This is a genomic window from Marinilabilia salmonicolor JCM 21150 (assembly GCF_000259075.1).
Lineage (GTDB): Bacteria > Bacteroidota > Bacteroidia > Bacteroidales > Marinilabiliaceae > Marinilabilia > Marinilabilia salmonicolor.
In genome coordinates this window covers 346,030-403,700 of the sequence record NZ_AJKI01000002.1, presented here as the reverse complement: position 1 = coordinate 403,700, position 57,671 = coordinate 346,030, and the positions used below count along the sequence as shown (strand labels likewise).

Here is a 57,671-nt window from a genome sequence, read left to right as displayed (position 1 = left end):
GGTATGGTCTATCAAAACATGATAAGCAGTGGAAAAAAGATAACTTTTGCCTTTGGCACCATCCACATTTGCATGATGGCGCCACATTTTTTCATAGGCATCCTGTACAATATCCGACGCCCTCTCCTCGTCACGAATATTTTTGAGGACAAAGCGATAAACATTGTCAGCATACTCCCGAACGCAATCGTTGTATTCTTCTACTGTCATCAGGTTCCGGTAAATTATTGATACAAGTGGGACGCTTTAGCTCAGCGAAAAGTTACAGCGAAATTTTACTGAGGACAAATTTTTTACCTTTTCCACAAAGAAAAATATCCCTACCTACCTTATGCATAAGACAGGTAAGATGCAAACAGGCTGAAAGCCTGAGAGCAATAGCCCGGGGCAACGCCCTGGGTTTTGAGGTATCCCTCCACCCCCTCTCATTATTGGTCGCATCGCGACCAATAATGAGAGGGGAGAGTTGTTACAATTTTCCTGAGGCGTTGCCCCAGGCTATCGCTTAAAGACCTTCAGCCTTTTCAAAAACGCAACAACATTATGTATTCCCTTAAAAGGAAAAGCCCGGCTTTTGGGAGGACTGGTTTATTGACTTCGTCGATCTTCGACTCATAAGTGTTCGTCATGAGATGTTTAAATGCCAATAAATTCAGGATAGAGTTTCATGTATCGCACTCTGTAATAAAAATTAATGCGCCTCCAGCCAGTTGTCACCAACCCCCATATCTACTTCAAGTGGCACTTTCAATGATACGGCTGATTCCATCTCTTTTTTAACAACTTCCCTGACTTCAGCAACTTCAGATTTTAGCACCTCAAAATTAAGTTCATCATGCACCTGAAGGACCATCCGACTTTGGAAATTTGCATTTCTGAAGGCCCGTTCCACACCAACCATGGCCATTTTTATGATGTCTGCAGCAGCCCCCTGAATTGGAGCATTGATGGCATTTCGCTCAGCCACTCCTCTTACCACTCCGTTGCGACTGTTGATATCAGGCAGATAACGACGACGCCCAAACATGGTTTCCACATACCCCTTTTCACGAGCCTGGGAAATGACCTTATCCATATACTCCTTTACAGCCGGAAAACTCTCAAAATACCCGTCAATAATGTCTTTTGCCTCCCCTCTGGGGATGTTCAGCCTCTCAGACAAACCAAAGGCAGAAATACCGTAAATAATGCCAAAATTAGCGGTCTTTGCTTTTCGACGCATATCACTCGTCACTTCTTCCGGTGATACCTTAAAAATTTTGGCTGCAGTAGCAGCATGAATATCTTCTCCCCGGTTAAAAGCATCCAACAGGTTTTTATCTTCACTCAGATGGGCCATTAATCTGAGCTCTACCTGAGAATAGTCAGCACTCAGGAATAAATGCTCCGAATCTCCGACAACAAAAGCTTTTCGCATTTCGCGGCCATCCTCTTCCCTGATTGGAATATTCTGCAAATTGGGATTGGAACTGCTCAAACGACCAGTTACCACAACCGCCTGATTGAAAGAGGTATGCAATCGGCTGGTTTCTTTATTTATCAATTTAGGTAATGCTTCCACATAAGTATTTAACAGCTTCTTAAGCCCCCTAAACTCCAATATTTTTTCAATGATCGGATGCTTATCTTTCAGTTTTTGCAGGGTCTCCTCGTTGGTGCTGTACTGACCCGACTTGGTCTTTTTGGCCTTTGCATCAATTTTCAATTTATCAAAAAGCACTTCCCCTACCTGCCGGGGACTGCCCACATTAAATTCTGTTCCGGCATCTTCAATAATCCCTTTTTCCAGAGCTTCAATACGCTGCTGAAGTTTGCCTGCAAAATCGGCCAGCGCCTCGGAATCCAATACCACCCCATGATACTCCATCTCGGCAAGTACCTTAAGTAAAGGCATCTCTACATTGTCAAACAGGGAAACCATCTTCAGTTCTTCCAGTTCCTTGAGCAAGGGTTCCTTCAACTGAAGTGTGATATCAGCATCTTCACCGGCATACTCTTTCACCGTTTCTTTGTCAATATCCCGCATACTGCCCTGCTTTTTACCCTTTTCTCCAATCAGTTCTGTGATAGAAACCGGGGTATAATTCAGATAGGTTTCGGCAAGAAAATCCATATTGTGTTTTAATCCGGGCTGAACCAGGTGATGAGCCACCATGGTATCGAAAAACGGGCCCTGCATCTCCACCCCGTACCTTTTGAGCATCAGGTAATCGTACTTAAGGTTTTGACCAACCTTCAGTACAGCAGGATCGGTCAGCACTTTTTCAAATCTTTTGACCACTTCACTGGCTTTATCTTTATCTTTATCCACAGGCACATAATAAGCCTCACCTTTTTCAAAACTAAAAGATAGCCCCACCAATTCATTGGACCACACATCTATTCCGGTAGTTTCGGTGTCGATACAAAACTCTTTCTGAACGCTAAGATCAGCAGCCAGAGAATCCAGTGCCTGTTGGGTTTCTACCAGAAAATACTCGTGTTGGGTACCCTCAAGAGTTTGATTGCTGGTATTAAACTGTGCAGACGAAGCCTGAGTGTTACTGCTGTCACCGAAAAGAGATCCCTGAGTAGGACCGGATTCTTTTTTACCGGCAATTTTTTCCCAAAGCGTTTTAAACTCCAGTTCTTCAAAAACCGGCTTTAGTTTTTCAAGATCCGGTGCTTTGTGTAGAAACAACTCCTCATTAAAGTCAACCGGGACTTCTGTCTCTATGGTTACGAGCCTTCGTGACAATTCCACCTGTTCCCTGAAATTAATGAGATTCTCTTTCTGTTTGCCTGAAAAGTCATCAATATGCGCATAAACATTTTCAACGGATCCGTACTTTCCGATGATATCTTTGGCTCTTTTTTCACCAATTCCCGGACACCCCGGAATATTATCCGCACTATCACCCCATAAGGCCAGCAAATCAATGACCTGTTCAGGTTTTTCCACCGAAAATTTCTTCTGGATTTCAGGAATTCCCCACCGTTCAATATCATTGCCCGCCGACTTGGGTTTATACATAACAGTATCAGCGGTAACCAACTGCGCATAATCTTTGTCGGGAGTAACCATAAAGGTCTTAAAACCGGCAGTTCCGGCTTTTCTGGATAATGTCCCCACCACATCATCGGCTTCAAAACCATCCACTTGAATAACGCTGATATTAAAAGCTTCAAGGATTTGTTTTATATAGGGAACCGCCTTTTTGATATCTTCGGGAGTGGCATCACGATTGGCTTTATATTCCTTAAAAAGTTCGTTTCGGAATGTTGGGCCTGACGGATCAAAGGCCACGGCGATATGCGTAGGGTTTTCTTTATTCAAAACCTCCAGAAGAGAGTTGGTAAATCCAAAGATGGCTGAGGTATTCAGCCCTTTAGAATTGACACGAGGATTTCGGATAAAAGCATAATACGCCCTGAAAATCAAGGCGTATGCATCAAGCAGAAATAATTTTTTTGTTTGTTCTGACATAACTTTTCAGGTTTATTCCCGAAAAGTAAGAAAAAATGAGATACTATTCATTGTCGGAAGCAAACCATTCGGCAAACGAATTACCTGTTTCGTGCAGTTTCAGGCTGAAAAGAGACACATGCTCAGGCAGTCTTACTCTTATTCTTTGGGCATAATCAATCAACAAATTCTCACAAGTGGGCTGATACGCTACCACATGATAACGGTCGGTCATCTGTGGAACCTGGAGTAACTTCTCCACCGGCGCTTTATCACTGATGACAATACTATGATCCATGAGGTCGACCACTTCTTCTTTGACAATCTTTTTCAAGTCACCAAAATCCATAACCATTCCGTATTTCGGGCTATTTTCATCAGATTCCGGCTCCCCAATCACGGTTACCTGAAAAATATAGGAATGGCCATGAATATTTTTACAGAGTCCGTCATAATTCCACAGCGCATGGGCCATCTCGAAACGAAACTCTTTAGTTAATCTTATTTTCGACATACAAAACTCCAACAAATCCGGCATCAGGCAGCCGGTCTCAACATCCTAAAAAAATCACAAAATTACTCAACAGAACAACGACTGACACAATCCACAATATTACGGAGGCTGTCGTGCTTCAGAAAATAGAAGGTGTTTTTTCCATCTCTCTGAGATGCCAGTACACCTTTATCCTTAAGAATCCCCAGGTGATGAGAGGTCGTAGATTGCTCGATATTCAGCAAATTATGAATCTGGGTTACGGTTAATTTTTTACCATCCTCCAAATGGTTAAGGATGGCTATTCGCATTGGGTGTGCAATGGCTTTCAGCATACTTGCTGCCCGATCGAGCTGATTGGCATCAAGATCTTTAATTTTCATAGTTTTAACTTCCATCATTAATAATCATATTAAAAGAAACCTGTGAGATGACCAAAATGGCTAAATTTCTCATCTGTGGTCGTTCCGGTGGACAAAGATAATGAAGATATTTTGATTCATAGATATTTAAACCTGTAAAATATGCAAATATTTAGATAGGACTGATATTTCACATTTGTTACAACACTAATACGCCGCAATTTGTTATTTTTGAAAATTCATTCCCATCGGATAGGTGTAATATTCGAGAAAAAGACTACCTTATTCTGGTTAGTTCGTTGATTTTTAGCCAATCAATAATTCTGAAAATAACCCCTCTTTGTCGCTGAAAAAAGACAGAGAGGTTTAAGATAAAATAGAAGTAATGAAGATTTCATCAAAAATAACATCTCCCATCGAAGAGGAAATGAAGCATTTTGGTCCGTATTATAAGAAAAATTTCGACACCAAAATTCCGCTTCTCAATATTATCACCAACTATCTCATCCGCCGTAAAGGAAAGCAGATGAGACCTATGCTGGTATTCTTATCGGCCAAACTAAACGGTTCCACAGATGAGGGCACCTATACTGCCGCCGGTTTAATTGAATTGCTTCACAATGCAACGCTGATACATGATGATGTAGTGGATGAGACCTATCAGCGCAGAGGCTTCTTCTCTATTAATGCACTTTGGCGCTCAAAAATTGCGGTGTTGGTTGGCGATTATTATCTGGCGATGGGACTGATTAAATCGCTTGAAGAAAACCAGACAGAGGTGTTACGCATTGTATCCACGGCTGTGAAGGAAATGAGCGAAGGGGAATTGTTACAGATAGAGAAATCACGCAAACTAAACATCACTGAGGATGTGTATTACGAAATCATTCGAAAAAAAACCGCTACCCTCATTGCTGCATGTACGGCTGCAGGAGCTCTCTCCTCCGGAGCATCAGAAGAACAGATATCTAAAATGCGTGATTTTGGAGAATATCTGGGAATCGCATTTCAAATTAGAGATGACTTACTGGACTATGAAAAAACCAACCTTTCCGGCAAACCGACAGGTAATGATTTGAAAGAAAAGAAAATGACGCTTCCCCTGATTCATGTTCTGGAAAAAATGCCGGTAACTAAAAAGAGGCAAATCTTAAGCACCATTCGGAAACACCACAAAAATGAGAAGAAAATTGCCCCCATTGTACAATATGTAAAAGACAATGGAGGCATTCATTATGCCCGTGAAAAAATGATCGAATACCGCGATAAAGCGCTGGAAATTCTGCACTCTTACCCCGAAAGTGATTCCCGGGAAGGCTTAATCGAATTGGTTCACTTTACAACCACACGGAAAGTTTAGAAATATTTTTCAAAACGTATTCCCTGCATTTCTGCGAGATCAGCAAGCAAATTATTGGCCAGACGGCTGGCGCCAATTCTAAATCGTTCAGGTTTCAGCCACTCCTCACCCAACACATCGTGAACAATCTTCAGGTAAATCAAAGCATCATCGGTGGTACTGATGCCACCGGCCGGCTTTAATCCAACCATTTTCCCAGTGGCCTTCTGAAATGCTTTTATGGCCTGAACCATCACCCACACTGCTTCGGGTGTTGCTGCAGGCGTCATTTTTCCGGTAGAAGTTTTGATAAAATCGGCCCCTGCCTCCATGGCAATAATTGAAGCCTCCCAGATATTTTGTGGGGTATCCAATGCCCCTGTCTCAAGTATAACTTTCAAATGGGCCTCTCCCATTACTGACTTAATAGAACTTATCTCCTCCATAACGAACTCATAATTCCCTTCCAGAAATTCGCCCACCGAAATGACAATGTCAATTTCATTGGCTCCCAGTTCCAGGGCTTTTCTGGTTTCCAGCACCTTTAAATCCAGAAAAGTCTGCGCTGAAGGAAAACCGGCAGAAACAACAGCTCTGTTCACATCCAGACTACTCAACCGGGTTTTTAACACACTGGCAAAAACAGGAAACACACACACAGCTCCCACCAATGGCATTTCAGGAAAATCCTTTTTAAAGGAGACCAGCTTATTACAGAATTCCTGCACGGAATTGGCACTGTCTGTCGTATTTAGCGTCGTTAGGTCAATAAACGAAAAGATCTTTTTCAAATTATCTTCCGTTTTTAATCCTTCAATATCAATGCTTCCTGGAAATTCAGGCATCCCCTGAAAATCCTTCTCAAATTTCTCCAGTAATTGTTCCGATTGTTCCATTCTATTTTAATTTTGGATTGTTTTTATGACGATCTTTATCTCTGTTGGTTTTCTTTTCAACCGATTTACGGAAAGCATCCGTCAAATCAACACCTGTTTGGTTGGCCAGGCAAATGAGCACCCATAATACATCAGCCATTTCCTCTTCCAGATTGGGGAACTCTCCCTCCTTGAATGATTGATCACCAAATCTCCGGGCCATAACCCTGGCCAGCTCACCAACCTCTTCGGTCAGTACAGCCATATTCGTTAATTCACTGAAATAACGTACACCGTGGGTCTGAATCCATTCATCTACCAATCGTTGGGCTTCGTCTATATGCATATAACTTACTTTTTATTTTGGGTGTCAATTATGATGGTGACAGGACCGTCATTTACCAATTTTACGGCCATAGAGGCCCCAAATTCTCCTGACACAACAGGTTTCCCCAAGGCCTTCGACAAAACCTCTTTAAATTGCTCATAAAGCGGAATGGAAATATCAGGTTTGGCCGCATCCACATACGACGGACGATTTCCCTTTTTGGTTCGGGCATGAAGCGTAAACTGGCTAACAACCAAAATTTCACCACCGTTTTCCAGAACAGACTGATCCATCACACCATTTTCATTGTCAAAAATACGAAGATTCACAATTTTATTTGCCAACCAGGTAATATCCTCGCTCCCGTCTGCAGTTTCAATTCCTACCAAAATCATTAAACCTTTTCCAATGGAACGGGTTTCTTCTTCATTGATCGTTACGGAAGCTTTCGTTGCTCTTTGGATAACGACTCTCATAAAATTTCTTTTTATATTTTTGTTTTTACATTTAGTGTTAAAAATGGTAATTCTTTCGCCAATTAAAAAGTACATAGGCTTTATTTCCCTGGTTTGCTGTTTCAACACACAAACATTAATTATCATTTTTAATATTTTTTATCTCTCATTTTTAGACTATTAAAGCTATTATTTAAACCTAAACTTCACCAATTAACCCACTGAGATTTTAATAAAAATTCAACCACTGTACAATGGACAGAGATACTTTATTCATAACAAGTAAAACCAATGACCCGGCATACAATTTGGCGACGGAAGAAGTTTTACTCCGAAACTTCAAAAACAACATAATATTTTTTTATATCAACAGCCCTTCTGTAATTGTCGGAAAACATCAAAACACATTGGCTGAAGTAAACCATGAGTTTCTTGAGAAAAATAACATTCCTGTATATCGAAGATTATCCGGTGGAGGAACTGTTTATCATGATTATGGAAATATCAATTATTGTATCATCGAAAATGGAGAACCTGGTCATCTTGTAGATTTTGTCAGAGCCACTACCCCCGTAGTGGAAGCACTAAGAAATTATGGATTGGATGCCCGCCATGGCAAAAGAAACGACCTACTTGCAGGCTATAAGAAAATATCGGGCAATGCCTGCCATGTCTTTAAATCGCGGGCAATGCACCATGGAACCTTATTGTTCAACAGCAACCTGAGCAAACTAACCGAAAGTTTAAAGGCTGATGCCACCAAATTTCGTGACAAATCGGTTAAATCTGTAAGAAGTGAAGTAGTAAACATTTCAGAACTCGTCCCGGAAAATGAAGATGTAGAAATATTCCTCTCACAAATAGGCAGCTTTTTGCAAAATAAATACAATGCATCTACCTATCATTTTTCGGAACCTGAGCTTTCTGAAATAAAAATCCTGGCAGAAACCAAATACAAAACATGGGAATGGAACTATGGTTACAGCCCTACTTATGAATTTTCGAAACGCTATAAATCGGATGAATACGTCTTTTCAACCAAACTTAAAGTTGAAAAAGGAATTATCCGTGATATAACCCTGAAAACTAACCATCCGAACAAAGAAAAAATCGTAAGCACAACAAATAAGTTGATAGGTACGATTCATGAAAAAGCCCATGTAGAAAAAATAATCGAAGAAATAGAAAATGAAACCCGTAATAATCTTCTATCCTCCTTGTTTTAAGATTAAAAGTCTTTCCTCAAGATTTTAATTTTTCCCCTTAATTCTTTTAAAATAAGCGCCTATTTTTTCAGCTCTGCTTTTACCAACAATTTCAGTTAATGCCTGAAAAGATGCCTCCTCTATTCCCTTTGCAGAACCGAATTGATTAAGGAGTTTTCGTACGCTTTCAGGTCCAACACCCGGTATTTCCTCAAGACGCGATTTTAGAAAAGCTCCGCTTCTTTTATTTCTATGAAATGTTATACCGAACCTATGGGCCTCATTCCTCAGATGCTGTATCAACTTCAGCGATTCTGAGTTTTTGTCGAGATACAGGGGCACGGGATCACCGGGATAAAAGATTTCCTCCAGCTTTTTAGCAATTCCAATTATCGCAATCCGGTCATCAAGTTTCAATTCACGTAATGCTTTAACAGCCGAACCTAATTGTCCTTTGCCACCGTCAATTACAACCAACTGGGGCAAAGATTCTCCCTCATTGAGCAATCTACTGTAACGCCGGAAAACAACTTCCTCCATGGATGCAAAGTCATCGGGCCCAACGACCGTTTTAATATTAAAATGCCGATAATCCTTCTTAGAAGGTTTACCATTCTTAAAAACCACGCAGGCAGCTACCGGGAAATGTCCCTGAATATTGGAATTATCAAAACATTCAATATGTACAGGTAGTTGCTTTAAACGTAAGTCTTTCTTTGTCGTTTCAAGTAATCTGGCTTCTCTTGGGACCTTTGTTTGATTGGCTTTCTGCTTTAATTTTTCAAGCCGATAATATTTTACATTACGCTCAGACAATTCAAGCAATTTCTTTTTGTCCCCTATTTTAGGAACTAGAAACCGGACATCCTCAAAATCTATTTCGGGCTCAAAAGGAACAAGGACCTCTTTGGAATTACTGTGAAGACGCTCCCTTATATCTGCGATAGCCATGGGCAAAAGGGTATAAATATCCTCATCAAGTTTTTTCTTATATTCAATCGTATGCGCTTGAATAATTGCACCGTTAACAACTTTAAGAAAGTTTACAAAGGCATATTTTTCATCATCAATAATGGAAAAAACATCCACATTGTTAATTTTAGGATTGACAATGGTTGATTTGCTTTTGTATCCTTCCAGTATTTCCAGTTTCTTCTTAACCTCATCCGCCTCCTCAAACTTATATTCCGCAGCGAGATTCATCATGGTTTCCTTCATATACTTCATCACCGAAGATATATTACCCTTAAGAATATTCTTAATTTCACGAATGTATTCAAGATACTCCGATTCGGCTTGAAGACCTTCACATGGACCTTTGCAATTACCAATGTGATATTCCAGGCAAACCTTAAATTTACCATTAGATATATTATCCGGGGTAAGCGCATGCCTACAGGTTCGCAAAGTATAAAGTTGTCTGAACAGATCAATTAGGGTTTTAACCATCAAACCACTGGTATATGGACCGAAATATTCACTTCCGTCCTTAACTATTTGTCTTGTGGAATAAACCCTTGGGAAGGGTTCGTTCTTCACTACAATCCACGGAAAACTTTTATCATCTTTCAGCAGAACATTATACCGGGGCTGATATTTTTTAATCAGATTGTTTTCAAGAAGAAGAGCATCCTGCTCAGAATTCACAACAATATGCTTGATGTCCCTGATTTTTCGAACCAGAATCCGTGTTTTGGCATTATCAGGTTCTTTGGTAAAATAAGAAGAAACTCTTTTTTTTAGATTTTTTGCCTTGCCCACATAAATAATCTTCCCGGTATCATCAAAATATTGATATACCCCGGGTCCTTCGGGAAGTACGCGAATTAAATCCTTAAGATAAGCTATTCTTTTGTCTTCTTTTAGTGCCATTTATTTTATTGAAAAACGGATGTAAATTCAAACTTTTCTCCGTCAAATAATCCATTATCTCCAAGCTTAAGTTTAGGTATTACCAACAACGACATAAAGGACAAAGTCATGAAAGGAGCTTGTAAAGAACTGCCCATTCCGATAGCCATTTTTTCCAATTGATTGTATTTCTCTGCAACAACAATTCCATCTTCATCACTCATAAGCCCGGCGACAGGTAATGGTAATACTTTTTCTTTCTTTTCATCCACCACAACAAGCCCTCCCCTGTTTTCCATTACCAGATTAACAGCGGTTACAATATCTGCATCATCCACTCCTACAGCCACTACATTATGACTATCGTGAGCAACAGATGAAGCCAATGCCCCGTGTTTTAATCCAAATCCATGAATAAAACCAACAGCAACAGGTTTATTCCTATACCGGTCAACCACGACCATTTTTAGAATATCTTCTTCAACAAGAGAGGACATTTCTGAATCTTTCTTCACTTCTACCCATAAGGTATCAGTTACCAATTCTCCATCAAAACATTTAATAACTCTTGCTTTATCTTTCCCTCTAGGAACCTGGACTTTTAAATCCTCCACAGAAATAAAGTGTGGTACAAAATGGTTTGCCGGTTGAACTTTTTTATCAGAAAACAAGACGCCTTGTTCAGCATCAAAAACACATTGGCCATCAATAAAAGTTTTTAACACATTAAATGAATCAGGATTATCAATTACAATAAAATCTGCCGGATCTCCTTTTCTTAATAATCCAACGGGGAGATTGTAATGTTCAGCAGGAATTAAGGAAGCAGCACGAAGAAGCTTAAATAAATCAATTCCTTTCTGTAAACCCAAACGGATTAATTTATCAATATGTCCATTCTTTACCAATTCATCGGGATGCGAATCATCTGTACACAACATCAACTTATCAGCATGCTCATCGAAAAGATCTGCCAGGGCCTCGAAATTCTTGGCTGCACTCCCCTGGCGGATCTGTATTTTCATTCCTCTTTCAATTTTCTCAAGAGCTTCAGTCAATTCAAAACATTCATGATCTGTGCTTATCCCTGCGCCTGCATATTGATTTAAACCCTCTCCTCTAATTCCGGGAGCATGTCCATCCACTGGAAGATCTCTGTCAATGGCGGCTCTTATTTTAGACAAAACCTCCGGATCCTTATTAACAACTCCAGGATAATTCATCATTTCACTAAGAGCAATAATCTCAGGCTTATCAAGCAATTGCTCAATCTGTAATGCATCAATAACGGCTCCGGAAGACTCCAACGGAGTGGCCGGGACACACGATGGAGCCCCAAAAAAACATTTCAAGGGGGTGTTTTTTGATTCCTGAATCATATACTCAACACCTTCGACCCCCATCACATTACCGATCTCATGAGGATCTGTAACAACTCCAATTGTTCCACGTGGAACAACTAATCTGGAAAACCCTGAAGGAACCAGCATACTACTTTCAATATGGACATGAGCATCAATTAAACCAGGCAAAATATAGCTATCAAAATCACCTTCTTTCCTTTCTATTCGATCAATTCCATCTTCACTATAATAAACAACTCCTCCGAAAATAATTTGCCGGTGTATGTCAATAATATTTCCTTCTATTCTATTCATGATTTCAAAAAATTAAAGAAGACAAAACAATTTTATATTAATCCGTTAAAACAATAATCATGATTAACAAAGATGAACCATCTATATTGAAAACTACAATTAAAGGAACTGTCTATAAGATTGTCCGTCCAGTGTTTATTTATATAAATTATTCATTCTACCATTCACCTATCAATAAATAATTTACGCATGCTGTACTAAATAAAAACCTATAAAGAAAAATACAATTTCAACTGTGGATGAGAAAGTCCAAACAAACGAATGTGTTTTACAATAGTATGCTGTATAAAAATATACAAAACGGACGAAAACACTGAAATAAGTACTTTAGCTTAAATATTCAAAAGCCAAACTAATAAACTATTAACGTGTGAATCAATTTCAAAATCAACCCCATCTGGATCGTAGTTCTAAAATAACCCTTCTGGATTCCAATAATACCCGCCTAAAAATGCCAAACTAAAACACTTTTAAATCAGCATAAGTCATTTATTGTGATCATATTCATCTAACTTTTAATAAATGGAAATTCCTTGTTACAATTGAAGATTTTTGGTTTATTTTTTTTAACCGTTCAGAAAAGAGATTTATTTCAATCAGATAAAGTAAATTATTAGTTCCAGAAACTCAAACATGTATTAATCTTTTTAATGCGATTACAAAAAACATTTATAACAAGCCTTTTAAAAGCTTTAAATCAAAAAAGGACTAAAAAACATAGAACCAAGTAAAAACAAAAACATTCTTTATAAAAAAGCACAAATAGCTTAAGAAATGTTCCACGTGGAACATCACCTTCCCATTAATACCAAAAGAACATTGATGTCACTTGGTGAAACTCCACTAATTCTGGACGCTTGACCAATTGTTTCAGGATTTACCTTCGCTAACTTTTGTCGCCCTTCCGTAGAAATATTTTTTATAGAAGAATAATCAAACTTTCCTTTAATTTTTAAATTCTCAAGCCTTTGGAGTTTTTCGGCAATCACCTTTTCCCGATTAATATATCCCTCATATTTAATAGAGATTTCAATACCGTCGAGAATTTCAAATTTTCTATCATCAGGAAGTCCATCACACAATAATTTAAAATCAGGAACAACATTAACAAGTTCATGCAATCTGACTTGTGGCCGATAAACAATGTCTCTTAATTTACCTTTTTGCTTTAACGGACTGGTCCCAATTTTTGCCAACCAGCCATTAATATTATCAGGTGAAATTCTGAATTCTTCCAAGAATTTATAAATTTTATTACACCACTCTAACTTTTCTCCAAATAATGAAAAGCGGTCATCTTTAACCAATCCAATATCCCTGCCCTTTTGGGTTAATCTTATATCGGCATCATCCTGACGAAGTAAAATCCTATATTCAGCCCTTGAAGTAAACATTCTATAAGGCTCATCAACTCCTTTGGTAACCAAATCGTCAATTAAAACCCCAATATAAGCTTCATCCCTTTTCAAAATAAATGGTTCAGCTTTTTTCAATTCTAAGGCTGCATTAATCCCGGCTATCAATCCCTGGGCAGCCGCCTCTTCATATCCGGTAGTTCCGTTTATCTGTCCTGCAAAATACATACCTGAAACTTTCTTCGTTTCTAAAGTGTGATGTAATTGTGTAGGATCAAAGAAATCATATTCGATGGCATATCCCGGTCGGAAAATGAAGGCATCCTCCAGTCCGGGAATAGATTTCAAAGCAGCCAACTGAGTTTGTAAAGGTAATGAACTACTAAAACCATTCAAATAAAATTCAATCGTTTCCTCCCCTTCCGGTTCTAAATGCAACTGATGCTCATCTTTCCCCTCAAAAGTAACAATCTTAGTTTCAATACTGGGACAATACCTGGGACCAATACTTTGGATGGTACCATCGTACATGGGACTTTGATTCAAACCCTGTTTAATGCTGTCATGAACAACAGGATTGGTATAAGTAAGATAACAACTTCGCTGTTTCAATTTTTTATTAGAAACAGGCATAAACGAAAACTTGTAAAAATCTTCTTCTCCTGGTTGTTCCTTCAATTTTTCAAAATGAACAGTTCGCCCATCAACCCTCACGGGAGTTCCAGTCTTCATGCGACCAGTGGTAAATCCCTTTTCGAAAAATCGATCAGAGAGTCCTTTACTGGAAGGCTCGGAAATCCGTCCACCCTCCATCTGAACTTTGCCAATGTGCATCAACCCATTTAAAAATGTGCCATTGGTTAGTATAACTTTTTTACAACTAAAAGTAACATTCTGTGCAGTAAATACCTTAAAAGAGTCTTCCTCAGAAAAATCCACATCTGTAACAGTATCCTGCCAAAAATACAAATTGGGGGTTTGTTCGAGTCTTATTCTCCATTCAGCAGAAAAAACCATTCGATCACATTGGGACCTGGGACTCCACATCGCAGGGCCTTTGGATCTATTGAGCATCCGAAACTGAATAGAAGAGGCATCAGTAACCATTCCCATTTGACCACCAAGAGCATCAATTTCCCTGACAATCTGACCTTTAGCAATTCCACCGACAGCAGGATTGCAACTCATTTGAGCCACTTTATTCAAATCCATCGTAATAAGTAGTGTTTTTGCTCCCAAATTGGCAGCAGCAGCACTAGCTTCACATCCGGCATGTCCTCCCCCGATGACAATAATATCAAAATTGAAATCCATAATAAATCCAAGTTGAAAAGTAGAAACAAAACTCCGCAAAGTTAACAGAGTTACTGAAAATTTGTTTCGTAAAATAATAAAGCAAGGTTCTCTGCATTACGCATGGCTTCTTTTTCTTCGACAGAATGATCATTATAACCAATCAAATGAAGAACCCCATGAATAATAACCCTTAAAACTTCATTGTGAAAAGTAACTCCAAATCTTTCAGCATTGACGCTAACAGTAGGAATGCTAATTAAAACATCTCCAGAAATTTTACGTTTGGTAGAATAATCAAACGTGATTATATCGGTAAGATAATTGTGAGAGAGAAATTTTTTATTGGACTCAAGAATATATCCGTCAGAACAGAATAGGTAATTAATATCCCCCACCCTAAAACCATTATTTTCAATGACTTCTGAAATCCACTCGATAATTATTCCAGTATTCGGGAGATGGTATTCAATGTCGTATGTAGAAAAGGAAATAGGCACGTTAATTATGATAAATTAAAGACAACTTTAACTTCATTTCCTTTTTCGTTGAATTCAACTTCATCAGCCAGATGATTCATAAGAAAAATACCACGACCATGAGTCTTTTCTAAATTTTCCGGTTTTGTAGGATCCGGTAAATTTTTATAATTAAATCCGGGACCATTATCAGTTATGACAAATTGAATAATTTTGTCAGTAATTTCATATTGAAGAACAACATCTTTATCACTCTCCAGTTTGTTACCATGAACGATGGCATTATTCACCCCTTCAACCACAGCCAATAACAACTTTCCGTAAATATCGGAATGTAGTTGATATTTTGTAGAAATATCATCTATTAACCTTTCTACCAGGTTAATATTCTTAATCTCAGATTTAAAAACCATTTTATTCACTTCCACATTTTTTGATCAGGCCCGGTTTTAAAAATACTAAAATACATTATTTATACTGGTTAAATAAAAAAGAGTTTCTAAAATATCCACATTTTTTGAATTATTAACGAATAAGCCACTGTTCAGGATCTAATTTATTATTCTCTTCCCATATTTCAAAATGTAAAATTTCCTTCATCTCACTGTTATCCCGGTAAATCTTCCCAATTCTCTGACCTGCTGATACAATATCACCTTTTGAAACAAAAACATCAATTAAATTTCCGTAAACAGTCAAATATTTTCCATGTCTAACAATAACCGCTTTATTCAATCCTGGAATTGCAACAACGGTAGAAACCTGCCCATTATGAACACAATAAACATCTGAAGAGCCCGTAACACGTATATCAATACCATTATTTTTAATGGTCACATTTTTAAGTACAGGATGTCTATGCTCACCAAATTCATTTACAATTAATCCATTCGTGACGGGCCAGTTAAGCTTCCCCATTCTGTCTGCAAATTCACCTGATTCTGCAGCATTAATATTCTCTTTTTTCTCGGCAGCTATCAATTCCCTAATTTTATTTTCCAGCTGAGCAGCCGCGTGCTCTTTTTCTTTAAGACTCTGCTGAAGCCATTGTTGCTCAGTCATTAAACGATGAACAAGACGTGATTTTCTCTTTTTATTTAAAGTAAGACGATGAAGTTCATTCTCTATATTGTTTAAAACCTCTTCTTTTTCGCTTTTTTGCTGCTGAATTTCCCTCAACAGGGCAGAAACCTTATTTTGATTTTGAACCAATAATTCGCCTTGTTTTTGACGATATCGACTATATTCTTTAAACAACCGATACCTCAGATAACCTTTACTAAAATCTTCCGCACTGAACAAAAACATGAGGTAATTTAGATTCCCTTTTCGCTGATAGGAATCTCTGATAAGTTTAGAATACTCCTTTTTTAAATCAATAATATCGCTTTCAAGGTCATTTACAAGCATTTGATTTACTTCTATCTGCCGATCGAGCTGTTCTATCTCTTGTCGAAAATTTCCAATTAACCGTTCTCTGGTGGACACTTCGCGTTCAATCAAATTCAATTCTCTGAGGTTATCCAATCGGCTCTCCTTCTTTTCCTCAATCAACAAAGACGTATTGGATATTTCTTTCAGGAGATTCTCCCTCTCTTTCCGAAGATCTTCGACACTCTGAGATCCGGCATAAAAAAAAGGTAAAAATATAAATATAAAAAAGCTACCTATAAATTTTTTCATATTTGTCCGATACCTGAAATGAAATTTCGTCGTCTCCATTTATTTCTACACTTGAATGGGCAATATCCAGAGACAATTTTTTTAATCCCCTATTACCTGTAACAGAAATTTTTTCAGGAAAGTTTTGTCCCCCTGATAATTCTGAAAATTGTCCATAAACAATATCCAGCACCATATTTTTATCCAATTCATTAAAGGAAAACCTGGTAACTTCAAAAGAATCAGGTTCAATCCACATCTTATGAAAAAAACCTCCGCTACTTCCGGAAAATAACGAGCGGGACTTTTCCCTGGCAGAACTTAATTGATACTGATGGCTCTGAATACCCAAATGATAATCATGTAAACTAAGACCTTTCTCATGAAACATACTAAATGCCTCATTCAATAGGATACTTTGAAATATATAAAAGTCAGCTTCAACACCAAATTTACGGTAAATCTCTTCATAATCTGTATAAATTACCTGCCTTCCCATCCGGTCGATAATAGTTACACTGTCAGGCTCCATAGAAACCCTGGCGACTTCTATTCCCAGGGGAGCCAATATACTAATACGGATAAAATTATTTCTATTAATGTAAATATTGGATCTGAAAGTATGGCTAACGTCTTCAGAATTAAATTGAACAAGAGACCTGCGAAAAAAAATATTCTTAATGAAATGGGAATTATCCTGAAGCTGTTCAATCAACAAATCTTTATCTATAGGAATAATAAACTCCGAATCAGTTAAAGCCTTTTTGGACTTGCATCCAAATGCTCCACCAACAATGAAAACAAGCAATATAATAAATAAACTATTCCTCATCAATGTATTCCTTTTGCTCAATTTTTTGTTTTAGTAAATCGGAATGCCCTCCAATTTCATGAGCTCGTTCCCATTGTTCCATAGCACCGCTAAGATCACCGTTTTTAAATAAAATATCACCGTAATGCTCGACAACAACACCTGAAGGTTCGTCCATATTATCAATGGCTCTTTCAATTATAAACTTAGCCTCTAAAAACTGTCCCTTCTTAAAAAGAATCCATGCATACGTATCCAGAAATGTGGCATTTCCAGGTTCAATTTCAATAGTCTTTGCACTCATCCTCTCTGCTTTATCAAGATCTTTTCCTAAAACGGATAAATAATAACTGTAATTATTCAAAACCATCACATCATTTTCATCAATTTTAAGGGCTTTTTCATACTCATCAAATGCTTTGTCAATACTATCCACTGAGTGATAAAAATCGCCTAAATAAGCATGAAAACGTTGTTTAAGACCCTGATTATCCCCGGATAATTCAAGTCCCTGCTTAAGGGTTTCTATAGATTGAAGGGTGTCACCTGTCTGAAACAGAGAAATTCCATGGAACAATCGGAACAAAGCTACATCAGGAAAAAAAGTAACAGCTTCAGAAGATTTCTTTTTAAGTTCATCGTTATCTCCTGATCCAGATAAAATAAAAAGGTACTCCTGCCACAATTCAGGTTGAGAAGCATCCAAATCCAAAGATTTTTCTAAAACAAACCTGGCCTTATCTTCTTCTCCTTCAGATTTCAAAAATTCAGCATAAGAAGAATAAAGTTGACTTTGATAAGGATACTGACGTATAAGTAAATCGTAAATATCTTTTAAATCACTCGTATTTAAAGGATTTTCAGATATATCTTTCCCAGAAACAAAAGGAATAAACCGTCTGAACTTATCATCAAAAACAACATTTTCTGACTGGAAACCATCCATTAGAAACTTATTAAACTGAACAGTATCCCCTGATTCCAGATAATAATTTGAAAGAGAAAAAAGAACCTTACCATTAAGCGGATCTTTATTAATAACAGAGGAATATTGCTGATAAGCTTGTTTTAAATCTCCATTTTCTAAGTAGAAATCACCTAAAATAATCTTAAAATCATTATTTCCAGGATACTTTTCGACAAGGCCTATCAATTCTTCTTCAGCTTTTTTAGGTTCTCCACTTTCCAGACACAACTGAACCTTTTCAAAAACTAGATTTTGGTTTATGCCAATCTGATTTTCAATAATATTTAAAACATCAACAGCTTCAGAGTAAAGACCATTTTGCATTTTAACCTGAGCGGCAAAATAAAGATCATCTACAGAACTATTTTCAATATCCAGTAATTTGTCAGAAATCTCTACAGCTTTTCCCCCTTTTTTATTGGCTTGCAGAATACGGGAATATAAATTGATGTAAAACCTGTTTTTAGGGCTGTATCGCACGGCTCGATCCATTAGAACTTCAGCCTCCTCAAGGTTTTCATTGCCGACTAAAAATCTTGACAATTCATAGGCACATGCCGAACAGGTAGAATCAATTTTTAAGGCTTCGGCAAAATACATAAAACTCTTATTCGTCTCATTTATGGCTTTATACCTGTTACCTTCATAAAAATAATAGTTAAACTTCCGCTGATCCTCTTCACTCAAAATAACCTCTTCCTGATTGGATAAATTATCAGAATCCAAAGAATGGTTATTATTTTTCAAAGATCCACAACCGAAGGCTAAAACAGCTAAACCAATTACAATTAAATATCTCATCTACCACTATTTCAAAATAACAAAAATTAAACACCGGTATGGCCAAAACCACCAGCTCCTCTCCCGCTTTCATTCAATTCTACCACATTATTCCATTCAAACCGCTCATATTGATGAACAACCATCTGACAAATACGGTCTCCGTTACTGATTTCGAAACTATCATTAGATAAGTTCACCATTATGACTTTTATTTCGCCTCTATAATCACTATCTATAGTACCCGGAGAGTTAAGCACAGTAATTCCACTTTTAGCAGCCAGCCCACTTCTCGGCCTGATTTGAGCTTCGGTACCTAAAGGAAGCTCAATGAAAAGCCCGGTTGGAACTATGGCCCTTTCAAGAGGTTTTAATACAATAGTATCCTCAATAAATGCACGTAAATCGACTCCGGCCGAACCTTCTGTGGCAAATTCAGGCACAGGATTATCACTCCTGTTAATTAATTTTACTTTTATCATACCTTCTAATTACAAAAAACGAACCAATAAATAAGGCAAATATAACTGCTTTAAACAGATACGAAAAAAAATTATTATGGATAATAACAGCAGAATCAATCCAGAAGACAAGACCGGCCATTGAAAAATAAACCAAATACAAGTTAACCTGATAAGGAATGGGATAATACTTTCTACCAAAATATCCAGACAAAACCATCATCAAAAAGTACCCACATAACAAAGACACAGCCGAACCCAATATTCCCATAGAAGGAACCAGAAGAATATTTAAACCTATAGTAAGAACGGCACCAACCGCTCCGAAAATAGCTCCAACCCATGTACGATCGGTAAGTTTATACCATAACGATAAATTGAAATAAATACCATAAAAAAGAAGAGATATAAGAACAATGGGAATAATGGAATTGCCTTGAATATACTCCGAAGTCAAAACAATATTGATAACATCAATAAACAAAGTAACGCCAAGAAAAATAACAAGTCCGAAAAATATAAAATAATTCATCACAGTTGCATAAACCTGTTTTCCTTCTCCCTTGTTTTTAAAAAAGAAAGGTTCGAAAGCAAATCTAAAAGACTGCGTAAACAAACTCATCAATATTCCGATTTTAAAATTAGCACCATAAACAGCTAACTGACTAAAGCCATCATCGGTTAACAAAACCGGCAAAAGAATCTTATCAATATTTTGGGTTAACATTCCGGTAATACCAACAAAAAGAACAGGTAATGAATATATTAAAACAGGCTTTATGACCTTAAAATCAACAAAGGATCTCAGATGAAAGAGTTGCGGCAAAAGAAAAAATAAGGTAATTAAACTACTTAACGCATTACTTAGAAAAACAAAGAAAACTCCGTCAAACCCTGAATAAAAATCTGAAAAACCCTTACTAATAAATTGATTTTTTATAAGATAGGGTACTACTAAAAGAAATAATAAATTGAAAAATATGTTGGCTCCAATATTAACTAATTTAATAATTCCAAATTGAATGGGACGGTTTTGAAGTCGGAGACGGGCAAATGGAAGGGCAGAAAATGAATCAATCCCCAGGATCAGGAAAACAAGCAATATGGAAAATGAGTGATCCCCTCCATAAAAAGATAAACTTAAAAAATCATGGAAAAAAATACCCAGCAAAATAAAAGTACCACTGGTAATTCCTAAAAGAGAAATAAGTGTTTTAAAGATAACCCCCTCATCATAACCTTTTCCGGAAAACCGGAAAAAACCTGTTTCCAAACCATACGTTAAAACAACCAGTAAAACGGAAATAACACCGTAAAAGTTAACAACCACTCCGTATTCAACGGTCGTCAACATACGGATATAAAAGGGCATTAAGAGCCAGTTCAAAAGCCTTCCAATCATTGTGGAAGCACCATAAATTATGGTTTCACCGGCAAGTTTTTTCAGGCTCAGGGACATTCTAAATAAATTTTAAAATAAAGAAGATTGTGACGCACCGTTTTCTCTTCCAAAGTGTTGAAATGCAAGGGGAGTTATCATTCTCCCCCTGGGGGTTCGCTTAATAAAACCTTCTTTAATTAAAAACGGTTCATAAACTTCTTCAATAGTTCCTGAATCTTCTCCTATGGCTGTGGCTATGGTTGAAAGACCTACAGGCCCTCCACCAAATTTATCCATAATGGTCAATAATATTTTATGGTCCATCTGATCCAATCCATGTTGATCGATATCAAGCGCTTCCAAACTGAATTTGGTAATTGCCATATCAATTTCACCACTCCCTTTTACCAGAGCAAAATCTCGCACCCTCCTCAACAATGAGTTAGCAATACGGGGAGTGCCCCGGCTTCTCCTAGATATTTCTGCAGATGCTTCTTCAAGGATAGGTACATCAAGTATCCGCGCGGAACGGGAAATAATTCCTTTAAGAACATTTACATCATAATATTCCAAATGACAATTAATTCCGAACCTAGCCCTCAAAGGACTCGTTAATAAACCACTACGAGTAGTAGCGCCAATTAAAGTAAACGGATTAAGTTCGATTTGAATACTTTTAGCACCTGGACCTTTATCAATAACAATATCGATGCGAAAATCCTCCATGGCAGAATACAAATATTCTTCCACAATAGGACTAAGTCGATGAATTTCATCAATAAACAAAACATCATTGGGCTCCAGAGAAGTAAGAATACCCGCTAAATCACCCGGTTTATCCAAAACAGGTCCGCTGGTAAGCTTAAAACCTACGCCCAATTCATGCGAAATAATATTTGACAGTGTAGTTTTTCCTAATCCCGGTGGTCCGTGAAGTAATACATGGTCCAGGGCATCGCCCCTCATTAATGCAGCCTTAACAAAAATCTGAAGATTTTCAACAACTTTATATTGCCCTTTAAAATCAATAAAACTGAGCGGTCTCAGTTTTTGTTCAATATCAGGTTCTCTGGTCTGTTCATCACCGGCATTACGTATATCAAAATCCATTACAATGATTTCTGAAAATAAAACTTCGAAAGGTTTTTACAACTAAAAAGATGATCATCTACCAGAAAAAAGGGACCATTAATATATTTGAAAATCAAATTGAGCAATAATATCTTTAAAAACTTCGATATCGAAAGGTTTAGACATATACTCATCCATCCCTTCTTTTATACATTTTTCACGGTCAGCATCATAAGTATTAGCTGTGAGGCCTATAATAATATTCCTGTTACCGGTATCCTGTTCTCTTTTTCTGATATTACGGGTAGCTTCGAGTCCATCCATAACAGGCATCATCAAATCCATCAGAATGATATCATAATTCTTTATTTGGAGTTTATCCAAAGCTTCTTTACCATTATTGGCCACATCAATCTTAAACCCGTATTTCGATAAAGTAAGAAATATAAGTTTTTGATTCAAAACATTATCCTCAACTAATAATAATGAAATCCCATCCATGGATAATCCCTTTAAACGATTTTTTAAAGAAATAATATCAAATCACCAATTAATTAAAAACCTATAAATCAACACACTATTGATTATAAGCCGGAAAGTGATTGAAAATTCTTAATCGATAAAGGTAAAAAATTAAATAGGAAATTAAACAAACAAAAATCACAAAAACTCTTCTGTCTAGAGCTATGAAAACATAAGGCTCTATTTTTTAAGTAAGTCACCGGACAATTCAAACATTTTCTCAATAGGCTTGATTGCCTTCACCCGAATATCCTCCTCCACATTAACTTCGGGATATTCATATTTAAGCGTCAGATAAATTTTTTCCAGGGTATTAAGACGCATAAACTCGCAATCGTTACAACCGCAGGTAGAGTCGGAGGGGGGAGCCGGAATGAAAGTTTTATCTTTTGAGGCAAGCTGCATTTGATGTAAAACCCCGGATTCCGTAGCAACAATAAATTGACTGGAACCTGAAGTTTGCGTATATTTTAACAAACTGGCTGTGCTACCAATAAAATCAGAAATCGTAAGAACAGGTTTTTTACATTCCGGATGAGCAATAACTTCAGCCTCTGGATACTCTTTCTTCAAATCAACAATTTTCTCTACAGAAAATTTTTCATGCACGTGACAGGCACCATCCCAAAGAACCATTTCACGGCCAGATACACTTTGCAAATAGTTACCAAGATTGCGATCAGGACCAAAAACAATTTTCTTATCCTTCGGAATGCTGTTAATAATTTTCACGGCATTGGTTGAAGTTACAACGATATCGGATAAAGCTTTAACATCAGCTGTCGTATTAACGTAAGTAACCACTACATGTCCGGGATGTTGTTTAATAAAATCCTCAAAAGCATCGGCAGGACAGCTGTCAGCTAGTGAGCATCCGGCATTAAAATCAGGTATTAAAACTTTTTTATCCGGAGATAAAATTTTAGCAGTTTCTCCCATGAACAATACGCCTGACAGCAAAATTATATCGGCATTGGTTTGTGAAGCTTCCCAGGCCAGAGCCAGACTATCACCCACAAAATCAGCAATATCCTGAATTTCATTTTTCTGATAATAGTGAGCCATCAGCAATGCATTCTTCTCTTTTTTAAGCGTTTTTACAGCTTCAACCAAATCAACACCGGAAGGAATTGCTTCGTCAACAAATCCTTTTTTCAACCATTCACTATTAATATTCATTATTATAAAGATTTATAAAATAATATGGTGTTGTTATAAGGCTGTTAATAGTGTTCAAAAATATATTCCAATAGTATTGTTTTATATGGAAATAATTCTCCATGGTACTTTATTAACGACTTATAACATCACTTAAAAAATTAAACTTCAGTTATATAGTTGATGTTATCAACAACGGTTAAGAAAGTGCAAATTTAATAATTAATCAGTGGCATTTGTTTAATACCGTTGTGAAAACTGTTAAAAAGAAAATCAGAAATAGCAGTTATCTTTTTTGACATGGCTGCATTTGGTGATGTATGAAAATTTTTCCGATATTTCCTATGAAATTTTTTCATTAGTTGTTGGTAAATATTAACCAATTGTCAACAGGTTGTTAAACGAATATTAAAGCCACAGATTTTATTATCTTTGAAAATAAAAATATATGCTTTTCAAAAAAATTGCTATAGGTTCAGATCATGCCGGTTTTAGTCTGAAAACGTTTTTGAAGGAGGAATTGTTGAAAAAAGGGATTGAGGTAATTGATTTAGGTACTAATTCTGATGACAGCACTGATTATCCCGATTATGCACATCCTTTGGCAGAAGCTGTAGAAGCTGGTGATTGCGAGGTTGGTATTGCCATTTGCGGGAGTGGAAACGGCATCAATATGACTGTTAATAAACATCAGGGAATTAGGTCGGCAGTGTGTTGGAATACCGAGATTGCGTATCTGGCACGTTTACACAATAATGCAAACATTTGTGCATTACCAGGCCGATTTCTTAAGCAGCAGGAAGCATTGAAAATTGTTAATGCTTTTTTTACAACTGGTTTTGAAGGTGGACGGCATAAACGAAGGGTTGAAAAAATACCGGTTAAGTAAAACTGACAAAGATACTATCCCGGTTTTGTGGCCATCATTATTAATTGGTTTGATAATAGAATAATAGCCGTTAAAAAACTGAATTGAAGACGCATAAATTTTATTATTAGTGCTTTATCACAATTTTTAAGTAGAAATCATTTTTTCGATATTATGCTGTCAACAACTTGTAAGTATGCTGTAAGAGCAATCATCTTTATTGGATTAAAGGGGAGTGAAGACAATCGTGCCAATGCCAGAGTTATAGCTTCTGAATTGGGAATTCCCATGCAATTTTTGAGTAAAATTCTTCAGATTTTCGTTCGTAAGGGGCTGTTGAATAGTTTTAAAGGCCCAACGGGTGGTTTTTTTCTGGCTAAGGAACCCAAAGATATTACTTTACTTGATATTGTTGAAATTATCGATGGTCCTTCGGTTTTTGAATCTTATCTGATAGGTACTGGTCTGTGCCATAGTTCTTCGGGAAAGGCAGAACGATGTCCTGTACATGACAGGTACAGTAAAGTGCGGAAAGAAGTAGTGGATTATTTCAGTAGTGAGACGATAGGTGGCATCATCGAGCGAATGGGTCACGACGAAAATGTTTTGTTAAAATTGTAATACTTTTTAATCAGGAAAAAAGCGATATAAGCCATTATTATTCCGGATGTGTTGGCAATAAAATCCAGAAAATCTTTCTCACGTCCGGCCATAAATGGCTGAATCAATTCTAAAATGGCTCCAATAAGTACAATCCACCATACATAATACCAGCGTGTTTTTCGGGTAGCCTGATATCGTCTGAGAAATGCTGTTCGTTCCATAAGGTAAACCAGTGTTAGAAATCCGTACATCCCCATATGGGCTATTTTGTCGGAATGTGGAAAATCAAGAAACCATATTTTGTTGATACTTTCGGATGTTGATAAACTAAGAAAGAAGATAATTCCTACGGTTATTAATGTAAATTTGTAGTTAATAAGCTGTTGTATTGTTTTGTTCATGTTTGTAATAGTGTTGATAACCTGTTAGCAATTGTTGATAAACCTCTGGTTTGAAATGTTTCACGTGGAACATTTTGAGTAATGGCGCGGCTTAGCGTAGTATTTTGTATTGATGTAATCTTTATTTTTATGGCGGGAATTTATATTCATGTTCCATTTTGTAAAACGAGGTGTCATTATTGTGATTTTTTTAAAAGTACGAAGGTTCAATTTAGAAATCAATTTTTGGGCCAGCTTTTGAAAGAACTGGAAAACCGACGAAAGTTTTTTCCGGAATCGGATAAAATTATTGAGTCAGTTTATTTCGGGGGAGGGACACCAAGTCTTTTGGATGTTGATCAATTGAAAAAGGTTTTAGCTGTTATAAGAAAAGAATATTCCTTGGACAATGGTGCTGAGTTGACTATTGAAGTTAATCCTGATGATCTGGATCCTGATTATCTTGAAGGATTAAAAAAGACAGGGTTTAACAGGATAAGTCTTGGAATCCAAAGTTTCTTCGATGAGGATTTGAAGAGGATGGGACGGCGACACAATGCAGATCAAAGCCGAAAAGTAATTGATCAGACTTTTGATGCAGGTTTTAAAAATGTTGGAATTGATTTAATCTATGGTTTGCCGTGGTCGGATCAGGAAAAGTTTTTGGAAAATCTGAAAATTATGAATCAATATCCTCTGAAACATTTGTCAGCTTACCATTTGACGATAGAACCGGGGACACAATTTGGACGAGATAAAAAGCGGAAAAAACTTTCAGAGATTGAAGAGGAGCAGAGCGAACAACTTTTTTGGTTGCTTCATGATGAAGCTGAGAAAATGGGTTTTGATCATTATGAAATTTCTAATTTCTGCAGGGATGAACTTTATTCCCGACATAATACGTCCTATTGGATTGGAAAATCTTATTTGGGAGTAGGGCCCGGAGCTCATTCTTTTGATGGAATTCGCCGTTTTTGGAATAAATCTGATTTACATCAATACCTGCATTGCGGATATCAAAAAGGGATAGGGGAGGAAATACTGTCTGAAAATGATCGTTTTAATGAACGTTTGATGTTGGGGTTGCGTACAAAAAAAGGAATTGACCTGTTTGATTTGAAGAATATTCATCCCGGTTTAACGGACCGTTTGGAAAAGAATATTCAAAAATGGATTGACCGGGACTTTTTAATGCAGAGCGGGGGGAGAATTTTCGGATCACGTAAGGGATGGTTCCTGATTGATGGAATTATAGAAGATTTGTTTGAAGTGTGAGTATCATATTTTTTTGTTTCGGAATAAATATATGAGAGGTTTTTATGTGCAAGGAAATTCTTTTGCTATTTTTAATGGTAAATCCGATGGTTTTTTCTCAAAATCATTTATCTGCTGAGGATTTTTTTGACATTATGGATAGTACAGAACAGGTGGTTATTCTGGATGTGCGTATTTATGAATCATTTTCGGAGGCACGCATTCCGGGGGCCTTGTATGCAGGCGAAAAAGAACTTTTGCTGAGTATTGTTTGTGATTATCCCAAAGAGATGCCACTTTTGGTTTATTGTACTTATGGGGATCGTTCCAAAACTGTTCTTAAAATATTAAAAAAAGAAGGTTTTTCAAATGTTTATCATTTAAAGAAGGGATTTAAAGATTGGAAAGAAAAAGGATTTCCTGTCGATGATTCCGAAATTGATTAATAAATTATGGAAAAATCAAAAATAGGAGTAGTGGCCACATGGCTTTCTATTTTTTTGAATATAGCATTATTCGGTATAAAATATTGGGCAGGTATTGTATCCAATTCTGTAGCTCTCTTAGCTGATGCATGGCATACCTTATCTGATTCAGTTTCTTCTTTGGCAGTTTTACTAGGACTAAAAGTTTCCAATATTCCGGCCGACAAAAAACACCCTTTTGGTCATGGGCGTGCCGAATTAATTGCATCCCTGGTGGTAGGTATTTTATTGGCTATTGTGGGATTTAATTTTTTGGGAGAATCTATTCTTAAATTTAAGGAGCGGGCGGTTTTTAATTATGGTCCTGTGGCTATTTGGGTGACAGTGGTGTCTGTAATTATCAAGGAAGTAATGGCCCGATATTCTATCACTATCGGAAAGAAAATAAAATCTAATTCTCTGAAAGCTGACGGTTGGCATCACCGGTCTGATGCTATTTCAAGTATTGTAATTTTAGTGGGTATTTTTGCAGGAGGCCGGTTTTGGTGGGCCGATAGTGTTTTGGGAATTTTGGTTTCCCTAATGATTTTCTATACCACTTACACCATCATGCGCGAGACCATAAGCATTTTGCTTGGAGAGAATATTGAACCGGAAATGGAGCAGAAAATAGTGGAGTTGGGGGAGACTATTAACGGAAATGTCTTTCTGGATCCGCATAGTTTCAAAATGCATCATTACGGACACCATTCAGAATTGGTTTTTCACATCAGTTTGCCGGGAATATACAGCCTTTCTAAAGCTCATGAAATAGCCAGTGAATATGAACTACGTATAGAGAAGGAATATGCGATAGAAGTTACCATTCATGTGGATGCTATTGATGGGATAAAACCGTTAAAAAATTAGATAGATTTTTTGTTTCTTAACCACACCCGACTTAACCATGATTTTTATTTACAGCATTATTGCTCTTTTTATTGCGTTGATTTGGATTGATTATTTCCGGAATATTGATATTTTCGAGAAGGAAAATTTAATATTCATCCTTCAAACTTTTCTTTTAGGAGGAGCTTCCGTATTTATTGTTCTTGGTGTAAATAAGCTTTTTCTTGAAGATTACGGGCTTCAGCTTAATGGCAAAATTCTAAATGATTTTGTTTATTCAACCGTTCAAATTGGTGTTTTAGAAGAATTTACCAAACTTTTGCCATTCGTTGTTATGCTGGTGTTTTTTAAGGCTCAATTGAATGAACCCATCGATTATTTGATTTACATCTGTGTCTCTGCTTTGGGTTTCTCAGCAGTCGAAAATGCCATGTATTTTCATAATTATGGCCCTCTCTTAATTACAGGAAGAGCTATTTTATCTACTGTTAGTCACATGTTTGACAGTGCATTAGTGGCTTACGGGCTTATTTTGTACAAATTTCATTCTAAATACTCCAATTCATGGGTTTTAATCGGTTTCTTTATGCTTGGCTCATTGTCGCATGGGGTTTACGATTTTGGATTGTTCTTTAGCGGGGATAATATTGGAGGGATTTTTCTGATTATTTTATATTTTCTTGTTACTGTTTCTTTATTTGCTGTAATACTGAACAATGCATTAAATAATTCTCGTTTTTTCAGCTATAAGAAAGTTATTAATTCTTCAAGAGTCATAAATTCCATATTCAGCTATTACGGAATCGTGTTTGTTGCTCAGTTTTTAATATTGATGAATGAAGAAAATTTTGAATTTGCTTTTTCAAATCTAACCGGTTCAATTATTTCGACAGGATTTATTGTAATTGTTACAACGATTCGTTTGAGCCGTTTTAAATTAATAAAAGACCGATGGCATAAACTAAAGCTGGAACTACCTTTTAGTATTGTTCCCGGAGACCCTTATGGAATGAAATCCAATTATGTGCTTGTTAAATTCAAGGGAGAATCGTTTAATGAAATATGTATTAATGAATTTTATAATGAATATTTCTATTTGTGTCCGCTTACTTTCCGAAATTCAGGTATTGGCTGCAAAAAGCTTGCCTTCGTTGAGAAAAAACTCTTCTTCAAAAATGACCTGGCGTTTTATTTGGTAAAAGTATTCGATGACCAGAAGGAGGGAGATTTTGAATATTTCCTATTACGGGCAAAAACCGGCGGAATGACCCGGGCAAGAGACGGTTCTCCCATCACTGCCATTCTTAAAGCAGGCGAATATCAGTTTTCAGATAATCCTGATTTAACAGTAAATGACTTCGATTTTTTGGAATGGGGCGTTATGAGGGCCATTGCGAAACCTGAGGATTCGAAATAGGAGAATTTGGTGATTCAACAAACTCGTTAACAGTTGAAGTCAAATTGCCTTTCTTATCGCCGGAACCACTTTTTCTCCGAACATTTCGATGGTTTTCATCAGCTGTTTATGCGTCGGTCCTCCTACATCCACATGAGCGATGTATCTGGTGAGACCAAACATTTCTATGGTTTCCAGAATTTTGTCGGTCACTTCTGATGGGTCGCCCATATAAAGTGCGCCATCCGGACTTAATCCGTGCAAAAACTGTTGTTTGGAATAAGGCATCCAACCCCTGGTAGCTCCAATTCGGTCCATTTGGGCTGCATATCCGGGATAATAGTTCTCCAGCAAATCATCAACCGAATTACAGACAAACGTGTGAGAATGTACGCCTATTTGCATTTTATTGATGTCGTGGCCATTTTTCTGATACTCTTCTTTGTAATATTCAACCAAGGGTTTAAACTGGCGTGGCATTCCGCCTATGATAGCGAACATAATGGGAAGTCCAAGTCGGGCAGCACGTTCTACCGATTGCGGAGTGCCACCTACGGCAATCCATACCGGTAATTTTCTTTCCGGGCGGGGATAAACGGTTTGCTCATTTAGTGAGGCTCTGAATTTTCCTTCCCAGCTGATGGTCTCTTCATTATTAAGTTTAAGCAATAAATCGAGCTTTTCGGTATAGAGTTCGTTGTAATCTTTTAAATCATAACCAAACAGAGGGAATGATTCTGTAAAACTGCCGCGTCCGGCAATAATTTCCGCGCGATTGTTTGAAAGCAGGTCGAGTGTTACGTAGTCCTGATAAACTTTAACGGGATCGGAAGAGCTAAGAACGGTAACACCACTGGCAAGTTTTATTTTTTTAGTAACAGATGCCAAAGCAGCCAAAACAATCTCGGTGGATGAAACGGCATAATCGGGGCGATGGTGTTCTCCCAGAACAAAACTGTCCAATCCAGCCTCTTCGGCCAGCTTTACCTGTTCTATCATTTCATTTAATCGTTCCCGGGGAGGTTGAAATTTATTTTTTTGACCTTCAATAGTGAGGTCTCCGAACATGCCTAAACCTAATTCCATATCTAATTTATATTCATTTAAAGATGTAGTATAACAGGGTGAGGGCCTATTCTGTTTAGGATAATTCATGGGCTTCCGGTTTTCTTCCTTTTTTGAGGGTGCCATTCTTTATTAGAATTCAATCGAATTCGCTACTTCCGAATAAAAATTTGGATTGCATCACGATCTTTCCAAAGACGTGATTTTTACTCCTGTATTCAGTCTAAGACCCAACTTTATTGGTGGCAAAACGAAACTATCTTATTATTAAAAAATAGTTTCTCCAGAGGTTTTGGAAATTATTTTTAAAAAATCTGACCCGCTTTTTATTTTTTTACGTGATATGTAAATACTAATACATTTTAGCGCAAAAAGAAGTTTGCAAAAGGGTTGCAGACCTAAAAAATAGTTTAATATCCTAAAATCGTAAATTTGAAATTAACACAAAACGTTTTAATCATTTTGTCCATGTCTTTCGCACTATTTGCTTGCAGTGAAGACGAGAATAATACAGAAACAAATGACGACAAAAATCCTTCAATTTCGTTGGATGAAGTTTCTAATGGAGACGGTGCATATAGTATTGAAGGCGATGCTGTTTTGAGTGGGTCGGGTTTGGCCACATACTATTACAATTCTGCAATGAAACAGGATGAAACCCAGTGGTCTGTGCACACAGTAGAAATTGAAGATGTGGAAAAAGGAGTCGTTGTAACCATTGACTTCTATGTGTTAGATGCTGAAGCCAACGCTTTTGGAGGAAAGTTGCCGGAACCTGGAATTTTCAGGGTATATGAACCAGGTCTTTCCACTCCGGAGGACGATTATGCAAAGGTTAATGTTTATGGGGATGGGTTGAATTCTTTTTTTACAACTGATGAAGAGAGCCAACTGGAACTTTCTGTTGATAGTGATGGGGTTTGGGAAGCTTCTTTCAGCAATGTGCTGGACGATTATGAAACAGATGAAGTTATTACGCTTCATTTTGCCTTTAAGGCCAAACCGCGGAATTAAGTGTCTGTCCATAAAGTTCCATTTGCGTTGTTACACCAACCCGCCAAAATATACTCAAGTAAACTCCGTTTTTGGCGGGTTGGCAAGCCTCGCAACTAGCACTTTCTTAACAGACACAGTTTCAGTTAGAAATTTTCCCGACTTTATAGACAGGCTCTAATTAGTATCTGTCCATAAACTAAGCGTTTTTCATGTGTTTGAGATAGAAAGTTCAAATTCAAGGCGTGTGAAAAATATAAACCGCAGAATACTAGTGTATTTGAGTGTTTAGATTTTGAGCAACAACGCAGAAGTTGGGCTTTATAGACAAACACTAATTAGTGGCAGTTCAGGCACAGTAAAAACTTCCCTAATTCATTGTTAGAACCCGATTATCTGAAATTCACTGAAAAATATCTTAAAACAATACCATTATGAAAACACGATTAAGCTTTAAATTAATGACACTCTTCATTGCAGGACTCTTTTTGTTTACTGCGTGTGAAGATGATGAGACAACCGATGATGTTGATGTTACCGTTACGGCTGAAGCGGTTGCAGAGACTACTGTAAATGTGGAAGAGGAAGTGCTCCTTGATGGTAGTAATTCGACCATTAATTCCGGGTCGCTTGAATTTTCCTGGACATTTTTCAGCAAGCCTGATGGGAGTAATGTGCAAATTGATGATGCTTTTTCCCCAATGGCTTCTTTTGTTCCGGATGTTGCCGGAGAATACGTAGTCGTTCTTGAAGTGAGTGATGGCAACGGCGAAACCGACCAGGACGATGTGACCATTGAAGTCATTTCCGATGTGGTGGAAATTACTGACGATATTACCACTGATGAAACCTGGACTGCAGGTACACTTTACCGCGTAATGAACAGTGTTTCGGTGGATAATGGAGCCAAACTAATCATTGAACCCGGTGTGAGGATTGAGTTTGTTCAGGATGCCGGACTAAGCATAGGTTCCGGAAATTCGGTGCTTGTAGCGGCAGGAACGGAAGAAAAACAGATTACGTTTACGGGTGTCCAGGAAGTAACAGGTTTTTGGAGGGGTATTAGCATTTTCTCCAATTCTGTGGAAAATGAAATCAGTCATGCCCAAATTCGTTATGCCGGTAGTACGTCAGCCGGTACCTATTTCGAAGCTGCGGCACTTACCATTGACCGTGCTAAGGTTCAGCTATCAGATGTGACCATTGCAAACAGCGGGCAGTATGGTATTCAAACGCGTCGTGATGAGTCAGAATTTCCCATGCAAAATATGACATTTCAGGAAAATGAAGGGGATCATGCCTATGTGCATATCAGTCAGTTGGGCTATTTTGATGAGGCCAGTGTTTTTGATGGTGCCGGATATGTAACGGCCTATGGCGGAGGTACCACGCATGACATGACCATATCTGCGCTGAATGATGCAAAATATCAGATTGTAAATCATGTGGATTTTGAACATGAGATTGTAATAAACGATGGAGCAATATTTGAATTTGGTCCGGACGCTGGTATTGTTGTTCGCAATGGATCGGTGATTAAGGCCAATGGTACGGAGTCCAATAAAATTGTTTTTACCGGCACCAGCAAAACTGCCGGGGCATGGAGAGGTATTCATATTGGTTCTTCTTCAGTGGATAACATTATCGAACATGCTGAAATCAGTTATGGCGGGAGTACCAATATGGCGACCTATTTTGATAAAACGAACATGGTTATAGATAATGCTAACATTACCCTTCGCAATGTTTCTTTTACAGGAAGTGCCGGTTATGGTATTGAAACCAGAAGAAATGGTTCTGATTTTTCTGTTGAAAATTGTGTGTTTGATGATAATGCCGGATCACACATGTTTATCCACCCTGAACAAATAGATTTTGTGGACAACCAGACCAATTTTAATGGTGGAGATGTGGAAATTTATCGCGGGGATACCGAGGAAAGCGGAAGTGAAACCTGGAGTAACCTGAATAACGGGGTTTATTATTTTTCAGGTTCTGTGAGTATTGATAACACAGTGACTATTGAGCCCGGTGCGTTTTTCGAGATGGGTACTGATGTCAGACTTCATGTGAATAATGTAATTAAGGCCGAAGGAACCAGTGATAACTGGATCGTATTTTCAGGTAGGAGTAAGGCTAAAGGTGCCTGGGATGGAATTCTTGTTACATCCTCTTCGGTAGAAAATATCCTTGATTATGTGAAAATTGAGTACGGCGGCGGAGGCGATCTGGCCACTTATATGGATGCAGGTAACCTTGGAGTTTATGGTGATGCCTATTTAAGTGCCCCTAACCTTGAGATAGAAAAGAGTGCCGCTTATGGTATTATCGTTCGCGTAACCCGCGATGCTATTTTCAACGGTGGTAATATTTCTTACCTGAGCAATGATCTTGATGATTTTTATACTTATTAAAACGAAACCATAACGAGAGGGTTGCCCGGTTTTTTATCCAGGCAACCCTTTTTCGAAATTGTTGCTACGCAATTATTCTTTTGTTCACAAATTGCACGAATTCTTGCAACCAAGCGACAGAGCCTGGTGTCAAGTCAAGTGAAGAATGTCGGGTAAGCCACCGCTATTTTTCACCTTGTGCAAATCAACAAAAAAGTAAGCATAGCCATACCTACGTGAGTCTTTTTTAGAGAAGCACAAGGTAGAAAGATCAAAGTTTGGCCCGTCAGACTATGCTTGACTTGACACCAACGGAACAGCTGTTTTTTTATAAGCAAAGATGCAGGGTTGAGCGACAATTTTTTGAAAACCGTCGCTTTGCTCTTCAGAGGAAGCCGGTTCTAAGCCGGCTTTTCTTGTTTTTAAGACAAAACCATCCTGAAATCTGACCCAATTTCTCTCTTTTTACGTGTATACCATATAAACACAAAATTAATGGCCAGATTATGAAGATTTTTAAATTTTACAACTCCGGGATTGGGATACTTCTTTTGTTGATGTTGTCTTTTTCGGCTATGATAAAAGCGCAGGATCGACCAATAAATATCACTGTTCAGGTGATTCCGCCGTATTCTCCTTATTTTTCTGATTACATAGGTAATGATGGTCGTTTTAACTCAAGGTTTAGCGACCTGATAATGGTGACGGTGCAAAACGCCGATATGAATAATTCTTACCAGATAAAGTTGATTCCTGAAATGCAATCGGGGAATAATTTTAACGGAAGGATTTCGCCTGATTTTGTCCCGGAACGTCCTTTGTATCTTGAACCCGGCGAAGTAAGGGTTCTAAACCTGAGTGATCTCGCCGCTGTTAATTCAAATTTGAGTTATGGTTATATTAACTTTTCGGGGATAAGCGAACGCACATTGATGCAGACGGGGGTTTTGCCTGAAGGGAATTATCAGTTGTGTATGCGGGCTTACGATTATAGAAGTTCGGCTCCTTTGTCTTCCACCCAGCCTCAGGGGTGCAGTTCGCCTTTTTTGGTGGTTCATCCTGACCCGCCCGTTATAACTTATCCTCCCGATGGTGCAACTCTTGCCATTGAAGACCCGCAGATTCTTCAGTTTAACTGGACACCACCGGGTGGAGGCACGGGAATGTATGAATACGATGTGCGTATGGTTGAGCTTTCTGCTTATCAGAGCGACCCGTATAATATAATGAACAATAGTGACTTGGCCTTTTATCGTGAGCAGGGTCTGGTCGCTCCGGCTTTGCTGTACGATATGAGTAAACCCGAGCTGGAACCGGGAAAAACTTATGCCTTAAGGGTTACAGCCAAAGATCCTGATAACGAAGTATTGATAAAGAACGATGGCCGAAGTGAAATTCATGTTTTCACCGTAATGGCGGATTCGGCATCTAATACTGAGGCCTCTGATGATGAAGTTTCTGATACCGACGGTTCTTTCCTTTGCGGGGGAGGGTGTGATTTTGATCTGTCCGGAGTTGATCGTACTGCGGTGGATACTTTTAGTGTTGGTGATGTCATCAAAGCCGGCCATTTTGAGGTGGAAATTACTTCGGCAACCTGGTCTGGTGACGTGCTCAACGGTGAAGGGAAAATATTGCCCGGCAGCTTTATTCCGGTTTCCGTGACTGCTGAGTTAAAGAATCTGGAAGTAAATTCCGACGGACGTGTATTCGAAGGAAAGGTGCAGGCCATGGCCGAAAATACCAATTTTTCCAATCAAAGTATGCTTTCCGATTTGGGAGATCAAATAGACTTGCCCGACAGTGACCTTTCCGCACTTTATGATTATCTAAACGATCCGGGAAATCTTTTGGCCAGCCTGCAAAGCGATACGGAGGTTCAATTGCCTGTTGGCATTGGAACGCCCGGCGATTATTATAAAGTGGCGGTGGTTGGGTTAATTTTAAATCCTGATAAGGCTACATTCAATACAGTTTCGATGATAAAATTGCCCGATGAACAGGACAAATACCTGAAACTGGGCTCAAAGAATATTTGTATCAACCCCGGAGGTATTGCCCAAACCGACTCGGCGACCATGTTCCTGATGGAGGATGTGCAAATTGCTATTTCGGACGATGTAAAACTTACATTAGCTAAAAATGATGGCTCAACAGGGACTTTTGCGTCCTTTGGTTGCGAGGGGTTCGGCCAAATCTTTGCTGAAGGGGAATTTAGTCTGTCGCCTGAAATTATCCGTTACGAAAATGCTGATGGCTCTCAAAATGAAACCGATTCGGTAAGACTATCTTTTGCCACCAGCTTTTCTGACTGGTCCGACTGGTTGGTTTCTGCTAATTTGTTTGATCAGAATAGGCGTTATCAGTTTCCTGAGATGGAGGATTACAGTTTCCGCATCCAAAATGCTGTTTTAGACCACAGCGATTTGCGCAATGATGCCGCAATGGTATTTCCTCAACAGTATGCTTCCACCGATCAGAATGCAACGTGGAAGGGGTTGTATATAAAAACTTTTAACATGATGATGCCTCGTTTTATCGACAAAAACGGGAATGAACGCATTGAGGTTACCGGCTCCAATATTTTAATTGACCAACACGGGGTTTCCACTTTTATAGAGGCCAATAATTTGGTCACCCGGAACGAGGGAAGCATTGGTGACTGGGAATTTTCGTTGGATTATATGGCCATGGAGCTTGTTGCCAGTCAGCTTGATTCTGCTGCCATGAGGGGCGAGATGCTTATGCCCATATCCGATTCTACTTTCAATTACAGCACACAGCTAAGCTACTACAACGATGAGTTGGATTATGATTTTAATATTGTAACCAACGACCGCATAAGTGTACCCATGTGGTATGCTCAGATGGACTTGTATGAATCGTCCGAACTCGACCTGTCGATCCGAAATAACAGCGATGTAACCATTCAGGCTACATTGAACGGAAAACTGAGTCTCGACAGTGTGGCCGGCGATCTGGATAAGATTTCTATCGGCGGATTGGAGTTTGAACAATTGGTACTCAGAAATAAGCCTCAGTATTTACGTCTTGACGGCGGTGTGGCTCTTGATGCTTCAACCTCTCCGGGATTACTGGGATTTGGGGCCAATCTGGGTGACAATAACAATTCCGGAAACGGGGCAAGCTTTGACATTGGACTGAATGAAGTTAGTGGTTCCAGAACGTCATTGTATCTCGATATGGGACTGAATTTCACCGGTTCGGGAAGTGCCAATTCTCTGTCGGGTCATACCCGGTTGAATCTGGAAGCCAGCTACAATGCCAGCGAATTGAAGTGGGAAAGCAGCGATGTGTTTATCGAAGACATCCAGCTGGATGCCAACATGGGTGTGATGGAAGTGCAGGGAATGATTAAATTTTTCAAGGATGACCCGGTTTATGGCAAAGGGTTCCAGGGTTCTGTTAATTCACAATTTCTTGAAACCATCAATGTCAATGCCAATGCTCTCTTTGGAAATGTTGACGATTACCGGTATTTCTATGTTGATGGTTCTACCCGCTGGGGTGGTGGTGGTATAGGATTCTTCGGACTGGGCCTTTACGGCTTTGGCGGAGGGTTTGCCTACAATATGCAAAATCAAACGTTGCCAACTACCGATCAACTTGACCAGTCAGGTAGTTCGATAAGTTCCGATTATCAGCCTGATGAAGGTTCCATGGGACTAAAAGCCACCGTTATTGGCGGGCTTCAGGGAGATCCCCGTCCCTGGAATTCGGATGTGACTTTTGAAGTGGCCTGGAATTCAAGCAGTGGATTATCCAGCCTGGATATAGGGGGAGATTCTTATTTTATGCAGGATATTATGGATCGTTCCAATCCTGAGTTTCTGGGAACGCTTGATATGACCTACGATTTTAACCAGGGCATTTTTTCCGGAACGGCCGATAAAGACATACGGATTCCGGCCTCCGATCCCATGATTACCGGGGATATGCCGGCTCAGTTTTATTTCGATTTTCAACCCAATATGGGTCTTCGCAAGTGGTATTTGAAATTGGGAGAGCCTAACGACAGGATTAATACAACCGTGTCGCTTACCGATGATATCTCCTTTACCAATGGGTCTTATTTTATGGTAGGCTCCGATATTCCGGGGATGCCACCGCCACCGGCTGAGATTCTAAACGAATTATCAATTTCGCCGCCCGACAGGCCCAACCAAACAGCTATTGAACATGGCGCAGGGTTTGCCCATGGTCTCAAACTGGATTTCGATGTGAAAAAACTGGATGCCGTTGTGTGTTACATTGATGTTGGATTACTGGCAGGTTACGATATATCTGTGATGAATTGGTCGAGAGCCGGCATTTTATGTAATGATCGATCCAACTTCGGTGTCAATCAGTGGTATGCAAAGGGTCAGGTTTACTTTTTGGCCAATGCTCATTTTTACGGATGGGCCGGAACCTATTTCCGTACCAGTATTGCTGGATTGGCACAAGGGGGATTACCAAACCCGTCGGGTATTAAAGGAAAAGTTCAGGCTACTTTTGACGTGGGCTTTGACACCTGGAGTCCCTCAAAAACCTTTTACGTAGGTGAGATTTGTAATATGACGGTGCCCGAAAACTCCGAGCCCGATGTGGTAAACCCTTACGAAGATGTGGAATTTATCACGCGTTTGACACCGGATGAGGGGAACGACCAGGTCTCACCGGTTGTTTCGCCCGAGGTGGAATTCAATTATCCAGTTGAAAAAGTCAGAGATTACGTCTTTTCTGATGGCATGGGTGGAACCCAGAGTGTCAGCTACAAAATTGAGTACGATATTTTCATCGAGGAGAATAATGGTTCTCAGCGGGTGGATTTAGAAGTAGCGCCATCCCCGGATAATAAGAAACTCACTGTGTCGCTTAATGAGCAATTGAAGCCGGAAACCAGCTATGAGATTGTTGCAGAGGTACAACTGCTTCAAAAAGACCAAAATCGTTGGAAGGAAGTTTCCATAGGTAGTGATGCCGTGAGAGAAGTGAAGCGTCATGTTTTCAAAACCACTACCAAGCAGAGAATTGTGGATGCTGATATAGCTGAATCGATTCCGGTAAGGCGACAGCGTTACTTCAAGAAAGATGATCATCCGCAGGGAAGCATTGAATTTAAGTCGGATATGAGTGGTTTCTTCAGTCAGTTTTCCAATTCGGATATTAAGGTGAGAATTGTATCCCGCGATGAAGAAGAAACTTATCTCGAGGATGCAACGGTCAGCTCCAGGCATTTGACTTATAACATGCCAGATTTAAACCCTGAAACCATCTATAAACTGGAGGTGCTTGCAGTTGCTTCTGATGAAGAACCACAATCCCGGGAGAACCCGACCTGGGGCCAGGGGGGCGGTTTTGCCACGTCTGTTTTGTGGGGTGGTAGTGTGCAAAGCTATGTTGCGGATGGTTCAAATTCTCACTCCGGAACAGGTAACACAGCTAATACCAGTGCCATCAGCACCAATACCATTAGTGTCAGTACCGTCAATTCCAATACAATTAGTACACAGGCAGTAAATACCAGCACTTCCGCTAAAAACAAAATCGGTACGGGTAACATCAATACCGGGGCATTAAATACCAATATTTCAGCCAATGATTTGGGAATTGATCCCACACTGTTTGCTCCGGTGATTTTGGAATATCATTTCCGTACCAGCCAGTTTACCACACTTTGGGCCAAGGTAAACAGTGTGACCAGTGCAAGTGCCGTTGTTCACAATCAGTATGTTGGGGGTGAGCAGGTAAAAAAGCTGGAAATACGCCTCAAAGGCCCGGAACGCTTCGAAGGACATCAGGAATATTTGAATAATGAGCTCGAATTTGAAGATGTTAACTTCAGGCTTCAGCATCTGGATGGGGTGTCGGATAATTTCCTTCCCGGTTGGTATCTGAATGGTGTTTCCTATTCGGTTAGTTCTGGCCAGTCATGGACCACCAAAGCTAAAAACCAGGTGCTCCAGCAGGTATCACCTTATCAGGCTTTTGGACAGGATCCCTACAAACTTCGAGGCTATTACGGATTTGGAACGTTGCCTGCATATTTCGACGGGCCATTGTCCGACAATAACATTGAATATGGATGGGAGCCCGATTACAACAATACTTCCGAAAGTCCGGGAGGTAACTTCGGAGCATACAGCAATGGTCAAAATGTGAATTTTAATAGCAGCTATTTCAATACCAAAGTGAATTTTGCCGATGGGATAAATTCCGGAAACCAGGATCTGACGACTGTTATGGCGGTTTATGTGGAACTGGAAAAGGAAATCTATCAGGAATTCGTCAATGAAACTGTTTCGGCAGTTGAGGTTGCCAGGCTTTTTGGTAGCGGAAATCAATCCGGTCCCGGACCGGGGAGTGTTAGAACGAATCCGGATGGCACCGCTGAATATGTATCTATGCCAACGGGTGCTTACGAGTTATGGTTTAGTGTATTTAGAGGAAGTACTGTTAACAAAACCGTTCAGTTTAATTTTTAAAATTTTAAGGCATGCGATGTATCATCCTAACAATATTATTTGGTTTTATTCCTTTTCTTGCAGTTGCCCAGGAGAACCAATCGTTCGGTCTCTTTTCAAAGTTTGAAGAGGGGAAGGTTTATCTGAAAATTCAACCACTTGAAGGCAGCGCCTGGTACTTGGGAAAATCCAACGGCTACGTGATAGAACGTAGAGACGTTGGTTCTGAATCCGCATTTCAGAAAATTACTGAATCGCCCTTGCTTCCACTGCCTGCGGGAGAAATGGAGGCTTTAAGCGGTGACTTTCCTTTTGTTGGCGAGTTGAAAGCCATTCTATACGATATGGAAACCGGGGCCCAGGTGGATGAAACTAATTTTGCGGCCGTGGAAGCAAAAGAGGAGGAGCTGGAAGGACGATTGTTTCTGCACTTTTACCTTTCGGCCATGTCGGAAGCTGCCAGTGAAGCATCCGGATTGCAGTTTGTGGACCATTCGGCAGAGGCCGGGCGCAGCTATGAATACCGGGTACGGATAGCCGGGGAAGATCAGTATAGCAACCAAAAAGTGGTGAATACTTTTCGGGAAACCACCTATACCATTCCCGAGCTCAACCTGACAGGTCTCGATAAAGCGGTGCGTATCAACTGGTATCATAAATCATTTAAGAAAAAATATATTGCCTATCGGTTAGAGCGGTCAGAAAATGGGCAGGACTGGGATTATCTGGGCAGTTCGCCCATTGTTTACAACCGTCGTGTTTCGGAAGATTCTGAAGACCTGGAATCTGGTTATATCTACGAAGGCGACAGTCTGAGTGCAAATTATCAGCCTTATTATTACCGGCTTACAGCAATGGATTTTTTCGGTTACAGTGCAGGTCCGGGGCAAAGATACGATGTTATGGGCCGCGATCTTGAGCCGCCTGTTCAACCTTCCGATGTAGAGGCCGGGTATTCCCCCCGGGAAGGAATGTATATTACCTGGGATTACCCAGATGGGGCACGGGTGGACGACCTTGACGGGTTTTTTATAGGAACAGGGGCAAGTCCTGAAGGGCCTTTTGAACCGTTGAATAAGAAGGTGTTACCGCCTGATACGCGCTCTTTTGTGCATTCTGAGCCCAATCAGGGCGGAAGAAATTTTTACATCGTTACAGCCATTGATACTTCAGGAAATTACAAACACTCCCTTCCGGTTTATGAAATCATTCCCGATTCTCTTCCACCAGCATCCCCCCGGGAACTGGCCGGAGTAATAGATTCCAGCGGCGTTGTGGAGCTTCACTGGACAAAAGGGGAAGAGGCCGACCTGATGGGCTATCGTGTTTTCCGTGCCAACACCCGTGACCACGAATATGTGCAACTGACCCAGGAACCTTTGCAGGATACGCTTTACACCGATAGCATTTCTTTAAAGACGCTTACGAAGCATGTATTTTACAAAATCGTGGCGGTGGATAATAACTTTAATCATTCTGGTTTTTCCGCACCACTGAAGCTTTACCGGCCCGATATCATGCCACCTGTGGCGCCTAAAATTAAACAGGCGCATTGGGGGGATGGAACCGTTCGGGTCACCTGGGTTCCAGGGACCAGTCGCGATGCACAGGCAGATATTCTGTTAAGGCAAACCAATGGGCTTTGGGATGAGGTTGGTGTTTTTGAAGATGGGGAAGTTGCTTTCACCGACTCGTTTCCATCCAGTCAGGAATATGTTCAGTATGCCATGCTTTCGCGGGACGAGAGCGGCCTGCTTTCTGATACTTCTCAGGTACGAACGGTGCGAATGGTACAGTTTTACGAAGTGGAACCCGTTGACGACCTGAATGCCATATTTAATATGGAAAACCGGCAGGTGGAATTGAGTTGGAATTATGGTGGTAATGAGGAGGTGTATTACATCATTTTTCGCGGTGATGAAGAGAAAAGTATTCGCATGTATGACACGTCCTCCGGAGAAAAGCAATCCTTTTCGGACAAATTGCTTCAGGCGGGGCAGAAGTATTCTTACGCTGTAAGAGTAAAAAGGAGGGATGGAAAAACCAGTCCGCTGAGTGAAAATGTGGAGGTGGTTGTTCCGCAGGGAAATTAGTTGGCCTCCTTTTTTTCTGGAGCGAAGGTGTCAGTGCAGCGCAATACAGCTGCTAAATTTTAACTTAACATACTATGCGATATAAAATCATCATAATTTTTGTTTTGCTCTCATCACACTCCCTTTCCGGGCAGGACTTAGAACAGGTAGGTGAGGCCGACCCGGTAGATTTAAGTGGGTCCCTTTCGCTCCAAACGGGGTATTACAATACCAGCCTAAGTTACAACCGTCAGGACCCTTATGCTTTTAGTCTGATGGGCAGTGCGGTTTTGTCCCTATACGGATGGCAGGTTCCTTTCAATGTGTCGTATGCCAATCAACAGTTCAACTCCGGAAATCCCTTTCAGCAGTTTGGGTTGTCACCGAGGTATAAATGGATACAGCTCCATCTGGGGTATTCCAGTATGTCATTTTCACCCTATACTCTGAATAATCATACATTTCTGGGTGGGGGTATTGAACTTACACCTGGCAAATTCAGGTTTGGGATAATGTATGGTCGTTTGAGGGAAAAGCAGCAACAATTGGATGGACAGTACAGCAGTTTTCACATGCCTTCCTTCAAGCGAATGGGCTATGGGGTCAAGCTGGGATATGGAACTTCCTCCAGTTTTCTTGATTTGATTTTGTTTAAGGCAAGTGATGATACCACATCGCTTCAATCGTCCGAAGACTTAGCGGTTTTACCTTCTGAAAACCTTGTACTAGGCATTTCAGGACGATTACAATTGTCTAATGCGTTGAGCTGGGAACTTCATACTGCCGGTAGTGCTTATACCAGAAACCTGTATTCAAGAGCCACTGAGGATGGCGAAGAATATATTCCCGGGGTTATTGCTTCACTATTCCAGCCCCGACATTCAAGCCGGTTTTCTTATGCCGGACACACATCATTACACCTTCAGTTAAAGGGTTTCAGTATTAAAGGGACCTATAAACGAATACAGCCCGGATTTTCATCCATGGGACTCTATTACATTACCGGTGACAAGGAGCAATACACCATAGCGCCTTCGCTGCGGTTGTTCCAGGGGCGGGTGAGTATATCCGGTTCACTGGGGCTGGAAAACGACAACGTCAAAAATACCAAGGCTGTCACCACTCATCGTCAGATTGGGTCGGCCAATTTTAATTGGAACACGCACGGCGCATTTGGGCTTTCATTGCAATACTCGAACTACCAAATGGACCAGAGTGCAGCTCTGCTGGATTTAAATGATACAACCAAAATAGCCATGGTCAATCGCAATATATCCATCATTCCAAGGTTGACGTTCCGAAAGGAGAACAAAACCCATCAGATAACCTTTTTTGCCAACAGCCAGGGGCTTACCGATTACAATGACTTTACCAGCGATATGAGTGAAACAAACACCTATACCGGCAATCTAAATTATTCATTTCGAAATCGGGACAATTATTTCAAAACCAAAACCGGACTGAATCTTACCCGGCTCAATACAGCTCTTAGCCAAATTCGCAGATACGGAATAACCCTGGCGGTGGGGAAGGGCTTTTTTGATGACAAACTGACAACGAATTTCCGAACCAATTACAGTAGAAATGAAGTGGACGGGGCATCAGCCGGATACATTCTTGGGTTTCATTTCAATTCAGGATATCAGTTGCCTTCCGGACATGCTTTTTCTCTTATGTTAAAAGTCACCAAAAATGAAACAGAGAATATGCGATTTTCAGAGAATATGGCCAGGTTGCAATATACTTACCGGTTTTGAGAAAGAACCTTATACCTCCAAAGGATTTTCACCCGCCTCCCGGGGTTGTCACTTTTAATGGCTGATTCGGGCGGGCGGTTTCTCATCATTAATTTATAGAAGATTTTAGCCTAAGTTCAAAACCCTTTTCTCCCGCCAGTTTCTGCAACTGGTTAATAAAATATTGGTTGGGATATTGACGGATGTTGAGCGATTGAAATAACCCGGTTAACTGTTTTGTAAGGTTTGAATTCTTTTTTGGACTTTGAGCCAGTAATTTCAGTGCAGAAGTGTACTCATATTTCCAATGGTCTTTGCCATGCAGACTATTAAAAATGGTCATTCCCTCTGTGGCAAATTTGTTGGCAAGAGTCCACTTCTGCATCTTTAAATAATATTCGGCAAGTAAAGTAGCACAGTCGCCGCGACGGGAATGAATTGAGTCAAATTTTTCATCGATGATGGCATAAGCTTTTTCGATGTGCGGATAAGCCTCATTCGGTTTTCCAGCATCCATCAGGCTGCGGCCCAAACGTGTCAGGGTAAATGCAATATTGGGATGTCCTTCGGGAAGAATATTTTTCTCTGTTTCATATACCTTCTGAAAAATGCTCGTGGCCAGCTCCGCCTTTCCCTGTTTTAGATAGGCATCGGCCAGATTGTATTTCGAGGTGATAATAGATTTGACATATTGCGGGTAATGCTTTTCTTTTATCTTCAATCCTTGTTTGTAATATTTTTCTGCTTTTTGATGCATACCGAAGTAGGCATAGGTTAAGCCTATGGTATTTAATCTGAAGGCGGTCCATATATGATTTTTACCATACTCTCTTAAAGATATTTCGTAAGCGGCTTCGGCGTAGGAAATACTTTTTCCAAAGTTATTTTTCTTTTTCTGAATACTTGATGCTGTATAGTATCTGTGAACCAGGTTTATGGCACTGTCGCCAGATGTTTGTTTGGTTTTTTTGATGCATTGGTTCATGAAATACTCAGCCGAATCGAGTTTTTCCAAATCCAGATACAGGAGTGCAATTTTTGACAGGTCATTAATTAAATATTCATTGGTTGAGTCTTTCATTGAGGCGTGTACCTTATAGGAGCGAAGTAAATATTTTTTGGAATTCGAATAATCGCTCAACCTGTGATAAATTTCTCCAAGAGTTGATTCAACACCCGCTATTTTTATCTCTTTCCGGAAATCGTTTTCTTCATTCATCCTGCGAAGGACTTCCTTGTATATGGGAACAGCCTGTTGGTAATCCGTTTTCAAGGCGTGTAAGTTTCCAAGAATTTCCAGGTCATAAGTTAAATCGACTGGATGTGTTTGGGCGTTGATGCTGTCTATTTTAAGAGCCTTGTCGATAAAATAGAATGCTGTATCTAACTGACTCCTTTTTCGGTAAAAGGAAGCATAATTCGAGTAGATATCGCTTAGGTCATGATGATTATCCGGTTTCAGAGAGTCTTTCAGATGATGGGCATTTTTTAGAGCTTGCAGGGCCTTATCAAAACTTCCGTTCTCCATAAAAACGGTTGACATGGTCAGAAGTATTTCTGCTTTGATATCGGGATCAATGTGAATGGCATTTGTAAGTCTATTATAGCCTTTGTCAAGCATTTCATCCACTGTTATGTCATTGGCAGAATTTACATAAGGGTCTCCCAGCGAAAACACACTTTTGAGATAATCGGTTACATTTTGAGCTTTGCTGGCCTGAAGTTCTGCTTTGCGGGCATTTTCACGGGCTCTGTTTTTTTGTTGGGTGATGGCTATTGTATAGTTTGCCATTAATCCTGTGATGACAATCAAAAAGAAGGAAGCAATTTGTAAAAGTGTACGATTCCTTTTTACGAATTTCGACAGCAGGTAATTAAAATGAAGTCCTCTTGCTTTTAAAGGTTGGTTGTTGAAGTAATTCTCAACGTCGGTTTGGAGTTCCTGAACCGTGCGATATCTTTCTGCCGGTTTTTCGCGGAGAGAAGTTGTAAGGAGGGCCTGTAAATCTCCCTTTAATATGTCGGAGAGTTGCTTTGTGTTTTCGAGCCCCCGATGTGCTAATATTGTTTTAACATCATTTCCAGGATACGTTTCAAAAATTGCAGCAACTGACGGGTGTTTAAAGTTATTTGTAATATCCTGCCAGTGGATTCCTGTGAGTAAATTGCATAGCAACAATCCCAGTTGGTAAACATCTGACAAGGTGGTTACTTTGCCATTGTTTTTTTGCTCTGGTGAAGCATACCGTGGTGTATAAGCCTGGAGTGATTCTTTGTTTGGTTCAACTTCTTCAGAAATCCGGGATATTCCGAAATCCATTAATTTTAGAAATCCGTTTTTGTCGATAAATATATTACCAGGCTTAAGGTCTTTATGAATTATAAGGTTTTGATGAGCATAATTTACAGCCTGGCAAACATCAATGAATAACTCTAACCGGTTGTCAATACTTAGGTTGTGTTGATTGCAGTAATCTGTAATGGGCAAACCTTCGATAAACTCCATGATAAAATAGGGGCGTCCTTCTTCGGTTAACCCGCTATCATAAATGGATGCAATGTGCGGATGATTCAAATCGGCCAGGATTTGTTTCTCCCGACGGAATTGTTCTTTCAACGGCTCATTATACAGACTCTCTTTCAGTACTTTAATGGCCACCTGTTGCTCATATTCGCCATCGGTTCGCCGGGCTCTGTAAACGTGCGACATTCCTCCACCCGAAATCAGTTCGATGATTTCATAGACGCCTATTTGGTAACCTACCGGATATACTTTTTCAGATATCGAATTTCTGATGCTTTCGCTTAGCCGTGAAAAGTAACTGGTTGCCAAATCGCGCCTCTCCAGTAAAGCTTTGAGTTCTTTGTAGTATTGGGGATATTTATCTTTGAGTTCCCGAAGGGTATCCTCAATATTCTCTGAGGAAGCAATATCTTCATCGATATATGGTTCAATAATTGGCCATATTTCGTCACTAATAATGTCCATATTGAAGCTGGAGTTATGCTGAGTATTCGATTTTTTGGGGAGTCTGAATTTGTTTAATTTTCTGATGCAACCAGATTTTCCCCAGGGCCCAGCTTCTTTTTACCGACGAAGGTGAAATGTTCAGGGCCTGTGAGGTTTCTTCGATGTTCATACCTCCAAAAAATCTGCATTCTACAATTTTAAGGACTGTTTTGTTGTATTCCTCCAGTTTTTTCAGCGCCATCTCCAGGGCTTCGATGTCTTCAGCCGCTTCCTGATTTAGATTGATATTGAACTGGTTTGGAATTTCTACAGGTTGATGGTCCCGCTTTTTGGCAAGTTTTTTTCGTGCATAATCAGCCAGAATATGTCTGATAGCCTTGGAGGCAATACTGTAAAAATGGCCGCGGCTTTCCCATTGCAGTGCGTCATTTCCTGCCAGTTTAATATAGGCTTCATGAACTAGGGCCGTTGTGTTTAACGTATCAAATTCCGAACGGTTGAATTTGATGTTGTGGGCCACTTTTTTCAGCTGCCCGTAAACAAGAGAGAAAAGTTGGTTGTAGGCTTTCTCGTCTCCATTGTTGCAGTCTTCCAGCAACTGTGTAATGTAGTTGTTTTGGTCATTCCCTTGCATAATGTGTTGGTTTAAGGTGTAAAGGTGTATACGTTCTGTATTAACCCAATACAATTAAATAAGTAACGGAATGCCTGAATAATTGTTTAAACTGCGTGTTGACTGGTTGAAATTAATTATTTCCTCTTCCTTTTTGTTCCCCTTATTGCTTCCTCTTTCCATGGGTCTTCGGGCCATACATGTTTTGGATAACGGTTTTTGAGCTCCTTCTTTACTTCAAAATAAGTGTTGTTCCAGAAACTGCGCAGGTCGGCAGTTACCTGTACAGGCTTGAAACCGGGAGAGAGCAAATGTAGCAATACAGCTTTTTTACCTTCGTTGACGGTAGGAGTATCGGCCATTCCGAACATCTCCTGCAGACGAACAGCCAATACCGGAGCCGATGCATCAGGCTGATAAATTATTTTTATTTTGGAGCCGCTTGGAACCGTTATCCGGGATGGAGCCAGGCGTTCCAGGTCAGTTTGTTTGTTTGGAGGGAGATGATAATGCAGGGCATTGAGTAAATCAATTTTTTTGAGGTCTTCGTTGCGTCTGATGCTGCCTAAATATGGGGTTAGCCATTCCTTGCAGGTTTTTAACAGTGAGGAGGTGGTAACATCCGGCCAGTCTTCTTCCGGACGCCAGGTTTTAAGACTGATTATTCGGTTTTGCCATTGTTCTATTTCATCGTTAAAATCCAGTAGGTTTTCACCCTCTTTGACGATGGCCTCGCAAATTGCGTTCATAACTTTATCCGGGTCCGGCGAATTTAGGGGTTTTGATTGCAACACCAGACTCCCAATACGTAAATCCCGGGTTGCTATGAGGCCTCCTTTCCGTGTGTCCCAGGTAATGGTTTCAGATGTTTTAATTAATGGTTTCAGGTCAGCAGGATTTAGAGGTGCCGCCAGAAAAATTTTACCCATTCCCTGACGTGCATCCATGTGGGCCACCGATAGCCAGGGTTCGTGGGCCAAATCATCTTTATGTGAGGCAATGGCATAGCTCCCGTTGGAGAGTTGAAAACGGGCTTCGTTTCCCGGCCGCGCCGATGCAATGCGTTCGGGATATGCGTGAACCAGTAACAAACCGGTATAGAACGGGTCAAACGATTCATTTTCAGGATTTCTGTTGAACATCCGGTGATAGTATTCGGCTACTTTTATAATTTGGTTCCACCGTTTGTTGTTTCGTTTCTCCCGCCGCTGACGCCGCAGTTCCTCCACTCTGAGATTAATATCAATTCCCGTTTCCCGGGGCATGGGATCGCGTTCTTCCAGTATGGCTGCCAGGTCGGCGGCGAGTGACAGGTGTCCTGAAGCATTGGCCATAAGCAGCATGTGTGCGATTCGTGGATGACAGGGAAGAGTGGCCATCTCTTTCCCATGTGGAGTTATCTGATTGTTTTCGAGTGCCTCCAGCAGATGGAGTGTCTCCAATGCTTCATCCACGTGAGATTTGGGCGGCGGAGTGGGCCAGTTTAGAGAATAGGCATCGGTTATTCCCCAAACCGCCAGGTCGAGAACCATGGAGGCCAAATCAGAAGTTTCAATTTCCGGTACCCTGTGTTCCTGCATTCGGTGTTCATCGGCCAGGGTCCAGAGGCGATAACATTTTCCGGGGCCGAGCCGTCCTGCCCGTCCTGCTCTCTGATTGGCTGCATCGAGCGTGATTTCTATGGTGGTCAGGCGTGAAAGTCCGGTTCCGGGGTCAAATTGAAGGGTACGTCCATAGCCGGAATCCACCACCACCGAAACGCCTTCGATGGTGAGACTGGTTTCCGCGATGGAAGTGGCCAATACCACCTTCCGTTTGCCATGCGTATTGGGCAAAATGGCAGCCAGCTGTGCTTTTTGGGGTAACTGACCGTAAAGCGGATGAATGGAAATATTTTCCAGGGTCCGTTTCAGAATCTCTTCGCATTTTCGTATTTCACCTTCTCCGGGAAGAAATGCAAGTATATCTCCTTTATCGTTTTTTGCAGCTCTGGAAACACCCGCTGCCACATTTTCAGCAATAACCATCACATCACGATTGCCTGTGTGGGTTATCTCTACCGGATACTGCCGTCCCCGGCTTTCCACAACCGGTGCTTCGAGCATTTCTGACAGATGCGGTAAATTTAACGTGGCTGACATAACCATTAGCCGTAAATCGGGACGCAGGACCTCCTGGCTTTGGCGTGTGAGAACCAGGGCGATATCAGCAAAAATGCTGCGTTCGTGAAATTCATCAAAAATGACCATACCCACATTTTCCAGGGCATTGTCGCTTTGGAGCATACGGGTGAGAATACCTTCTGTGACCACCTCAATACGAGTGGATTTTGTTACCCGGTTATCAAACCTTATCCGGTATCCAACACTTTGTCCAACTTCTTCATTGAGCAATGAAGCCATACGTATGGCAATGCTACGGGCCGCAAGACGGCGGGGCTCCAACATGATGATTTTTTTCCCTTCAAGCCACGGTTCATTCATTAGAGCTAAAGGCAGAAGGGTACTTTTTCCTGCACCCGGTGGAGCACTAACAATGAGTGTATTGCCTTTTTGAAGGTGTTTTCGGATTTCCGGTATCACCTCGTTTACCGGAAGGTTAATTTTTGAAGGATTGAATTGCACGCTGTTCACCTGATTAATTTGTGTTTTGCAAAGATACCGGATTCGGTGTTTATAAAAAACCGGGTAACCTTCAGCAAACATCCCATCAGGGACATTCCGTGGTTAACCGGAATACAAAGATTTAGAAATCAACTGAGCTAGTCTATCTCGAAGGATATTTTAGCATTAACGGCATAGGAAACGATCTGGTTGTTTTCTACATTGGCATTCATGTTTTCGATGTAAATTGATTTAATGTTTTTCACAGTCTTAGAAGCTTCCGCAATAGCGTTTTGTGTTGCTTCTGTGAAACCCTTGTCAGATGAAGCAATTACTTCAATTACTTTAACCATTTTCATAGTAAAAAAATTTTAGAAGATTAATAATTTTCAGATTACAATATAAAATCAGGGTTTTAACCCTCCTCAAATTTTATGACTTCTACCGGACAACTTTCGGCTGCTTCTTTAATCTCTTCGGCATAATCATCATAATTTACGCCTTCTTTAACAATAGCCACATCATCGGGCAGGTCGAATACCTCAGGGCAAATGTCAACGCAAAGGTTGCAGGAAGTGCAACCCTCTTCCATCCAAACTTTTTTAATAGCCATAATTCAAGTTTTTAAGTATCTGAATTCAAAGTTTTTAATTTACAAAGAGTAGAATGGAAGGTCAAGTGCGGATAACAAATTGTTTCAAAATCGACCTGAACTCTGAATTTGTATTTTTTGCAAAATATGATGAGGTTAATAAAAAAAGGCTGCCAGAATTCTGGCAGCCTTAACAAATCCCGGTGAAGGGGTATATTTTTTAAAGCAAAGATGCATCAAGCGAAATGGCCACGCCCTGTTTGAGTGCTTTTGAAACAGGACAGTTTTCCTTGGCTTCCTCTGCAATTTTTAAGAATTCGTCTTTTTCTATTCCGGGAACTTTCCCTTCTGTGGTAAGATGAATTTTTGTGATACTGAAACCGTCTGCTCCTTTTTCGATGGTGGCTTCTGCTTTTGTTTCCACACTTTCGGGTTCATGTCCCGATTCTGACAATGCGTGCGAGAAGGCCATTGAAAAACATCCGGCATGCGCAGCAGCAATTAATTCTTCAGGACTTGTTCCGTCTTTACTTCCTTCGAAACGCGATTTTGCTGAAAAATTTCCTTGCCAGGCACCTTCGCCCACATTCATGGTACCCTTACCTTTTGCAAGATTTCCTTTCCATATAGCTGATGATTTGTGTGTACTCATAACAAAAATTTTTATGGTTCAACATTCAACTATATAGTCAACAATGTAATGCTTAAATGGTTGCATCGGTTGGGTAATTCAGGCTGGATGCATTAAATGATGAGGCATTGCAGGATTTTGAGGGGGTTGATTTTCGGCAAGGTCAGAAATCAACCTCCTCCAACCTGCTAAAAACTTGTAGATAGGTTCATTGTGAGCAACCCAAAACAATACTTTTTCAAGTAATTATAATACAAGAAAGGGCCGATTAATCGACCCTTTGCATTTTCTTTATTTTTAGTCGGCTTATCAAAAAGGAAAGTCCTCTTCGTGATCGACTTCCTGTTTTTCGCCTAAGTCGGGTTTATCAGCAAGTTGTTGTTGGGCGTTACCATTTACATAAATGGCTTTGTAGGGTTGTGGAACAGGGCAGGGGTATTCACAGGCCCCACAGCCGATGCAAATGGACTGGTCAACTTCCGGAATACGCAGGCCATTTTTGTATGGAACCATTGTTACTGCTTTCGTGGGACAATGTTCCGAGCAGGCTCCACATACCGTTTCGTCGGTATAAACCACACAGTTTTGTTTTACAAAAACTGCTTTCCCCATTTGAGTTACCTGTTTTTCTTCCAGAGGAAGTGGTAAAATGGCCCCTGTAGGGCAAACTTCTCCACATTTGTTACAATCGAAATTGCAAAAATACGTGGCATAATCCATGTGAGGCTGCATGAAACCGTTCAGCCCGTAATGTGTCAGAGAGGGCTGTAAAACTCCTGTAGGACAAGCAGCTACACATAGAGAGCATCCAGTGCAAATATCGTTGAAACGTTTTATATTTCCTGCACCCGGAGGTGTTACAGGGTATTCCTTATTATTGAGCAATAGGTCTTTCTGATTATCCGGAAGTTTGTTTTTCTTCAATGCATAAATACGACTTCCGGTTAATAATGCCAATCCGGTAACCAATAATTTACGCCGGTTGTTGTCGGTAGCTTGTTGCTTTTCTTCTTTTGGCATGGTTGCTTCTTTAAAATCGACCGGATTTTGATTTTTATGAGTCGCGGGGCGCAGTGAAAGTGCCAATTCCGGACAAATATCCAGGCAGTTGAAGCAGGTAACACAGCGACTGTGATCAACCGAATAGTTTCGGATATCAATGCATTCGCTTTTGCAAACACCGGCACATTTCCCGCAACGGGTGCAGGTAGAGGAATCGAACTGTACTTTAAGAAAACTAAATTTTGAAGCTATTCCCAACAAGGTACCTACCGGACAAATGGTGTTGCAGAATAAACGACCGCGTTTCCAGGAAAAATATCCGATGGCAGCAATGGTGGCGAACGATAAAATTACCGGAATCAGGTAAGGCATCATTAAGTTTACGTGATAGACCGAATAGATTTCAAAGTTTTGAAGAACAGGTGCTATCACTCCATTGTTGAGCCAAACTGTCAGGGGTTTGAAAAGGTAGGTGAAAGTCCTTCCGGCGATGCTGTATGGGTCGAGCCAGGTTACAATCCAACCGGCTCCAAAAATCATGGCCAATACCATGATGCCAAGGAATGTGTACCGCAAAACCGGATGCGGTTTTTTGTGTTTGAAAAACCGTTTCTTTTTGGATTTCCAACGGGCAATTTTATTTATTACATCCTGCAAAATTCCCAGTGGGCAAATGACCGAGCAGTAGAGACGACCGGTGAGAAACGTCAACAGTAATACCACTAAAAATCCACCTGCGGTGGTAATGGAAAATACCGTGATAAAATGTAAAAACGATGGTACAAACTGGAGGTACAGGATGGCGTCAAATGTTTCGTTGGGAATCCACTCATACAGGTCGATGAACAGGACGAAGGTGAATATTAAAACCATTGAAGCTAGAAAAATCCTGCTTTTTCGTAAGAGTCTGTATAAATTCATGTTCAATAAAAATTAATTTTTCCGGGCCGTGTGATATTCACAGTTGGTATCCTCAACTGCTTATTGGAAAATTATTTAACAAAGCAGAAACCCCTTTTTTTATTAAATAATAAACCGGCTTCCGGATCATTGCCGGAAACCGGAAATAGGGTAGAGGCTATGAACGTTTTCAACCTTTTTCGACGGTCTAAGCCATTTTTACACGTTTTATGGAGAGGTTTTGAAGGTTCATTGTCCCGAGTCCCATTTCGTTGGCCAGGCGGATATGCTTAATGTTTTCAGGCTTTTCGCCAAACATCAATGTGGCTGCAGCATCCACCGCTACAATGTCTTCGCCGGCAATCAAAGCTTTTAAATCAGCTACGTCCGAAACAGAAACACCTCGCGGACCGTTTCTGGTCATCATGCGATAGCCGTCAATAATATTGAGATCAGGCTTACGGTAAGTCAGGAAATCTGCAATGCATTGACTCAGGTCGTTCCCATGATAGAATCCACGATCCCAGACCACTCCCATCAGGTTTTTCATAGCGAGGGATACCGTTGTGGAACCATGATGTTTGAGGATAGGAACATTGATAAATACATCTGCATCCATTAAATCACGGTGTACTTTGGTGTTTTTTAGCTTTACTCCTCCCGGCACAGATACTTCCTTATAGAAAGATTCGTTGTTTCCGGGTACAACCTTGGCTCCGGCATTCCGGGCGGCATCTTCCAATCCGCTGTTTCGATAGCAGCGATCCCACTGGTCGCAGGTATGGTCGAAGACTACGACTTCTGATGCCCCTGCATCCAAACAACTTTTCACAATTCTGTGGATCAGGTCGGGGTTGGTGTTCCCCGCTCGCTCCGGAGGGACGTCCCATCCGATATTGGGCTTAACAAGTACTTTTTGTCCGCTTTTTACAAATTTGCTCATGCCGCCAAGAGCGTCCATTGCTTTTTCAAACATATCAACGGCTTCTCCTCCACGTACAGCAACCAAATCGTAATTTCCTTCTTCTGCCGGCAATCCTACTGCATTTAATCCGCCAAAACCAGGCATCAAAGCTCCCGCCAGACTCAGACCGGCTCCTTTTATCAAAAAATCTCTTCTTTTCATACTATCCTCCTTATAATTGACTTTGATTTTACTTTTTTGAAGGGGCAGAGTTGAATCTTATATTTATCCGTTTAAATTTTATTTATTAAGGTCGGATGGAACTCGCATGCAAAAATTTATACATGTTCTTTTGGGGCAATTATTGCCATGCTCGTTTCATTTAAAATATGCGATAATCCTCATATTTTAAATCATAAATATATAAAATAGAACAGACTCTTTGCCACCCAATAATCTAATTTATAGTTGGTTTAAATAAACTATTTCAGATTGTAATCTCCCGGATCTTCGGGGTTTTGAGTGATTAAAACCCAACCCGCATTAAACCGGTAGCACAGCATTATTGCGAGCAAGACGAAGCAATCTCATATCAAAAGAACGTTATTTTAAACTTCAGCCTAATTCTTTAACAATGAAACGAGCATGATATTATTTAAGCATAACATCACCAAAGAATATGATTAAAAAATATTATGCGAGAGCGAAGCGGTTCCATGCGTTCTCAAATTTTTAATTAGTTTTTTATCAGGTAATTACAAATTTTTAAACGGATGAATTATCTGTTCGCATAAATCGGTCCGTTTGCCGGAGTCCGAAAGCATCCGGATGAACGTTTATTTATTCTTCATTACAGAGTTAAGACCAACAGAATTAAGGAGGGTTTATATTTGTGCAGTAGTTTGGAATTAAACCAAATAAGGACGGTTTTGGAGTTAAAAAAACCCGAACTAAAATGCCCGGGTTTTGTACCTTTAAAAAAGATGATCAGAACTCTTTTTGACTGATTAAATTGCCATCTTCGTCCCTGATGAACCAGGTTCCTGTTTTGGTGCCGTCATTATACTCCATTTCGTAACGAAGTGTTCCATTTTCATCCCAGATGTACCATTTTCCATGCTTTTTACCATTGTTGTAGCGAGCTTCGGCGACTTTGGTTCCATTTTCATCCCAGGTAATCCAGGTGCCGTCCATTTTATTGTTGATGAAATTTCGAACCTCTTTTTTGGCTCCATTTTCGAAATAAAAGGTAGTTTTTCCGTTTTTTTCACCTTCTTTCACCTGCATTTCAAGACGCACATTCCCATCAGGAAAGTATTCAATGTAAGTACCGGTGTAAGGATTGTCGTTGAAATCGTAGAATATTCCTTCTTTCTCAACAAGTTGAGCGTGCAACAGAGAACCTGTTACTACCATCATGAGTAATAATATCAGCTTTTTCATGGCTTTTGCTTTAAAATGTTATCAAAAGCCTCCCAACTTGTTCCTGCTAATTGCGTTAATGCAATATTAACATTAAAGTTAATTTTGGGCAACATTTGAGTGCTTTTTCAGAAAAAAAGGGAAGACCTTGCATCAGTCTTCCCTAATAATAATTATTTCAGATTACGTTTTATTTTTCACCAACATTGTTGAGTTGCAGATTGAGTGCATGCAATTCATTGGTATTTACACTCACAGACCTGATAACAGGTTGGTAGGAGATAATGTTAGCTTCCACAGAATATTTGCCTGGTTTTACCTGGTCAAAAACAAATTTACCGTCAAAGTCGGTATATGTTTTAGTCTCTGATCCATTTAGTTTTACTTCAACTCCCGTTAAAGCTTCCCCTGTATTCTGGTCAATAACAACTCCTGATATACAGGTATTGACAACAGCGGGTTCACCGGGGTTTTCGGTTATAGCAAAAGTATTGATAAATGAAAAGGCCACCAATGCAATGCTTAATACGAATGTTTTCATAACACTTATGTTTTTATTTGTACTTTCTTTATTATTGATGGTACAAATCTACGTGTGTAATGTTATGAGAATATTAAGCCTGAATTATCAGACATTTAAGAATCAGTTTTGGTGATATTTTACATGCCTACCTCTTCCAGAGCTTCAGATACATTAATGACATAGTCGGCCAGTTTTTCACATTCCGAGAAAAGATCATTAAAAATAATGCCGGCTTCGTAAGAATATACATTGTTGGCCAGATTGTCCAAATGCTCACTTTTTAGTTGATTCCGGTAATTATTTATCTGATCTTCAAGGAGTCTGGCCTTTGTTAATGAAACAACCAGTTCGTCCTGTTGAAGGTTTTCACGCATTACGGAGAGCGCTTCTTCGGCCAGGTTAAACATAAGCTCCAGTTTTTCCATGGCAGATTTTTTCAGCTTAACATTTTTCTCTTTCATCCGGTTCACCGAGCGTGCCAGGTTGAAGTTACAGTCAGCCACGCTCTCCAGATCGCCTGCGAGTTTAAGCATTGCTCGTAATCGCTTACGGCCAAGTTCACTTAGTTTGTATTGTGAAACCTGGGTGAGGTAGTTGGTAATTTCCACTTCTACGTTATCACTGATTCCTTCGTATTTCTGAACTTTTGAGAAGAGTTTGTTGAATTTCTTGTCTTTTTCCTCATGCATCATCTTGCGCACGAAACCAAACATTTTGGTGGTATGTTTGGCATAAAACTGCACCTCCTTTTTGGCCTGTAAAATAGATAATTCAGAAGTGGAAAGCATTCCGGTGGTAATGTATTTAAGTCTGAACTCTTCGTCGGAATCCTTGGTCCTGTTGGGTACCATATACTCCACAACCTTTTGTATCAGTGGAGTAAACCAAACAAATATGAGAACGTTTATGATGTTGAAAGATGTGTGAAAAATGGAGAGTGCTACTGGAATAGCTGCGGGGTTTTCATTTGGGGAGGCTCCTCCGTTACGGGTAATAATGGTATCAATTAGTCCGGTGTA

The 57,671-nt window shown here is 39.8% G+C and carries 46 protein-coding genes (2 of these 46 only partly in view); 13 read left to right on the top strand and 33 right to left on the bottom strand.

Going from position 1 to position 57,671, the window contains the following annotated elements; genetic code table 11:
• From W7W_RS0102390 to W7W_RS0102375, 4 genes are all read right to left on the bottom strand, one after another.
• Positions 1-210, bottom strand: the 5' end (the start) of a protein-coding gene (locus tag W7W_RS0102390; protein ID WP_010662262.1) for an RNA polymerase sigma factor. It extends 276 nt beyond the left edge of the window; the window shows 210 of its 486 coding nt (coding positions 1-210); it begins with the start codon at positions 208-210; the stop codon falls past the left edge of the window.
• Positions 211-691: 481 nt separating this feature from the next.
• Positions 692-3,466, bottom strand: a complete 2,775-nt coding sequence (gene polA / locus W7W_RS0102385; protein ID WP_010662261.1) for a DNA polymerase I — start codon at positions 3,464-3,466, stop codon at positions 692-694.
• Positions 3,467-3,509: 43 nt separating this feature from the next.
• Positions 3,510-3,959, bottom strand: coding sequence for a 6-pyruvoyl trahydropterin synthase family protein (locus W7W_RS0102380; protein WP_029510245.1), 450 nt, complete (start codon positions 3,957-3,959; stop codon positions 3,510-3,512).
• 62 nt (positions 3,960-4,021) lie between these two features.
• A complete protein-coding gene (locus W7W_RS0102375) occupies positions 4,022-4,321 on the bottom strand; it encodes an ArsR/SmtB family transcription factor (protein ID WP_234408334.1) in 300 nt (99 codons plus the stop codon).
• Positions 4,322-4,685: 364 nt separating this feature from the next.
• Here W7W_RS0102375 and W7W_RS0102370 point away from each other — a divergent pair, with 364 nt between their 5' ends.
• Complete coding sequence (locus W7W_RS0102370; RefSeq protein WP_010662258.1) at positions 4,686-5,660, top strand: polyprenyl synthetase family protein; 975 nt, start codon at positions 4,686-4,688, stop codon at positions 5,658-5,660.
• Here W7W_RS0102370 and deoC read toward each other — a convergent pair.
• From deoC to dtd, 3 genes are read right to left on the bottom strand one after another with little or no spacing between them, the layout of a single operon-like run.
• Positions 5,657-6,535 (bottom strand): deoxyribose-phosphate aldolase, encoded by an 879-nt coding sequence (deoC, locus tag W7W_RS0102365; RefSeq protein WP_010662257.1) that lies wholly within the window; start codon positions 6,533-6,535, stop codon positions 5,657-5,659. The two genes, W7W_RS0102370 and deoC, sit on opposite strands and share 4 nt — an antisense overlap.
• 1 nt (position 6,536) lies before the next feature.
• A complete protein-coding gene (locus tag W7W_RS0102360) occupies positions 6,537-6,860 on the bottom strand; it encodes a nucleotide pyrophosphohydrolase (RefSeq protein ID WP_010662256.1) in 324 nt (107 codons plus the stop codon).
• A 5-nt stretch (positions 6,861-6,865) separates the two neighbouring features.
• On the bottom strand, positions 6,866-7,318 hold the full coding sequence (gene dtd, locus W7W_RS0102355; RefSeq protein ID WP_010662255.1) for a D-aminoacyl-tRNA deacylase: 453 nt from the start codon (positions 7,316-7,318) through the stop codon (positions 6,866-6,868).
• A gap of 233 nt (positions 7,319-7,551) precedes the next feature.
• Here dtd and W7W_RS0102350 point away from each other — a divergent pair, with 233 nt between their 5' ends.
• Positions 7,552-8,523, top strand: a complete 972-nt coding sequence (locus W7W_RS0102350) for a lipoate--protein ligase family protein (RefSeq protein ID WP_010662254.1) — start codon at positions 7,552-7,554, stop codon at positions 8,521-8,523.
• Positions 8,524-8,547: 24 nt separating this feature from the next.
• Here the strand turns inward: W7W_RS0102350 and uvrC are convergent, their stop codons facing one another.
• The 13 genes from uvrC to nadA form a co-directional block, all read right to left on the bottom strand.
• Complete coding sequence (uvrC, locus tag W7W_RS0102345; RefSeq protein WP_010662253.1) at positions 8,548-10,374, bottom strand: excinuclease ABC subunit UvrC; 1,827 nt, start codon at positions 10,372-10,374, stop codon at positions 8,548-8,550.
• A gap of 5 nt (positions 10,375-10,379) precedes the next feature.
• Positions 10,380-12,011 (bottom strand): adenine deaminase, encoded by a 1,632-nt coding sequence (ade, locus tag W7W_RS0102340; RefSeq protein WP_010662252.1) that lies wholly within the window; start codon positions 12,009-12,011, stop codon positions 10,380-10,382.
• Between the two features lie 791 nt (positions 12,012-12,802).
• Complete coding sequence (gene mnmG, locus W7W_RS0102335; RefSeq protein ID WP_010662251.1) at positions 12,803-14,680, bottom strand: tRNA uridine-5-carboxymethylaminomethyl(34) synthesis enzyme MnmG; 1,878 nt, start codon at positions 14,678-14,680, stop codon at positions 12,803-12,805.
• A 50-nt stretch (positions 14,681-14,730) separates the two neighbouring features.
• Positions 14,731-15,159 (bottom strand): rRNA maturation RNase YbeY, encoded by a 429-nt coding sequence (ybeY, locus tag W7W_RS0102330; protein ID WP_010662250.1) that lies wholly within the window; start codon positions 15,157-15,159, stop codon positions 14,731-14,733.
• 5 nt (positions 15,160-15,164) lie between these two features.
• Positions 15,165-15,566, bottom strand: a complete 402-nt coding sequence (locus W7W_RS0102325) for an ATP-binding protein (RefSeq protein WP_234408336.1) — start codon at positions 15,564-15,566, stop codon at positions 15,165-15,167.
• Between the two features lie 97 nt (positions 15,567-15,663).
• Positions 15,664-16,821, bottom strand: a complete 1,158-nt coding sequence (locus W7W_RS0102320; RefSeq protein ID WP_010662248.1) for a murein hydrolase activator EnvC family protein — start codon at positions 16,819-16,821, stop codon at positions 15,664-15,666.
• Positions 16,802-17,632 carry a DUF4292 domain-containing protein gene (locus W7W_RS0102315; RefSeq protein WP_010662247.1) on the bottom strand — a complete coding sequence of 277 codons (831 nt, stop codon included), beginning with the start codon at positions 17,630-17,632 and terminating at the stop codon, positions 16,802-16,804. Before W7W_RS0102315 ends, W7W_RS0102320 begins: the two co-directional genes overlap by 20 nt.
• Positions 17,622-19,379 carry a tetratricopeptide repeat protein gene (locus W7W_RS0102310; protein ID WP_010662246.1) on the bottom strand — a complete coding sequence of 586 codons (1,758 nt, stop codon included), beginning with the start codon at positions 19,377-19,379 and terminating at the stop codon, positions 17,622-17,624. Before W7W_RS0102310 ends, W7W_RS0102315 begins: the two co-directional genes overlap by 11 nt.
• A 26-nt stretch (positions 19,380-19,405) precedes the next feature.
• A complete protein-coding gene (gene dut / locus W7W_RS0102305) occupies positions 19,406-19,840 on the bottom strand; it encodes a dUTP diphosphatase (protein WP_010662245.1) in 435 nt (144 codons plus the stop codon).
• The gene (locus W7W_RS0102300) at positions 19,818-20,990 is read right to left on the bottom strand and encodes a lipopolysaccharide biosynthesis protein (RefSeq protein WP_234408337.1); all 1,173 of its coding nucleotides are present in this window, start codon (positions 20,988-20,990) and stop codon (positions 19,818-19,820) included. Before W7W_RS0102300 ends, dut begins: the two co-directional genes overlap by 23 nt.
• Positions 20,991-21,290: 300 nt before the next feature.
• The gene (gene ruvB, locus W7W_RS0102295; RefSeq protein ID WP_010662243.1) at positions 21,291-22,310 is read right to left on the bottom strand and encodes a Holliday junction branch migration DNA helicase RuvB; all 1,020 of its coding nucleotides are present in this window, start codon (positions 22,308-22,310) and stop codon (positions 21,291-21,293) included.
• A gap of 78 nt (positions 22,311-22,388) precedes the next feature.
• Positions 22,389-22,772: a response regulator gene (locus tag W7W_RS0102290; RefSeq protein WP_010662242.1), complete on the bottom strand. Its 384-nt coding sequence runs from the start codon at positions 22,770-22,772 to the stop codon at positions 22,389-22,391.
• A 201-nt stretch (positions 22,773-22,973) separates the two neighbouring features.
• A complete protein-coding gene (nadA, locus tag W7W_RS0102285) occupies positions 22,974-23,972 on the bottom strand; it encodes a quinolinate synthase NadA (protein ID WP_010662241.1) in 999 nt (332 codons plus the stop codon).
• Positions 23,973-24,399: 427 nt separating this feature from the next.
• Here nadA and rpiB point away from each other — a divergent pair, with 427 nt between their 5' ends.
• Positions 24,400-24,840, top strand: coding sequence for a ribose 5-phosphate isomerase B (gene rpiB / locus W7W_RS0102280; protein WP_010662240.1), 441 nt, complete (start codon positions 24,400-24,402; stop codon positions 24,838-24,840).
• Positions 24,841-24,993: 153 nt separating this feature from the next.
• Positions 24,994-25,440, top strand: a complete 447-nt coding sequence (locus tag W7W_RS0102275) for an RrF2 family transcriptional regulator (protein ID WP_010662239.1) — start codon at positions 24,994-24,996, stop codon at positions 25,438-25,440.
• On the opposite strand, the gene W7W_RS0102270 is transcribed toward W7W_RS0102275, so the two are convergent.
• Positions 25,410-25,823 carry a VanZ family protein gene (locus W7W_RS0102270; RefSeq protein ID WP_010662238.1) on the bottom strand — a complete coding sequence of 138 codons (414 nt, stop codon included), beginning with the start codon at positions 25,821-25,823 and terminating at the stop codon, positions 25,410-25,412. The genes W7W_RS0102275 and W7W_RS0102270 overlap by 31 nt on opposite strands.
• An 81-nt stretch (positions 25,824-25,904) precedes the next feature.
• On the opposite strand from W7W_RS0102270, the gene hemW reads away from it, so the two are divergent.
• The 4 genes from hemW to W7W_RS0102250 are packed head-to-tail and all read left to right on the top strand — an operon-like array spanning position 25,905 to position 29,786.
• Positions 25,905-27,077 carry a radical SAM family heme chaperone HemW gene (gene hemW / locus W7W_RS0102265; protein ID WP_316928360.1) on the top strand — a complete coding sequence of 391 codons (1,173 nt, stop codon included), beginning with the start codon at positions 25,905-25,907 and terminating at the stop codon, positions 27,075-27,077.
• A gap of 44 nt (positions 27,078-27,121) precedes the next feature.
• Positions 27,122-27,502, top strand: coding sequence for a rhodanese-like domain-containing protein (locus tag W7W_RS0102260; RefSeq protein ID WP_010662236.1), 381 nt, complete (start codon positions 27,122-27,124; stop codon positions 27,500-27,502).
• Between the two features lie 6 nt (positions 27,503-27,508).
• On the top strand, positions 27,509-28,390 hold the full coding sequence (locus W7W_RS0102255; RefSeq protein ID WP_010662235.1) for a cation diffusion facilitator family transporter: 882 nt from the start codon (positions 27,509-27,511) through the stop codon (positions 28,388-28,390).
• Between the two features lie 37 nt (positions 28,391-28,427).
• Positions 28,428-29,786 (top strand): PrsW family intramembrane metalloprotease, encoded by a 1,359-nt coding sequence (locus W7W_RS0102250; RefSeq protein ID WP_010662234.1) that lies wholly within the window; start codon positions 28,428-28,430, stop codon positions 29,784-29,786.
• A gap of 39 nt (positions 29,787-29,825) precedes the next feature.
• On the opposite strand, the gene W7W_RS0102245 is transcribed toward W7W_RS0102250, so the two are convergent.
• Positions 29,826-30,851, bottom strand: a complete 1,026-nt coding sequence (locus tag W7W_RS0102245) for an Atu2307/SP_0267 family LLM class monooxygenase (RefSeq protein ID WP_029510242.1) — start codon at positions 30,849-30,851, stop codon at positions 29,826-29,828.
• Positions 30,852-31,298: 447 nt separating this feature from the next.
• Between W7W_RS0102245 and W7W_RS0102240 the strand changes: the two genes are divergently transcribed.
• The 5 genes from W7W_RS0102240 to W7W_RS0102220 all read left to right on the top strand — a co-directional run bounded on the left by W7W_RS0102240 (position 31,299) and on the right by W7W_RS0102220 (position 44,512).
• Positions 31,299-31,844 carry a hypothetical protein gene (locus W7W_RS0102240; RefSeq protein ID WP_010662232.1) on the top strand — a complete coding sequence of 182 codons (546 nt, stop codon included), beginning with the start codon at positions 31,299-31,301 and terminating at the stop codon, positions 31,842-31,844.
• A gap of 413 nt (positions 31,845-32,257) precedes the next feature.
• On the top strand, positions 32,258-34,237 hold the full coding sequence (locus W7W_RS0102235; RefSeq protein WP_036162553.1) for a PKD domain-containing protein: 1,980 nt from the start codon (positions 32,258-32,260) through the stop codon (positions 34,235-34,237).
• 485 nt (positions 34,238-34,722) lie between these two features.
• Complete coding sequence (locus W7W_RS0102230; protein WP_010662230.1) at positions 34,723-40,704, top strand: hypothetical protein; 5,982 nt, start codon at positions 34,723-34,725, stop codon at positions 40,702-40,704.
• Positions 40,705-40,715: 11 nt separating this feature from the next.
• Complete coding sequence (locus W7W_RS0102225; RefSeq protein ID WP_010662229.1) at positions 40,716-42,776, top strand: fibronectin type III domain-containing protein; 2,061 nt, start codon at positions 40,716-40,718, stop codon at positions 42,774-42,776.
• Positions 42,777-42,850: 74 nt separating this feature from the next.
• Positions 42,851-44,512, top strand: coding sequence for a hypothetical protein (locus tag W7W_RS0102220; RefSeq protein WP_029510240.1), 1,662 nt, complete (start codon positions 42,851-42,853; stop codon positions 44,510-44,512).
• 88 nt (positions 44,513-44,600) lie between these two features.
• Here the strand turns inward: W7W_RS0102220 and W7W_RS0102215 are convergent, their stop codons facing one another.
• The 11 genes from W7W_RS0102215 to W7W_RS0102155 all read right to left on the bottom strand — a co-directional run.
• Entirely contained in the window at positions 44,601-47,480 is a 2,880-nt protein-coding gene (locus W7W_RS0102215; protein WP_010662228.1) for a serine/threonine-protein kinase, read from the bottom strand.
• Positions 47,481-47,493: 13 nt separating this feature from the next.
• Positions 47,494-48,096 carry an ECF-type sigma factor gene (locus tag W7W_RS0102210; protein ID WP_010662227.1) on the bottom strand — a complete coding sequence of 201 codons (603 nt, stop codon included), beginning with the start codon at positions 48,094-48,096 and terminating at the stop codon, positions 47,494-47,496.
• Between the two features lie 116 nt (positions 48,097-48,212).
• Positions 48,213-50,708 (bottom strand): ATP-dependent helicase HrpB, encoded by a 2,496-nt coding sequence (gene hrpB / locus W7W_RS0102205; RefSeq protein WP_234408340.1) that lies wholly within the window; start codon positions 50,706-50,708, stop codon positions 48,213-48,215.
• Positions 50,709-50,836: 128 nt separating this feature from the next.
• Positions 50,837-51,037 (bottom strand): dodecin family protein, encoded by a 201-nt coding sequence (locus W7W_RS0102200; RefSeq protein ID WP_010662225.1) that lies wholly within the window; start codon positions 51,035-51,037, stop codon positions 50,837-50,839.
• Positions 51,038-51,093: 56 nt separating this feature from the next.
• Positions 51,094-51,291: a ferredoxin gene (locus W7W_RS0102195; protein ID WP_010662224.1), complete on the bottom strand. Its 198-nt coding sequence runs from the start codon at positions 51,289-51,291 to the stop codon at positions 51,094-51,096.
• A 199-nt stretch (positions 51,292-51,490) separates the two neighbouring features.
• Positions 51,491-51,922, bottom strand: coding sequence for an OsmC family protein (locus W7W_RS0102185; RefSeq protein WP_010662223.1), 432 nt, complete (start codon positions 51,920-51,922; stop codon positions 51,491-51,493).
• Between the two features lie 288 nt (positions 51,923-52,210).
• The gene (locus W7W_RS0102180; RefSeq protein WP_025006677.1) at positions 52,211-53,824 is read right to left on the bottom strand and encodes a 4Fe-4S binding protein; all 1,614 of its coding nucleotides are present in this window, start codon (positions 53,822-53,824) and stop codon (positions 52,211-52,213) included.
• 187 nt (positions 53,825-54,011) lie between these two features.
• Positions 54,012-54,929 (bottom strand): DUF362 domain-containing protein, encoded by a 918-nt coding sequence (locus W7W_RS0102175; protein ID WP_010662221.1) that lies wholly within the window; start codon positions 54,927-54,929, stop codon positions 54,012-54,014.
• Positions 54,930-55,694: 765 nt separating this feature from the next.
• Positions 55,695-56,150 carry a toxin-antitoxin system YwqK family antitoxin gene (locus tag W7W_RS0102170; protein ID WP_010662220.1) on the bottom strand — a complete coding sequence of 152 codons (456 nt, stop codon included), beginning with the start codon at positions 56,148-56,150 and terminating at the stop codon, positions 55,695-55,697.
• 169 nt (positions 56,151-56,319) lie between these two features.
• Positions 56,320-56,670, bottom strand: coding sequence for a beta-sandwich domain-containing protein (locus tag W7W_RS0102160; RefSeq protein WP_010662219.1), 351 nt, complete (start codon positions 56,668-56,670; stop codon positions 56,320-56,322).
• 119 nt (positions 56,671-56,789) lie between these two features.
• On the bottom strand, positions 56,790-57,671 hold the 3' portion of the coding sequence (locus W7W_RS0102155) for a Na/Pi cotransporter family protein (protein ID WP_010662218.1). Its footprint extends 813 nt past the window's final position; 882 of the gene's 1,695 nt are visible here — the last part of the coding sequence; its start codon lies off the right edge, out of view; it ends in the stop codon at positions 56,790-56,792.

Coding starts and splice junctions, on each gene's coding strand:
- polA (WP_010662261.1), bottom strand. CDS start 3,466: ATGTCAGAACAAACAAAAAAATTATTTCTGCTTGATGCATACGCCTTG.
- W7W_RS0102380 (WP_029510245.1), bottom strand. CDS start 3,959: ATGTCGAAAATAAGATTAACTAAAGAGTTTCGTTTCGAGATGGCCCAT.
- W7W_RS0102375 (WP_234408334.1), bottom strand. CDS start 4,321: ATGAAAATTAAAGATCTTGATGCCAATCAGCTCGATCGGGCAGCAAGT.
- W7W_RS0102370 (WP_010662258.1), top strand. CDS start 4,686: ATGAAGATTTCATCAAAAATAACATCTCCCATCGAAGAGGAAATGAAG.
- deoC (WP_010662257.1), bottom strand. CDS start 6,535: ATGGAACAATCGGAACAATTACTGGAGAAATTTGAGAAGGATTTTCAG.
- W7W_RS0102360 (WP_010662256.1), bottom strand. CDS start 6,860: ATGCATATAGACGAAGCCCAACGATTGGTAGATGAATGGATTCAGACC.
- dtd (WP_010662255.1), bottom strand. CDS start 7,318: ATGAGAGTCGTTATCCAAAGAGCAACGAAAGCTTCCGTAACGATCAAT.
- W7W_RS0102350 (WP_010662254.1), top strand. CDS start 7,552: ATGGACAGAGATACTTTATTCATAACAAGTAAAACCAATGACCCGGCA.
- uvrC (WP_010662253.1), bottom strand. CDS start 10,374: ATGGCACTAAAAGAAGACAAAAGAATAGCTTATCTTAAGGATTTAATT.
- ade (WP_010662252.1), bottom strand. CDS start 12,011: ATGAATAGAATAGAAGGAAATATTATTGACATACACCGGCAAATTATT.
- mnmG (WP_010662251.1), bottom strand. CDS start 14,680: ATGGATTTCAATTTTGATATTATTGTCATCGGGGGAGGACATGCCGGA.
- W7W_RS0102320 (WP_010662248.1), bottom strand. CDS start 16,821: ATGAAAAAATTTATAGGTAGCTTTTTTATATTTATATTTTTACCTTTT.
- W7W_RS0102315 (WP_010662247.1), bottom strand. CDS start 17,632: ATGAGGAATAGTTTATTTATTATATTGCTTGTTTTCATTGTTGGTGGA.
- W7W_RS0102310 (WP_010662246.1), bottom strand. CDS start 19,379: ATGAGATATTTAATTGTAATTGGTTTAGCTGTTTTAGCCTTCGGTTGT.
- dut (WP_010662245.1), bottom strand. CDS start 19,840: ATGATAAAAGTAAAATTAATTAACAGGAGTGATAATCCTGTGCCTGAA.
- ruvB (WP_010662243.1), bottom strand. CDS start 22,310: ATGGATTTTGATATACGTAATGCCGGTGATGAACAGACCAGAGAACCT.
- W7W_RS0102290 (WP_010662242.1), bottom strand. CDS start 22,772: ATGGATGGGATTTCATTATTATTAGTTGAGGATAATGTTTTGAATCAA.
- nadA (WP_010662241.1), bottom strand. CDS start 23,972: ATGAATATTAATAGTGAATGGTTGAAAAAAGGATTTGTTGACGAAGCA.
- rpiB (WP_010662240.1), top strand. CDS start 24,400: ATGCTTTTCAAAAAAATTGCTATAGGTTCAGATCATGCCGGTTTTAGT.
- W7W_RS0102275 (WP_010662239.1), top strand. CDS start 24,994: ATGCTGTCAACAACTTGTAAGTATGCTGTAAGAGCAATCATCTTTATT.
- W7W_RS0102270 (WP_010662238.1), bottom strand. CDS start 25,823: ATGAACAAAACAATACAACAGCTTATTAACTACAAATTTACATTAATA.
- hemW (WP_316928360.1), top strand. CDS start 25,905: ATGGCGCGGCTTAGCGTAGTATTTTGTATTGATGTAATCTTTATTTTT.
- W7W_RS0102260 (WP_010662236.1), top strand. CDS start 27,122: ATGTGCAAGGAAATTCTTTTGCTATTTTTAATGGTAAATCCGATGGTT.
- W7W_RS0102255 (WP_010662235.1), top strand. CDS start 27,509: ATGGAAAAATCAAAAATAGGAGTAGTGGCCACATGGCTTTCTATTTTT.
- W7W_RS0102250 (WP_010662234.1), top strand. CDS start 28,428: ATGATTTTTATTTACAGCATTATTGCTCTTTTTATTGCGTTGATTTGG.
- W7W_RS0102245 (WP_029510242.1), bottom strand. CDS start 30,851: ATGGAATTAGGTTTAGGCATGTTCGGAGACCTCACTATTGAAGGTCAA.
- W7W_RS0102240 (WP_010662232.1), top strand. CDS start 31,299: ATGTCTTTCGCACTATTTGCTTGCAGTGAAGACGAGAATAATACAGAA.
- W7W_RS0102235 (WP_036162553.1), top strand. CDS start 32,258: ATGAAAACACGATTAAGCTTTAAATTAATGACACTCTTCATTGCAGGA.
- W7W_RS0102230 (WP_010662230.1), top strand. CDS start 34,723: ATGAAGATTTTTAAATTTTACAACTCCGGGATTGGGATACTTCTTTTG.
- W7W_RS0102225 (WP_010662229.1), top strand. CDS start 40,716: ATGCGATGTATCATCCTAACAATATTATTTGGTTTTATTCCTTTTCTT.
- W7W_RS0102220 (WP_029510240.1), top strand. CDS start 42,851: ATGCGATATAAAATCATCATAATTTTTGTTTTGCTCTCATCACACTCC.
- W7W_RS0102215 (WP_010662228.1), bottom strand. CDS start 47,480: ATGGACATTATTAGTGACGAAATATGGCCAATTATTGAACCATATATC.
- W7W_RS0102210 (WP_010662227.1), bottom strand. CDS start 48,096: ATGCAAGGGAATGACCAAAACAACTACATTACACAGTTGCTGGAAGAC.
- W7W_RS0102200 (WP_010662225.1), bottom strand. CDS start 51,037: ATGAAAATGGTTAAAGTAATTGAAGTAATTGCTTCATCTGACAAGGGT.
- W7W_RS0102195 (WP_010662224.1), bottom strand. CDS start 51,291: ATGGCTATTAAAAAAGTTTGGATGGAAGAGGGTTGCACTTCCTGCAAC.
- W7W_RS0102185 (WP_010662223.1), bottom strand. CDS start 51,922: ATGAGTACACACAAATCATCAGCTATATGGAAAGGAAATCTTGCAAAA.
- W7W_RS0102180 (WP_025006677.1), bottom strand. CDS start 53,824: ATGAATTTATACAGACTCTTACGAAAAAGCAGGATTTTTCTAGCTTCA.
- W7W_RS0102175 (WP_010662221.1), bottom strand. CDS start 54,929: ATGAAAAGAAGAGATTTTTTGATAAAAGGAGCCGGTCTGAGTCTGGCG.
- W7W_RS0102170 (WP_010662220.1), bottom strand. CDS start 56,150: ATGAAAAAGCTGATATTATTACTCATGATGGTAGTAACAGGTTCTCTG.
- W7W_RS0102160 (WP_010662219.1), bottom strand. CDS start 56,670: ATGAAAACATTCGTATTAAGCATTGCATTGGTGGCCTTTTCATTTATC.